55 protein-coding genes, 4 tRNA genes and 2 pseudogenes (1 of these 61 running past the window's edge) are annotated in these 55,545 nt (G+C 67.6%); 31 read left to right on the top strand and 30 right to left on the bottom strand.

The genetic code is table 11. The features are described from left to right. The 7 genes from ABQF13_RS05895 to pdxR all read right to left on the bottom strand — a co-directional run. On the bottom strand, positions 1-2,632 hold the 5' portion of the coding sequence (locus ABQF13_RS05895) for an arabinosyltransferase domain-containing protein (protein ID WP_448391783.1). It extends 650 nt beyond the left edge of the window; 2,632 of the gene's 3,282 nt are visible here — the first part of the coding sequence; the start codon lies at positions 2,630-2,632; the stop codon falls past the left edge of the window. 24 nt (positions 2,633-2,656) lie between these two features. After that, the gene (locus tag ABQF13_RS05900) at positions 2,657-5,911 is read right to left on the bottom strand and encodes an arabinosyltransferase domain-containing protein (protein ID WP_448391784.1); all 3,255 of its coding nucleotides are present in this window, start codon (positions 5,909-5,911) and stop codon (positions 2,657-2,659) included. Next, positions 5,908-7,791 carry a galactan 5-O-arabinofuranosyltransferase gene (locus tag ABQF13_RS05905; protein ID WP_448391785.1) on the bottom strand — a complete coding sequence of 628 codons (1,884 nt, stop codon included), beginning with the start codon at positions 7,789-7,791 and terminating at the stop codon, positions 5,908-5,910. Before ABQF13_RS05905 ends, ABQF13_RS05900 begins: the two co-directional genes overlap by 4 nt. Further along, positions 7,791-8,585 carry a decaprenylphospho-beta-D-erythro-pentofuranosid-2-ulose 2-reductase gene (locus ABQF13_RS05910; RefSeq protein WP_448391786.1) on the bottom strand — a complete coding sequence of 265 codons (795 nt, stop codon included), beginning with the start codon at positions 8,583-8,585 and terminating at the stop codon, positions 7,791-7,793. The genes ABQF13_RS05905 and ABQF13_RS05910 overlap by 1 nt, the downstream gene beginning before the upstream one ends. A 13-nt stretch (positions 8,586-8,598) precedes the next feature. Continuing rightward, positions 8,599-9,960, bottom strand: a complete 1,362-nt coding sequence (locus ABQF13_RS05915; RefSeq protein WP_448391787.1) for a decaprenylphosphoryl-beta-D-ribose oxidase — start codon at positions 9,958-9,960, stop codon at positions 8,599-8,601. Positions 9,961-10,024: 64 nt separating this feature from the next. Then, the gene (locus ABQF13_RS05920) at positions 10,025-10,420 is read right to left on the bottom strand and encodes a GtrA family protein (protein WP_448392031.1); all 396 of its coding nucleotides are present in this window, start codon (positions 10,418-10,420) and stop codon (positions 10,025-10,027) included. A 40-nt stretch (positions 10,421-10,460) separates the two neighbouring features. Further along, positions 10,461-11,879, bottom strand: a complete 1,419-nt coding sequence (gene pdxR, locus ABQF13_RS05925; RefSeq protein WP_448391788.1) for a MocR-like pyridoxine biosynthesis transcription factor PdxR — start codon at positions 11,877-11,879, stop codon at positions 10,461-10,463. Positions 11,880-11,928: 49 nt separating this feature from the next. Here pdxR and ABQF13_RS05930 point away from each other — a divergent pair, with 49 nt between their 5' ends. Further along, positions 11,929-12,387 (top strand): carboxymuconolactone decarboxylase family protein, encoded by a 459-nt coding sequence (locus ABQF13_RS05930; RefSeq protein WP_448391789.1) that lies wholly within the window; start codon positions 11,929-11,931, stop codon positions 12,385-12,387. 12 nt (positions 12,388-12,399) lie between these two features. Further along, a complete protein-coding gene (locus tag ABQF13_RS05935; protein ID WP_448391790.1) occupies positions 12,400-13,131 on the top strand; it encodes a phosphotransferase family protein in 732 nt (243 codons plus the stop codon). On the opposite strand, the gene ABQF13_RS05940 is transcribed toward ABQF13_RS05935, so the two are convergent. The 6 genes from ABQF13_RS05940 to ABQF13_RS05965 all read right to left on the bottom strand — a co-directional run bounded on the left by ABQF13_RS05940 (position 13,128) and on the right by ABQF13_RS05965 (position 18,286). Continuing rightward, positions 13,128-13,445 carry a TFIIB-type zinc ribbon-containing protein gene (locus ABQF13_RS05940; protein WP_448391791.1) on the bottom strand — a complete coding sequence of 106 codons (318 nt, stop codon included), beginning with the start codon at positions 13,443-13,445 and terminating at the stop codon, positions 13,128-13,130. The genes ABQF13_RS05935 and ABQF13_RS05940 overlap by 4 nt on opposite strands. 214 nt (positions 13,446-13,659) lie before the next feature. Continuing rightward, positions 13,660-15,075 carry an outer membrane porin GjpA gene (gene gjpA / locus ABQF13_RS05945; protein ID WP_448391792.1) on the bottom strand — a complete coding sequence of 472 codons (1,416 nt, stop codon included), beginning with the start codon at positions 15,073-15,075 and terminating at the stop codon, positions 13,660-13,662. 176 nt (positions 15,076-15,251) lie between these two features. Next, positions 15,252-16,082, bottom strand: coding sequence for a galactan export ABC transporter permease subunit Wzm/RfbD (wzm, locus tag ABQF13_RS05950; RefSeq protein ID WP_448391793.1), 831 nt, complete (start codon positions 16,080-16,082; stop codon positions 15,252-15,254). Then, positions 16,079-16,981, bottom strand: a complete 903-nt coding sequence (gene glfT1 / locus ABQF13_RS05955) for a galactofuranosyltransferase GlfT1 (RefSeq protein ID WP_448391794.1) — start codon at positions 16,979-16,981, stop codon at positions 16,079-16,081. The genes wzm and glfT1 overlap by 4 nt, the downstream gene beginning before the upstream one ends. Then, positions 16,981-17,769 (bottom strand): galactan export ABC transporter ATP-binding subunit Wzt/RfbE, encoded by a 789-nt coding sequence (gene wzt, locus ABQF13_RS05960; protein ID WP_448391795.1) that lies wholly within the window; start codon positions 17,767-17,769, stop codon positions 16,981-16,983. Before wzt ends, glfT1 begins: the two co-directional genes overlap by 1 nt. 10 nt (positions 17,770-17,779) lie before the next feature. After that, the gene (locus tag ABQF13_RS05965) at positions 17,780-18,286 is read right to left on the bottom strand and encodes a bacterial proteasome activator family protein (protein WP_448391796.1); all 507 of its coding nucleotides are present in this window, start codon (positions 18,284-18,286) and stop codon (positions 17,780-17,782) included. A gap of 391 nt (positions 18,287-18,677) precedes the next feature. Between ABQF13_RS05965 and ABQF13_RS05970 the strand changes: the two genes are divergently transcribed. Then, on the top strand, positions 18,678-19,874 hold the full coding sequence (locus ABQF13_RS05970) for a cysteine desulfurase-like protein (RefSeq protein WP_448391797.1): 1,197 nt from the start codon (positions 18,678-18,680) through the stop codon (positions 19,872-19,874). Here the strand turns inward: ABQF13_RS05970 and ABQF13_RS05975 are convergent. Continuing rightward, positions 19,866-20,855, bottom strand: coding sequence for an NAD(P)H-quinone oxidoreductase (locus ABQF13_RS05975; RefSeq protein ID WP_448391798.1), 990 nt, complete (start codon positions 20,853-20,855; stop codon positions 19,866-19,868). The genes ABQF13_RS05970 and ABQF13_RS05975 overlap by 9 nt on opposite strands. Before the next feature lie 78 nt (positions 20,856-20,933). On the opposite strand from ABQF13_RS05975, the gene ABQF13_RS05980 reads away from it, so the two are divergent. The 4 genes from ABQF13_RS05980 (at position 20,934) to ABQF13_RS05995 (ending at position 22,994) form a co-directional block, all read left to right on the top strand. Then, positions 20,934-21,446, top strand: a complete 513-nt coding sequence (locus ABQF13_RS05980; protein WP_448391799.1) for a MarR family winged helix-turn-helix transcriptional regulator — start codon at positions 20,934-20,936, stop codon at positions 21,444-21,446. A 31-nt stretch (positions 21,447-21,477) separates the two neighbouring features. Further along, positions 21,478-21,564 (top strand) — tRNA-Ser (locus ABQF13_RS05985). A 108-nt stretch (positions 21,565-21,672) separates the two neighbouring features. Continuing rightward, on the top strand, positions 21,673-22,083 hold the full coding sequence (locus ABQF13_RS05990) for a hypothetical protein (protein ID WP_448391800.1): 411 nt from the start codon (positions 21,673-21,675) through the stop codon (positions 22,081-22,083). Then, positions 22,083-22,994 (top strand): NAD-dependent epimerase/dehydratase family protein, encoded by a 912-nt coding sequence (locus ABQF13_RS05995; RefSeq protein WP_448391801.1) that lies wholly within the window; start codon positions 22,083-22,085, stop codon positions 22,992-22,994. The genes ABQF13_RS05990 and ABQF13_RS05995 overlap by 1 nt, the downstream gene beginning before the upstream one ends. Here ABQF13_RS05995 and ABQF13_RS06000 read toward each other — a convergent pair whose 3' ends face one another. Together ABQF13_RS06000 and ABQF13_RS06005 are read right to left on the bottom strand one after the other, a co-directional pair. Next, positions 22,995-23,819: a crotonase/enoyl-CoA hydratase family protein gene (locus ABQF13_RS06000; protein WP_448391802.1), complete on the bottom strand. Its 825-nt coding sequence runs from the start codon at positions 23,817-23,819 to the stop codon at positions 22,995-22,997. Between the two features lie 32 nt (positions 23,820-23,851). After that, positions 23,852-24,286, bottom strand: coding sequence for a hypothetical protein (locus ABQF13_RS06005; protein ID WP_448391803.1), 435 nt, complete (start codon positions 24,284-24,286; stop codon positions 23,852-23,854). A 41-nt stretch (positions 24,287-24,327) separates the two neighbouring features. Here ABQF13_RS06005 and ABQF13_RS06010 point away from each other — a divergent pair, with 41 nt between their 5' ends. Then, the gene (locus tag ABQF13_RS06010; RefSeq protein WP_448391804.1) at positions 24,328-24,909 is read left to right on the top strand and encodes a TIGR03086 family metal-binding protein; all 582 of its coding nucleotides are present in this window, start codon (positions 24,328-24,330) and stop codon (positions 24,907-24,909) included. On the opposite strand, the gene hisC is transcribed toward ABQF13_RS06010, so the two are convergent. After that, positions 24,906-25,958 carry a histidinol-phosphate transaminase gene (hisC, locus tag ABQF13_RS06015; RefSeq protein WP_448391805.1) on the bottom strand — a complete coding sequence of 351 codons (1,053 nt, stop codon included), beginning with the start codon at positions 25,956-25,958 and terminating at the stop codon, positions 24,906-24,908. The two genes, ABQF13_RS06010 and hisC, sit on opposite strands and share 4 nt — an antisense overlap. A gap of 83 nt (positions 25,959-26,041) precedes the next feature. Here hisC and ABQF13_RS06020 point away from each other — a divergent pair. Beyond that, positions 26,042-26,130, top strand: a tRNA-Ser gene (locus ABQF13_RS06020). A gap of 35 nt (positions 26,131-26,165) precedes the next feature. Further along, positions 26,166-26,238: transfer RNA gene (locus tag ABQF13_RS06025), tRNA-Arg, on the top strand. 114 nt (positions 26,239-26,352) lie between these two features. On the opposite strand, the pseudogene ABQF13_RS06030 reads toward ABQF13_RS06025, so the two are convergent. Further along, positions 26,353-27,577 (bottom strand): annotated as a pseudogene (locus ABQF13_RS06030) (IS110 family transposase). Positions 27,578-27,874: 297 nt separating this feature from the next. Between ABQF13_RS06030 and ABQF13_RS06035 the strand changes: the two are divergent. From ABQF13_RS06035 to ABQF13_RS06045, 3 genes and pseudogenes are all read left to right on the top strand, one after another. Then, positions 27,875-28,885, top strand: coding sequence for a prenyltransferase (locus ABQF13_RS06035; protein WP_448391806.1), 1,011 nt, complete (start codon positions 27,875-27,877; stop codon positions 28,883-28,885). Positions 28,886-28,894: 9 nt separating this feature from the next. After that, complete coding sequence (locus tag ABQF13_RS06040) at positions 28,895-29,398, top strand: metallophosphoesterase family protein (protein WP_448391807.1); 504 nt, start codon at positions 28,895-28,897, stop codon at positions 29,396-29,398. Continuing rightward, positions 29,391-29,805, top strand: a pseudogene (locus ABQF13_RS06045) (hypothetical protein). The gene ABQF13_RS06040 and the pseudogene ABQF13_RS06045 overlap by 8 nt, the downstream one beginning before the upstream one ends. Here the strand turns inward: ABQF13_RS06045 and ABQF13_RS06050 are convergent. After that, positions 29,802-30,326, bottom strand: a complete 525-nt coding sequence (locus tag ABQF13_RS06050; protein ID WP_448391808.1) for a cupin domain-containing protein — start codon at positions 30,324-30,326, stop codon at positions 29,802-29,804. The pseudogene ABQF13_RS06045 and the gene ABQF13_RS06050 sit on opposite strands and share 4 nt — an antisense overlap. A 58-nt stretch (positions 30,327-30,384) precedes the next feature. Between ABQF13_RS06050 and ABQF13_RS06055 the strand changes: the two genes are divergently transcribed. Then, positions 30,385-32,262, top strand: a complete 1,878-nt coding sequence (locus ABQF13_RS06055; protein WP_448391809.1) for an alkyl/aryl-sulfatase — start codon at positions 30,385-30,387, stop codon at positions 32,260-32,262. Here ABQF13_RS06055 and ABQF13_RS06060 read toward each other — a convergent pair. Next, positions 32,259-33,029, bottom strand: coding sequence for an SDR family NAD(P)-dependent oxidoreductase (locus ABQF13_RS06060; RefSeq protein ID WP_448391810.1), 771 nt, complete (start codon positions 33,027-33,029; stop codon positions 32,259-32,261). The two genes, ABQF13_RS06055 and ABQF13_RS06060, sit on opposite strands and share 4 nt — an antisense overlap. 17 nt (positions 33,030-33,046) lie before the next feature. Here ABQF13_RS06060 and ABQF13_RS06065 point away from each other — a divergent pair, with 17 nt between their 5' ends. Together ABQF13_RS06065 and ABQF13_RS06070 are read left to right on the top strand one after the other, a co-directional pair. After that, a complete protein-coding gene (locus ABQF13_RS06065; RefSeq protein WP_448391811.1) occupies positions 33,047-33,655 on the top strand; it encodes a histidine phosphatase family protein in 609 nt (202 codons plus the stop codon). Positions 33,656-33,700: 45 nt separating this feature from the next. Then, complete coding sequence (locus tag ABQF13_RS06070) at positions 33,701-34,726, top strand: phosphotransferase family protein (RefSeq protein ID WP_448391812.1); 1,026 nt, start codon at positions 33,701-33,703, stop codon at positions 34,724-34,726. Between the two features lie 184 nt (positions 34,727-34,910). On the opposite strand, the gene ABQF13_RS06075 is transcribed toward ABQF13_RS06070, so the two are convergent. Next, positions 34,911-35,285 carry a LapA family protein gene (locus tag ABQF13_RS06075; protein WP_448391813.1) on the bottom strand — a complete coding sequence of 125 codons (375 nt, stop codon included), beginning with the start codon at positions 35,283-35,285 and terminating at the stop codon, positions 34,911-34,913. Between the two features lie 94 nt (positions 35,286-35,379). Between ABQF13_RS06075 and ABQF13_RS06080 the strand changes: the two genes are divergently transcribed. From ABQF13_RS06080 to ABQF13_RS06100, 5 genes are read left to right on the top strand one after another with little or no spacing between them, the layout of a single operon-like run. Then, positions 35,380-36,327 (top strand): ABC transporter substrate-binding protein, encoded by a 948-nt coding sequence (locus ABQF13_RS06080; RefSeq protein ID WP_448391814.1) that lies wholly within the window; start codon positions 35,380-35,382, stop codon positions 36,325-36,327. After that, positions 36,324-37,421 (top strand): ABC transporter ATP-binding protein, encoded by a 1,098-nt coding sequence (locus ABQF13_RS06085; RefSeq protein ID WP_448391815.1) that lies wholly within the window; start codon positions 36,324-36,326, stop codon positions 37,419-37,421. Before ABQF13_RS06080 ends, ABQF13_RS06085 begins: the two co-directional genes overlap by 4 nt. Beyond that, complete coding sequence (locus ABQF13_RS06090) at positions 37,421-38,104, top strand: ABC transporter permease (RefSeq protein ID WP_448392032.1); 684 nt, start codon at positions 37,421-37,423, stop codon at positions 38,102-38,104. Before ABQF13_RS06085 ends, ABQF13_RS06090 begins: the two co-directional genes overlap by 1 nt. 5 nt (positions 38,105-38,109) lie before the next feature. Then, positions 38,110-38,916 carry an ABC transporter permease gene (locus ABQF13_RS06095; protein WP_448392033.1) on the top strand — a complete coding sequence of 269 codons (807 nt, stop codon included), beginning with the start codon at positions 38,110-38,112 and terminating at the stop codon, positions 38,914-38,916. Next, positions 38,913-39,512: a putative glycolipid-binding domain-containing protein gene (locus ABQF13_RS06100; protein WP_448391816.1), complete on the top strand. Its 600-nt coding sequence runs from the start codon at positions 38,913-38,915 to the stop codon at positions 39,510-39,512. Before ABQF13_RS06095 ends, ABQF13_RS06100 begins: the two co-directional genes overlap by 4 nt. On the opposite strand, the gene ABQF13_RS06105 is transcribed toward ABQF13_RS06100, so the two are convergent. Then, the gene (locus tag ABQF13_RS06105) at positions 39,454-40,434 is read right to left on the bottom strand and encodes a prephenate dehydrogenase (RefSeq protein WP_448391817.1); all 981 of its coding nucleotides are present in this window, start codon (positions 40,432-40,434) and stop codon (positions 39,454-39,456) included. The genes ABQF13_RS06100 and ABQF13_RS06105 overlap by 59 nt on opposite strands. A gap of 93 nt (positions 40,435-40,527) precedes the next feature. Between ABQF13_RS06105 and ABQF13_RS06110 the strand changes: the two genes are divergently transcribed. The 6 genes from ABQF13_RS06110 (at position 40,528) to ABQF13_RS06135 (ending at position 45,095) form a co-directional block, all read left to right on the top strand. Further along, positions 40,528-41,046 carry a tRNA adenosine deaminase-associated protein gene (locus ABQF13_RS06110; protein WP_448391818.1) on the top strand — a complete coding sequence of 173 codons (519 nt, stop codon included), beginning with the start codon at positions 40,528-40,530 and terminating at the stop codon, positions 41,044-41,046. 51 nt (positions 41,047-41,097) lie between these two features. Beyond that, positions 41,098-41,550: a nucleoside deaminase gene (locus ABQF13_RS06115; protein ID WP_448391819.1), complete on the top strand. Its 453-nt coding sequence runs from the start codon at positions 41,098-41,100 to the stop codon at positions 41,548-41,550. Between the two features lie 67 nt (positions 41,551-41,617). Further along, positions 41,618-41,708: transfer RNA gene (locus ABQF13_RS06120), tRNA-Ser, on the top strand. Positions 41,709-41,875: 167 nt separating this feature from the next. After that, the gene (locus tag ABQF13_RS06125; RefSeq protein ID WP_448391820.1) at positions 41,876-43,093 is read left to right on the top strand and encodes a PP2C family protein-serine/threonine phosphatase; all 1,218 of its coding nucleotides are present in this window, start codon (positions 41,876-41,878) and stop codon (positions 43,091-43,093) included. Beyond that, complete coding sequence (locus ABQF13_RS06130; protein ID WP_448391821.1) at positions 43,090-44,661, top strand: sensor histidine kinase; 1,572 nt, start codon at positions 43,090-43,092, stop codon at positions 44,659-44,661. Before ABQF13_RS06125 ends, ABQF13_RS06130 begins: the two co-directional genes overlap by 4 nt. Further along, entirely contained in the window at positions 44,658-45,095 is a 438-nt protein-coding gene (locus ABQF13_RS06135) for a response regulator (RefSeq protein WP_448391822.1), read from the top strand. Before ABQF13_RS06130 ends, ABQF13_RS06135 begins: the two co-directional genes overlap by 4 nt. Here the strand turns inward: ABQF13_RS06135 and ABQF13_RS06140 are convergent. Together ABQF13_RS06140 and ABQF13_RS06145 are read right to left on the bottom strand one after the other, a co-directional pair. Further along, complete coding sequence (locus tag ABQF13_RS06140; protein WP_448391823.1) at positions 45,068-45,529, bottom strand: ATP-binding protein; 462 nt, start codon at positions 45,527-45,529, stop codon at positions 45,068-45,070. The two genes, ABQF13_RS06135 and ABQF13_RS06140, sit on opposite strands and share 28 nt — an antisense overlap. A 65-nt stretch (positions 45,530-45,594) precedes the next feature. Further along, positions 45,595-45,960 (bottom strand): hypothetical protein, encoded by a 366-nt coding sequence (locus ABQF13_RS06145; protein ID WP_448391824.1) that lies wholly within the window; start codon positions 45,958-45,960, stop codon positions 45,595-45,597. A 55-nt stretch (positions 45,961-46,015) separates the two neighbouring features. Between ABQF13_RS06145 and ABQF13_RS06150 the strand changes: the two genes are divergently transcribed. Then, positions 46,016-46,363: a DUF732 domain-containing protein gene (locus ABQF13_RS06150; RefSeq protein ID WP_448391825.1), complete on the top strand. Its 348-nt coding sequence runs from the start codon at positions 46,016-46,018 to the stop codon at positions 46,361-46,363. 56 nt (positions 46,364-46,419) lie between these two features. Here ABQF13_RS06150 and ABQF13_RS06155 read toward each other — a convergent pair whose 3' ends face one another. Together ABQF13_RS06155 and ABQF13_RS06160 are read right to left on the bottom strand one after the other, a co-directional pair. Continuing rightward, the gene (locus tag ABQF13_RS06155; RefSeq protein ID WP_448391826.1) at positions 46,420-46,884 is read right to left on the bottom strand and encodes a lipoprotein LpqH; all 465 of its coding nucleotides are present in this window, start codon (positions 46,882-46,884) and stop codon (positions 46,420-46,422) included. A gap of 135 nt (positions 46,885-47,019) precedes the next feature. Beyond that, complete coding sequence (locus ABQF13_RS06160; RefSeq protein WP_448391827.1) at positions 47,020-47,454, bottom strand: lipoprotein LpqH; 435 nt, start codon at positions 47,452-47,454, stop codon at positions 47,020-47,022. Positions 47,455-47,471: 17 nt separating this feature from the next. Here ABQF13_RS06160 and tgt point away from each other — a divergent pair, with 17 nt between their 5' ends. Beyond that, positions 47,472-48,707: a tRNA guanosine(34) transglycosylase Tgt gene (gene tgt, locus ABQF13_RS06165; protein ID WP_448391828.1), complete on the top strand. Its 1,236-nt coding sequence runs from the start codon at positions 47,472-47,474 to the stop codon at positions 48,705-48,707. Between the two features lie 111 nt (positions 48,708-48,818). Here the strand turns inward: tgt and gluQRS are convergent, their stop codons facing one another. Further along, positions 48,819-49,694 carry a tRNA glutamyl-Q(34) synthetase GluQRS gene (gene gluQRS / locus ABQF13_RS06170; protein ID WP_448391829.1) on the bottom strand — a complete coding sequence of 292 codons (876 nt, stop codon included), beginning with the start codon at positions 49,692-49,694 and terminating at the stop codon, positions 48,819-48,821. Between the two features lie 244 nt (positions 49,695-49,938). Between gluQRS and ABQF13_RS06175 the strand changes: the two genes are divergently transcribed. Next, positions 49,939-51,330, top strand: coding sequence for an MFS transporter (locus tag ABQF13_RS06175; protein WP_448391830.1), 1,392 nt, complete (start codon positions 49,939-49,941; stop codon positions 51,328-51,330). A 1-nt stretch (position 51,331) separates the two neighbouring features. Here the strand turns inward: ABQF13_RS06175 and ABQF13_RS06180 are convergent, their stop codons facing one another. Continuing rightward, the gene (locus tag ABQF13_RS06180) at positions 51,332-52,582 is read right to left on the bottom strand and encodes an aspartate aminotransferase family protein (protein WP_448391831.1); all 1,251 of its coding nucleotides are present in this window, start codon (positions 52,580-52,582) and stop codon (positions 51,332-51,334) included. 73 nt (positions 52,583-52,655) lie between these two features. Between ABQF13_RS06180 and ABQF13_RS06185 the strand changes: the two genes are divergently transcribed. Continuing rightward, a complete protein-coding gene (locus ABQF13_RS06185) occupies positions 52,656-54,101 on the top strand; it encodes an NAD-dependent succinate-semialdehyde dehydrogenase (protein ID WP_448392034.1) in 1,446 nt (481 codons plus the stop codon). Between the two features lie 4 nt (positions 54,102-54,105). Here the strand turns inward: ABQF13_RS06185 and ABQF13_RS06190 are convergent, their stop codons facing one another. After that, the gene (locus tag ABQF13_RS06190) at positions 54,106-54,765 is read right to left on the bottom strand and encodes a GntR family transcriptional regulator (protein ID WP_448391832.1); all 660 of its coding nucleotides are present in this window, start codon (positions 54,763-54,765) and stop codon (positions 54,106-54,108) included. Continuing rightward, complete coding sequence (locus ABQF13_RS06195) at positions 54,762-55,478, bottom strand: maleate cis-trans isomerase family protein (RefSeq protein ID WP_448391833.1); 717 nt, start codon at positions 55,476-55,478, stop codon at positions 54,762-54,764. The genes ABQF13_RS06190 and ABQF13_RS06195 overlap by 4 nt, the downstream gene beginning before the upstream one ends. Between the last annotated feature and the right edge of the window lie 67 nt (positions 55,479-55,545).

Here is a 55,545-nt window from a genome sequence, read left to right on the forward strand (position 1 = left end):
ACCAGATGGCACCCGCGGCGGCGACCGTCACCAGCGGCCGGTCCGGGGTGCGGGGCGGCAACTGATACCACGCCGAGGTGACTTCGGCCGCGACGTCATTCTCGTCGTAGCTGCCCATCACCGGGGTGCGGGCCGGGTCCAGCCCGAACGGCAGAAACACCCGAGAGCCGTTGACGCCTTCGGGTCCGTAACCGCCGCCGGTGCCCGCGGCGTAGCCGACACCGACGTTGGGCTCGTTGGGCGAGCCGTCGGAGTTGACCAGCCCGGGGTTCGCGGTGACCGGCTCCGCCGGCTCCAGGGTGTCGCTGACCCCGTTGGGGTGGAATCCGACGGGATCCTCGCCGCCGAGCGGGCCGTATTCACCGAAGGGCTGACCCGGAACCGGTTGCAGCAGACCCTCGTTGGTGTTCCGCTCGACCAGCACATCGTCGGCCATCGCGCAGCTTGGTTCCGATGTCCCCCCGGCGAACCCAGTGAGCGCCGCCAGGTTCGCCTTGGCGGTGGTGTAGACCGGGTAGCGCTGCACGGCTCCCTTTGCCATCGAACCGACCTCGAGCACCACCATGATGACCGCCACCACCAGCAGCGGCGTGGAGGCCAACACCCGGTTGCGGCGGGTGTCGGCCACTTGGGTGTGCCCGGCGTAGTCGATGCGGTAATGCAGCCACGCGGCGAGCAGGCCGGTCGCGATCGCCAGCACCAAGAAGATCGTCATCACCGGGACACCGGCCAGCACCGGCTGTTTGTCGAACCACGGCACCCCGTAGTTGCCGACGTAGAACCAGCCGTTGATACCCGATGTGGCCCAGGCCAATACGAACAGCAGCGCGGTGACGTACAGCGCCAGGTTGCGTCGACTGTGCAGGCCGACTCGCGCGAACGCGAATGCGGTCACCGCGCCGAGCGCACCTGCCAGGCCCGCCAACGCCCCGAACTGCACCGCCCATTTCGTCGGCGTGAACGTCAGCAGCAGCAGCCCGACCGCCGTCGCGCCGATCAACCGCCACACCGGGCCCCGGGCCATCCCCGGCACGCTGCTGCGCCGCAGCAGCACCGCGAGCATGCCGAACAGGCACAGCAGCATCACCAGCACGGCGAAGCGACGGGTCAGCGACGAGTCGACGCTGTCCTCCACGGTGAGGAAGTAGTAGCGCAGGAAGTCCTGATACCACGCGATGGTGGGGCCGACCTTGTACTTGATGCGGGCGGACTCGGCGACCGTGGCCAGCGTCTGATCGCGGAAGACGACCACGAAGATCAGAGCCGCCGACGCCGCCAGCGCGGCCAGGGGGGGCCACATGCCGGCGACCGGGCGCCGCACCCGGATGGTGCGCACGATGGCGCGGGCGCCGACCAGCAGCGGTGCGAGCGCGATGAGGCCCTGCGGCGCCAAGGTCACCGAGAACACCGCCACGACGACGGCCGCCGCCGCGGGCCACAGCCGCCGGGTGCCGATCGCGTTCTCCACGAGCATCCAGGCGGTGATCGTCCCGAACGCGATCAGCGGTTCGGGGCGCAACCCGTTGTTGAACGGCAGCCACGCGGCCAGAAACACCGCGCCGGCCGTCCAAACCGCGACCCGATTGCCGGCCAGGCCCGCCGCGCCGGGACCCAGCCGGGCCAGCACACAGCGGCTGATCAGCAGCCAGGTGCCCACCGCCGCCAGGGTCGCCGGCAGCCGCATCCACACCCCGGCGGTGCTGACCTGGGCCAGTTGTGCCAGAACGGACTGGTACCAGTCGAACGGCGCCTCGGTCGCGCCGAAGTAGCGGAAGTAGTTCGCGGTGTAGCCCGCCTCGTCGGACACCCGGGCGATCGTGAGGTTGTAGCCGTCGTCGGAGGAGATCGCCCCGATCAGATGCCACAGCAGCAGCGTGCCGACCACGCCGATGTCGGCCAGCCAGTGCCACGCCCCGACGCGCCAGAACCGCCGCCAGCCGCGCGGCACCCGTCGTCCCGACGTGCGGTCCAGCACCGCCAGCGCCACGATCGCCGCGAGCACACAGATCACCCCGAGCACCATCACGGCCAGCTTGAGCGGCGTGGGTGAGCTGATGAACCGGGTGTCGACGTCGATACGCGCCGACAATCCGTTCTGCGCCGGCACCTGCAGCTCCGTGAAGACCCCGGCGACCTGCGGTTTCTTATCCGGGGCCAGGGTGCCTGCCGCGCCGGGGATGCCGAGGAAGTCGGCGCCGACCTCGCCGGGGTTGGCCCAGATGTGCAGCGTGCTGCACGCCCCCGACTCCACCGCGGGCCGGGGTGCGACCGCGGCGACGGAGTCGCGCACCGCAACCACGACGATGTCGGCGGTGGCCCGTACGAACAGCCCATTGCGGCTGGCGTCGATGCCGGCAGGCGGGATCGTGGAGACGACCAGCCCGCCGTCGTCGGGCAGGGTCGCCACGGCCTGACAGGGGATGGAGACGTCGAGGGCGAGCGGCGCACCCGACACCAGTGGGGCGGTGATGTCCGTGACGAACCCGTCGTCGTTGGCGGCCTGCGGCCACAGGATCGTGGCGGTGCTCTGGGTGACCGGAAGCAGCGGCGCCAGCGCGCACAGCAACACTCCCGCAAGGCCCGCGACGGCCGCGATCAGTCGCGCGATGCGATGAGACGGGTCGTCGGGCACGAGGGTCGATGGTAGGCGACGAAACTAATGGCGCAGCGGCGCCGGGCTCCACAGCCCGCTACGCGTCGCCGAACCGAGATCGATCCGCGCGGGCTCGGCGTCCGGGTAGTAGGGGGTCAGCTGCTGCAGGGCGCCCCAGTCGCGGTACCAGTCCTCGGACAGATACGACGGCACCGTGGTGGCGCGCACCAGCAGCTCGGTGATGCCGAGCGGGCCGCCGCCAAGGTTGTCCATCACCGGTGAGTTGGCCTCGGCGCCGAACCGGTCGGGCATGATCCGCCACTTCGGCACCTCGATGACGCCGTATCGGTGGTCGAACGGGCGCTGGCACGGGAAGGCCATGCCGACCAGCCAGTCCAGTAACACCGGATCTTCAGACCCGACGACGTCCTGAAGGGTGCGCAGTTCGGGGATGCGCGGTGGGGTGATCGCGATCCAGTGCTCGGGGTTGAGGTCGTCGTCGGTGGCGACCAGCCGCACCCGGGTGGCGTCACCGGGGATCGCGTCCAGCGGGACCCGCAGGTTGCGCCAGGCCGGGGACGCGCCGACGTCGCCCAGCGCGACGGTGCCTGAGGCCCCGTCGGCAGGGTCATCGTCGGTGGCCCACTGCACTTCGACCTCACCGGAATCGAAGCGCCCGGCCGCGGCCACCGCGAGCAGTCCCCCTGCCCTTCGGGCGGAGGGTGCCCCCAGGCCGGCCTGGTCGTCCTGGTTCCAGTTGTCGGGTAGCGCGTACCAGGCCGAGCGCAGTGACGCCGGCTGCTGGGTGCCGCTGCGCCAGCTGCCCATCACCGGGGTGCTGGCGGGGTCCAGGTCGAACGGCAGCCGTGCGCGTGACCCGTTGATGCCGGCGGCCGCGGTGGTGCCACCCTCGGTACCGGACTCGCCTGCGGTGTCGTCGCCTTCGGGGGTGTCGGCGAAGTTCGTCGCGGTGCCGGGCCCGCCCATCACCTCGTCGGCCGACAGGTCGGACGGAATCCCGTTGGGGCTGAACCCTTCCGACGTGTCCGCGCTCAGGGCTTCGCCGACGGGGGCGTCCACCGGGGTGAGCATGCCGGCGTTGGCGTCCTGCTCGACGAGCACGTCCTCGGCCAGCCCGCACGTCTTGCCGGTCAGCGCTTCGAGGTTGGACCGTCCGACACTCCACGCCGGGTACTGGCCCGTCATACCCAGCGTCAGCGAGACCACCTCGAACACCACCAGCCCCCACGTGGCGATCGCCAACGGTGCCTGCGCGACTCGTTGCCAGCGCCGCGGTTCACCGGGCGGGGATGAATCGCGTCCGGCGAAGTGGAACCAGGCCGCCACCAGCAGGGCGACGACCGACAGGCCCAGCAGCATCGTGGTGAAGCCGAACTTCCACTCCGGGAACTCGTTGGACCACGGCACACCGAAGTTGGAGACGTACCACCACCCGTTGACCGTGGCGAACGACAGCGCGGTGGCGAACAGCACGGCCGCGGTGAACACCGACCGGTTGCGTCGGGACCGCATCGCGGCGGCGCCGACGGCGACGGCGGCCAGGGCGCCGAGCGATCCGGCCAGCCCGGCGAACACCCCGAAGTGGTGGGTCCATTTGGTCGGGGTGAACATCAGCGCCAGAAACGAGATGATCGTGATGCCGACGATGCGCCGGCTCGGGCCCAGCGCGGTGCCGGGGATCCGGAACTTGCGCAACGCCATCGCCACCGAGACGGCCAGCGCCAACAGCAGCGTCAGCACCGCGAACCGGCGGGCCACCGAGCCGTCGGGGCTGGTGGTGAACAGCCGCGAATAACGGATGTGTTCGTCGAACCAGGACAGGCTGGGGCCGACGGAGGATTTGAACGCGCTGGCCTGCAGCTCGCCGATCAGCGTCTGGTCGCGGAAGATCAAGATGATCGTCACGGTGGCCGCGGCCAGGATCGGCGCCAGCAGCGCCAGGTAGCCGAACCGTGAAGTATGCGCGGCCACAATCGTTTTCAACGGGCCGACGGCGACCAGCAGCGCGCCGACCGCGGCGATGCCCGTCGGGCCGGAGAACAGCGTCAGCGCGCCGATGATGATGGCGACCGCCACCGGTAGCAGCCGGCTGGTGGCCACCCCGCGCTCCACCGAGCACCAGGTGAGCAGGATGCCGAGCGCGATGATCGGTTCGGGCCGCAGCCCGTTGTTCAGCGGCAGCCAGAACGCCAGGAACAGCCCGGCGGCCGTCCATGCCGCGGCGCGGCTGGTCTTGACCGAGTGGCCGAGTCGCGGGATGACCTCGCGGCTGATCAGCCACCAGCAGGCCAGCGCCATCAGCAGCGTGGGCAGTCGCATCCACACGCTGTGGGTGCTGACGTTCGACCACAGCGCCAGCAGGTCGTAGTACCAGCCGAACGGCGCTTCGGGGGTGCCGAACCACCGGTAGTAGTTGGCCATGTAGCCGGCGTGCTCCGACACCCGGGCCATGGTCAGGATGTATCCGTCATCGGCGGTGTTGGCGCCCACGAAGTGCCACCACACCAGCACCGCGGTGACCACCCCGTCGAGCGGGCCGAACGACCACCAGCGTGGCGGCAGGAAGCGCTTGACCTTGCGGCCGTCGGCGGTGTCGAGCACGTGCAGGGCGCCCAGCGCGATGACCGTCAACGCGACGCCGAGGATCATTGCGAGCAGTTTCAGCAGGGTCGGGGAACTGCTGTAGCGGGTGTCGATGGTGGCCGAGAACTCCAGACCGGGCGGCGCGGGCCCGGACAGGTCGGTGAACACGCCGACGATCTGGGGGCGGAAGTCGTAGCCGCTGCGTTCGCCGCTCAGCGGCGCGCCGGGATCGTCGCTATCGGATCCCTTGACCAGGCCGACGAACTCCCCGGTGACCTTGTCGGCGTGTGCGGTGAACGTCAGCGACTGGCACTGCGGGCTGAGGACCTGGTTCAGCGGGGCGCTGACCACGGGGGTGTTGCGGACGATGACGAGCAGGTCGTTGTTGACCCGTTCGATGAGCAGACCGCGGTCGACGGCCTTGGGCGCCTGCTTGGGCACGGTGGACAACAACACAGTGCGGTCGGCGTTGTCGGCTCCGGCCAGCCCGGCGGCCACCCGGCACGGGATCGTGATGGTCAGATCCGTGGCCACGTATCCGATCAGGGGCGCGTTGACGCTCTGCAGCACCCCATCCTGTGGCCAGTTCAGCTCGGCGGTGGTCTGCTTGACCGGCAGCAGCGGGGTCGCGACCGCCAGGGCCGCGCCGAGCAACCCGGCGACGACGGCGATCAGTCGCGCGGTCCGGTGGTTCGCCCCGACTTGGCCAGTCACGGGGCTTGATCGTAATTGGGCAGGCGGATGGCCAGCACAAACGGTCCGATCTCGGAGACGTCGAAGCGGGGGTCGTCGAACAGGGCTTCGTCGAGCGCGACGTGGTAGCGACGCACGTTGGGCTGGTTGGGGTAGACATCGGAGGCCAGCCGCAATGTGTAGGTGTCATCAGCGCCGCGCCGCATCAGGAACACGTTCGGCGGCTTCCACGGCAGGCGGTCGAGGGTTTCGATGAACGCATCGGCGTCGGTCAGGGTGGCCCAGCTCTCGATCGCGTCGGCGCGTTTCTCGAACTGCGCCAGCGGGTTGGCGTAGTGCGAGGTCAGTCCCTGGAACCCGTAGTAGGGGTAGTACGAGAGGAAGCTGTAGTCGGCGGTCATCACCACGGTCTCGTTGCGCGGCAGGTCCGTCACCTCGCGGACTTTTTCGTCGATCTCGCGGTAGTAGCGCTCCGAGCCGGGCGGGCGGCGATCGGCGCGCTCGCCGTAGCCGTCGGTGTCGGTGTAGGCCACCGCGATATCGGCGCGCAGCACGTCGGGGATGTCCTGGCTGTAGGTCACGGCCCCGATGGCGCCGACGGTGGCGGCGGCGGCGAAGACGCGCCTAGCTGTTTCATGGCGGTAGCGCGCGGCGATTGCCAGCGTGGCTTCGATGAAGCCGAACGCCCCGGCGGCGGCGAACAGCACGGTCAGCGTTGGGTTGAGGCGGAAGGACAGCAGCGTCGTGCCGGCCAGCGTGGTCAGCATCGACAGCAGCGACCATGCGTAGACCGCCAGCACGGCGAACGCCAGCGCGCCGGCGCGGATGGAGGTGCGCGCGCGCCACACCAGCCACAGCGTGCCGAGCATGCACAGCGCGCCGAGCAGCGTGAAGTGCAGCATCGGGAACTCCATCTCGGCGCCGACCGACGGCAGGTAGTGCTGCGCGGTGCCCGAGTCGGCCGGCTCGCCCTGGATCGCGGCGGCCAGCCACGGTCCCCAGCCGATCAGCGCGATGGCGCCGGAGAGCGCCGCGATGGCGAGCAGCCGCAGCAGCGGTTCGATGCGTCGGCGCGCCACAGCGAGCCCGACCGCCATCAGCGTCAGCGTGAACGCCGCGTAGGCGAACAGCAGCGTGTAGAACAGCGCGGTGAAGCCGAGGAAGAGGCCGACCCCGATGATGGCGGCCCAGCCTCCGTTTCGGTTCGCGCCCCGCAGTCCCGACCAGGCCAGCACGAACACCGGCGGCAGCAGCGCGGTGATGATCGCGGCGTAGGGTTCGGCCGGTGCGTAGGCGAGGGTCGCCGCGGCGGTGGCGGTCGCGACGATCAGCGCGTACTCGAAGCGAATCATCGCCGCCCACAACACGAACGACGCGGTGATTGCGATCGCGATGGAGATGATGGCCCACGGTTTGAACATCTCCCAGCCCGGGGTGCCGGTCAGGTCGGCGAGCCGCCCGCCGATCCAGAACCAGCCCGGCGGGTAGAACGGCGGCAGGCCGTAGTAGGTCATGTCGTGCAGCGCGGCGGTGTCGGTGAGCCGGGTCAGGTACTCGGTGCGGAACTGCTGGTCGACCGAAATGCCGTGCAGGTAGAGCCTGGTGGCGCCCAGCGGCATCGCCAGCGTCACCACCGAGAACGCGGACAAGAACACCGTCGCGCCGCCCCACGCGAGCAGCCGTCTGCCGCGCCGACACATCCATCCAGACGCCAACAGCCCTGCCAGACAACCGACTTGGCCGACGGTGGTCAGCGCGTGCAGCTGGTTGGACGAGTTGTAGGCCGGCCAGTCCACCCGCGAAATCGCGATCAGCGAGATGGCTGCGACGACGACCGCCACGGCCGCGCCGGCCGCCAGCTGGCCGACGACCTTGGTCGGAGTGGCCAGTGCGCTGCGCATCAGATGGGGAGCTTGCGGAAGATGGGGCGCGGGATGTGCCGCAACACCATCATCACGTACCTGAACACCCCCGGTGCCCATACCAGTTCCTTGCCTTTGGCCGATGCGGTGACCGCCAGTTCGGCGACGTCTTCCTTGTCGACGGTGAACGGCGCTTCCTTGGCGCCGGTGGCCTTCCAGTGCTCGATGGTGGTGCGGGTGCGCACCTGGCCGGGCCGGATGACCAGCACCGAAACCCCGTACTCGCGCAACGCCTCACCGAGCCCGAGGTAGAACCCGTCGAGCCCGGCCTTGGTGGAGCCGTACACGAAGTTCGACCGGCGCACCCGTTCACCGGCGGCCGAGCTCATCGCGATGATGCGCCCGAAACCCTGCGCGCGCATCTTCTCGCCGAGCAGCACACCGACGGAAACCGCTGCGGTGTAGTTGATCCCGGCGATCTGCACGGCTTTGCGCTGGTTCTGCCACAGCTCTTCGGCGTCGCCGAGCAGGCCGAAGGCCACGATCGCGACATCTATATCTCTTGGGGCATCGCCGCCGCGCCACGCGGCGTCGATCACTTTCGGATGGCTCTCGGTGTCGAGCCCGTCGAAGTCGAGCACCTCGACGGATTTGGCGCCGGCCGCCTCGAGTTGCGCGACGGCGGCGTCGCGGCCCGGGTGGCCGGGTACTTCGGCCAGGATGACGCGTGCGGGCGCGTCGCGCAGATAGCGCTCGCAGATCGCCAGCCCGATTTCGGACGTGCCGCCCAACAACAGGATGGTCTGGGGGTTACCCACCGCATCAAGAACCATGTGCGCGCACCATTTACAGCAGCTCCAAACGTCGGGCCATGTCGGACGCGAACACCGCATTGGGATCGACCTTGCGGCGCATGGCGATCCACTCGTCGATTCGCGGGTACATGGCGTGAAATGTCTCGGCGGTGGTGCGGGAATCCTTGGCGGTGTAGAGCCGGCCGCCGAACTCCAACACCCGCCGGTCGAGGTCGGTGAGGAATTGGTTCAGCCCGGACTTGATCGGAAAGTCGACGCAGACGTTCCAACCGGGGATCGGAAAGCTCAGCGGCGCTTGGTTCCCGGGGCCGAACAGCTTGAACACGTTGAGGAATGAGTAGTGGCCCGACCGCTGGATGTCGACGATGATCGCCTTGAACTCATCGACCGCCTCGGTGGGCACGACGAACTGGTACTGGGTGAAACCCGCTGGCCCGTATGCCCGGTTCCACTCACCGAACATGTCCAGCGGGTGATAGAACTGCGTGAGGTTCTGGACCTTGCCGCGGTAGGTGCCCGACTTGCGGTACCACAGCTCTCCGATCGGCCCGAACGTGTACTTGTTGGCCAGCCCGTTGGGAAAGATGTCGGGGAAGTTCAGCAGTTGTGGCGCATCGAATTTCAGCGGATCGCGTTGCAGCTTGGCCGGCAGCTGATCCAGCCGCGCCAGCGAACCACGTGATATCGCGGCGCGGCCGAGTTTGGGTGGTGCGCTGATCGCGTCGAACCACGCGCTGGAGTAGGTGTAGTTGTCTTCGCTGCCGTCACTGTGAAACGCGATCGTCTCATCGAGGTTCGCGGTGACGTCGCCATCGGCGATGAAGTAGGCGGTTTCCGTCGGCGTCATCTCGATCGTGGCGCGCAGGATGATGCCGGTCAGCCCGTTGCCGCCGACGGTCGCCCAGAACAGTTCGCTCTCGGGCCCGTCGGGGGTCAACCGCCGGATCTCGCCGTCGGCGGTCAGTAGGTCGATCGAGCGGACGTGGTTGCCGAAACTTCCGGCGCTGTGATGGTTCTTGCCGTGGATATCGCAGGCGATCGCGCCGCCGACCGTGACCTGTCGGGTGCCCGGCAGCACCGGCACCCACAGCCCGAACGGCAACGCCGCCTTCATCAACGTGTCCAGGCTCACGCCCGCGTCGACATCGACCAGGTGCGTTTCGGCGACGATCGAGTGGATCCGGTTCAACGCGGTCATATCGATCACCAGGCCGCCGCCGTTCTGGGCGTTGTCGCCGTAGGAGCGGCCGAGCCCGCGCGCGATGACCCCGCGCTGACCCGTGGTCGCTACGGCTTGCGCGATGACCTCGACATCCGGCGTCGACAACACCTGGGCCACCGACGGGGCGGTGCGCCCCCAGCCGGTCAGCCGTTGCGTGGTGGTCTCGAACATCGTGACGAGGGTACCGTGCGCTCCGGTAACGACCCTGGCTGCAAAATGCGCGGGGCGCGCCGCGTCAGCGCAGCCGGAAGATGACCGCCCGCTGGACCACGAAGTTGATCACCGTCGCGGCGCCCTGGGCGATGACGAACGCGACGGGCACCCGCCACGGCTTGTCCTCCCACGCCAGATACAACAGGTAGTTGATGCCGACCTGCGCGGAGTAGGTCACCGCGTAGAGCGCACACACCGCGAGAAAGCGCGCCGTGCTGGGCGGCGCCTGAAAGGTCCAGCGCCGGTTGATCAGGTAGGCGGTGGTGGTGCCTGCGATGAAACCGATGGTCTTGGCGATGTTCACGTGCAGGCCAACGGCCAACAGCGCGACGTAGAGGCCGAAGTCGACGATCGCCGAGAAACCGCCGGTGACGATGAACCGCCATACCTGGGTGCCCAGGGTCAGGTTCGGCTGCATGGGGGGCTCGGCCACCGCAGCAGCTTACGGCGCTGGGTCCTCAGCGCTGGAGCCCGCTCGACTCGAGCACATCGCACAGCGCGTGTCCGGCGGAAGGAAAGGCGTGTTCGGCCGGCGTGCCGAACCCGACGATTACGCCGTCGGGCCGGGCCACGTCCGGGCCCGCCTGCGGGTGGCGCATGATCGACAACCCCTCTAGCGCGATACCCGCATCGCCCGCGCGGCGCAGCACCTCCGGCTCGGCGCCGTCGGGCAGGGTCAGCAGCAGGTTCAGGCCCGCGTTCAGCCCGCTGACCGTGAGGGAAAACGGCTGCAGCGCCTGGACAAGCGCGTCGCGGCGGCGCCGGTACCGCAACCGCATGCGCCGGATGTGCTTGTCGTACCCGCCGTTTGCGATGAAGTCGGCCATCGTCAGCTGTGAAATCGCGTCCACGTAGAACTGTGAGCCGCCCGCGGCGGCGATGGCCGGCTCGACGAGGTCGGCAGGCAACGCCATCCAGCCCAGCCGCAGCGCAGGCGACAGGCTCTTGCTCGCCGAGCCGAGATACACCACCCGATCCGGGGACAGCCCCTGCAGCGCGCCCACGGGCTGGCGGTCGTAGCGGAGTTCACCGTCGTAGTCGTCGTCGAGCACGTAGCCGTCGGTGCGTTGTGCCCACTCGACGACCGCGGTGCGCCGCGCGGGATGCAGCGGCATGCCGAACGGGCTGTGGTGCGCCGGGGTGAGCAGCACGGCGGGCACGTCGAGCGGGTCGAGGTCATCCACCACCGCACCGTACTCGTCGACGCTGATCGGCGTCGTCGCCATTCCCATCGCCGCGATCACATCGCGAAAGATGAACAGCCCGTAAGCTTCTACGGCGATCGGCCGCGGTCCGCGGAACATCCGGGCGAGGACCTCCACCCCGTGGCGCACACCCGCACAGATCAGGATCGACTCCGGCGAGGTGCGTACCCCGCGCGCCCGTGCCAGGTACTCCGCCAGCGCTTCGCGTAGCTCGGGTCGTCCGCGCGGATCGCCCATGCGCAGCGCCTCGGTGGGTGCGCGGCTCAGCGCCCGACGCGTCGAGGCGACCCATTCGTTGCGCGGGAACTCCGCGACGTCGGGTGAGCCGGGCATCAAGTTGTGCTTCGGCACCACCCGCACACCTCGGGGCCGCACCGACGCCTCCGTGGCCGCCGCGTTCACCACCCAGGTGCCCGCGCCCTGCCGGGATGCCAGCCACCCTTCGGCGACCAGTTCGGCGTAGGCCTCGGCGACGGTGTTGCGGGCCAATCCGAGGTCGACGGCCAGGCTGCGCGACGGCGGCAGCATCGTGCCCGGCGCCAGCCGACCCGTGCGTACGGCATCGCGCAGCGCCGTGAGCAGCCTTTCGCGCACACCGCGCGACCCAGGGGTGATGGCCTCGGCGAGGTCGAGATGCAGATCCCGCGTCCCCATATTGGCCCATGAATCCACCGGTGAATTGAACCATGTAGATGGGAGTTTGCGGATTAGCGTTAGCGGTATGACCACCGTCGAGAAAGTCCGCCGTCTCAACATGAACCAGGTGTCGCCCGAGGTGTACGAGGCGATGATCCTGCTCAACAATGCCGCGACCAAGGACCTCGACCCCGACCTGGCCGAGTTGATCAAGATCCGCGCGTCGCAGCTGAACCACTGCGCGTTCTGCCTCGACATGCACACTGCCGACGCGCGCAAGCGCGGCATTGCCGAGCAGAAGCTCACCCTGCTGCCGGCGTGGGAAGAGGCCGAGGGCGTCTACACCGAGCAGGAGCAGGCCGCGCTCGCGTTGACCGAGGAGATCACCGACCTCACCTACCGGCACGTCTCCGACGACGTGTACGCCAGGGCCGCCGCGGCGTTCTCCGAGCGCGAACTGGCCCAGGTGATCGCGATGGCGCTGACCATCAACGCGTGGAACCGGATCGGTGTCACCACCCGGCTGCCGGTGCCCAAGCGGTAATACCGTCGAGGGGTGCAGACCCGGTCCGGCGCGCAGATCGTCATTGACGGCGACGTCGTCGTAAAGCTGCACCGGCCGGGCACCGACCCGCGGGCGTTGACCGCGCGGCTGGGTGCGGCCGCACAATCGGCGTCGCTGCTCTCACCGCTGACCATCGTGCCCGAGCCGGTCGGGACTCGCTGGCGCACCCGATGGCCGCGCGTGGAAACCGTTGCGCCCGAACCGGACAGCCTGCCGTGGGCGCAGGCGGGCCGGCTGTTGGCGCAGCTGCATCGAGAAGAGGCGCCTCGGCGTCTGCCGCCGCACGGCTGGCCGCAGCGGCTGCGCCGCATGCTGCGCGGCACCGCTGACGTCACGGTCCGGCGCGCTGCTGCCGGGCTGCCCGACGCGGTCTGGCGCGCGGGGTCGACCGGTCGGCCGTCGACAATGGTGCACGGCGATTGGCATCTCGGCCAGCTGGGCCGGCAGCAAGCAGGCTGGGTGCTCATCGACGTCGACGATCTGGGTGTAGGTGACCCGGCGTGGGATCTGGCCCGGCCGGCCGGGTTCTGGGCGGCCGGCCAGATTCCCGACGACGACTGGACGACGTTCCTGGATGCCTACCGCGGCGCGGGCGGCCCCGCGGTGCCCGACGGCGATCCGTGGCCGGTGCTCGAACCGTTCGCCCGCGCCGCCGTCATCTGTGCCGCCGCGTATCACCCCGACGACGCACTGCTGCGCGACGCCTGTGTGCGAATGCTCTAGCTGGAGAAGAACAGCCTGCCGAAGCCTTGTTTGCGGTAGTACTTGTTGCCGCGGTGGCCCCAGCCGGGACCGTAGCCGTACCCGGGCTGATGCGGTGGGGGCGGCGGCGGGGCCTGCACGAACCGGTTCTCCATCTCGGTGAGCGCCTCGAGCTCACCGAAGTCCAGGAAGATGCCACGACAGGTGTCACACTGTTCGAGGTGGATGCCGTTGCGGTCATACGTCTTCATCACGCCGGCGCACTTCGGGCACAGCAGGTTGGTGGCCCCGCCGGCAGGCGGCGGCTTGGGCGGTTCGTAGGGCGGAATGCTCATTTTTCGACAACGCCTGCGTCAGCGCTCTGGTTCCGCGATCGGACCGGCGGCAGGCCCCCTGGCCCGCTTAACTGGTTTTTGCTGGCACCACGTGGGTGCGATCAACCATTTAGTGCCACAGGAGCGCCAAACAACGCTCACCCACGCAATCGGTCCCTGCCCTCGCGGGCAGGGACCGATTGGTTTACATGGTTGACGAACTACGACAGCAGGATCAGTCGTCGCTGCCGGAGCTCCCTTCCGACGAATCCGAGGAGTCTGAGTCGGCCTTGCCGTTGTCGCCGTCAGCCTCGGAATCCGAAGCGTTGCCCGAGTCCGTGGAGTCGGAGCCGGACTGCTCGTCCGCAGAATCGGGGTCATCCCCGGTGCCATTTTCGGGACCGTTGGTGCGAACCACGCCGTGCTGGTTGCCCGTGGCCTCCTCGTCGTTCTGCTCGAGCAGGTCGGTGTCCAGGTCGTCCTCGGTGGCCTCTTCCTCCGTGACCTCTTCCTCGGTGACCTCTTCCTCGGTGACGTCTTCTTCGGTGGCCTCTTCTTCGGTCACCGCAGCGGGCCCGGTGGGTTCCTTGCTCACAGAAGCGGTCTCGACCTCGGTCGCGGCGTCGTCGAGAGCCTTGTCCTGCGCAGTCGGCAGCGTGACCGTCTGCGAAGCCAGCACCGACGCTGGCACCTGGCCGGGATCGTTGACGTCTGCACTCTGCGTTTCGGGCGCATTCAGCGCCGGAGCCAGCGGGTTGCCCTCGCCGTCCCAGCCGATGGCCTTGGCGATGGTCTGGGTCAGCGCTATCAGCGAACCGACGAAGCCCGGGCCTATGCCGTCGATACCGCTACCGTCACTGAAGGTGAAATCGAGGGCGTTGAACATCGTGCCGGCCCCACTGAGCAGGCCGCCGAAGGTGAGCTTGACGGTCAACTCATCTAAGGGGTGCTCGATCCCCAATGCATTGACCAGCGGGGTGATGTCGATCTGCTGGCCGCCGTTGAGGAAGCTGTCGACCATGGCGGCGGGGGTGTTGATCAGCGTGTTGAGCGCTGCTTCCAGATCGGGGTTCTCGCCGGTGAGGTTCCCGACGATCGTGTGGATGCTCGCGCCCAGCGCCAGCACCGGATTGATCACCGGCCCCACCAGGCCGAGAAGTACACCGCTGAGGTAGGTCGTCTGGAACTTGAACAGCGGCTGCAATTCCGGCGGCACTCCCGGCGGCAAAATGGTGCCCAGCCCGTTCATCATGATGTCGTACAACGACGCCCGGCTGCCGGTCAGAGTGCTGAGGTCCTCGGCGAACGGAGCCGTGAGTGCGGCCTGCAGGTTGCCCACCATTTCCTCGAGGATCACGGGGAAGTCGGGCAGCTGCTGGAGATAGCCAAGCTGGTTGGCGATGACCTGCTGCAGGATCGGCGCCGGCGCCTCCAACCAGAGGTCGGCGAGGTTTGCGACGTTGGTCTCGGACGTCTCCCAGATCTGCAACCACGGCTCGATCGGGTTGACGGCGGCGGACAACTGCACCGCTGGGTTGGCGACTTTGACGTCGGGCAGAGAAGGCGCCGCGACCACCGGTGTCATCGCGATGGCAGTGGCGCTGACCAGGGCTAATCCAGCGCTGGTATACGGACGAAGTGTGACGGGCACCGGGCTCCTTCGGCTCGTGCGGGTAATTGACGGACCTGAACCTACTCACCGGTAAGATAGCTTGCATACAAAATTGAAAAATAGATTCAAACATTTTGGCGGCTTCGCCAAGATCAAGTGGCGACCCTTCGTGCAGACGATGCGGCCGGCTGCCCGCGCGTACCGTAAAACCGTTGCTACACCCAGTACGCGACGCGGCCGCGGTACTGGCGCATCGCGAACGCGGCCATGATCCAGCCGATCACCGTCAACACCATCACCACGACCCAGTGGTGCAGCTCCTGGTCGGCGCCGAGCAGCGGGGCGCGCACGATGTCCAGGTAGTGCAGCAGCGGGTTGAGCTCGACGATCTTGAGGTACTCCGCGGCATCCTGCTGCTGCAGGGTGGACTCGTTCCAGATGATCGGCGTCATGAAGAACAGCAGCTGCACCAGGCTGACCAACAGCGGGCTGATGTCGCGGTAGCGGGTGGCCAGGATGCCGAAGCACAGCGACACCCACACGCAGTTCAGCACGATCAGGGCCATCGCCGGGATGACCGCCAGCGCGGTCCACGACCACGGTTTGGGATAGATGATCGCGATGATCACGAAGATGATCATGTTGTGCGCGAACAGGATCATCTGCCGCCACACCAGCCGGTACACGTGCACCGACAGCGGGGTCGGAAGCTGTTTGATCAGGCCCTCGTTGGCGATGAACACCTCGGCGCCCTCGAGGATTGACGCGTTGATCATGTTCCAGATGATCAGCCCGAGCGTGACGTACGGAAGATGTTCGGACAGCTCGAGTTTGAACAGCTTCGAGTACAGCAAGCCCATCGCCACCGCGGTCGCGCCCGTGGCGATCGTGATCCAGAACGGCCCGAGCACCGAGCGGCGGTACCGCTGTTTGATGTCCTGCCAGCCCAGGTGCAGCCACAGCTCATGCTTGGCGAAGCCGTCGACCAGATCGCGCCACGCGCGCGCGAACGTCTTCGACTGTGAGGCGGCGTCGGTGAACGTCACGATGCGGGCCTCCCGAACCTCTCCTTACGACCCAAGCGCCGCAACCGGATCCACTCCCACAGCCCGGCGGGATCGCGCCGCGACACCAGAAAGTACCAGCCGAACCGGGCCCACTCCTGCGGCAGCAGCCGGCGAAGACCCGGCTGCGACAACAGGTATCCACGGTTGCGGTAGGTGAAAAAGCGTTTGCGGGCATCGTCGGGATACTGCGTGTGCATCCGCCCGCCGAGGATCGGTTTGAACTCGTCGCCGCCCTGCGGATGCAGGTACACCGCGTTCAAACAGGTCCCGAACGGCAGGCCGGAACGCACCAGCCTGCGGTGCAGTTCGGTCTCGTCGCCGCGGACGAACAACCGCAGATCCGGGACCCCGGTGGCCTCCAGCGTCGACGCCGCGAACAACGCGCCGTTGAACAGCGAGGCGATCCCCGGCAGCAGGTCCTGCCCGGCCCCGGTGCGCAACTCCTCGACCCGTCGGCGCCACGCCACGCCGCGGCGTAACGGGAACGCGAGCCGGCCCGGGTCGTCGAGGTCGCACACCATCGGCGACACCTCGGCCAGCCCGTGCTTATCCGCGCATGCCACCAGGGTGCCCAGCACCTCGGAGTCGGCGGGCCGTCCGTCGTCGTCGGCCAACCACACCCAGTCCGCGCCCAGTGCCAATGCGTGCAGCATCCCCAACGCGAAACCGCCTGCGCCGCCGAGATTTCGACGTGAGCCGAGGTAGGTCGTCGGTACCGGCTGGGCGGCCACCAGCTCGGCCACCCGCGGATCGTTGTCGTTGTCGACGACGATCAGGTGGTCGGGCGCGCGGGTCTGGGCCGTCACCGCCTCCAGCGACTTGGCCAGCTCCTCGACGCGACGATGGGTGACCACCACGGCGCAGACCGTGCCGGTCATCACCGGCGCGCTTCGTCGAGCACTTCGCGGACGTGCCGGGCGGCGTCCTCACCCTCGTAGGCGCGAACGACGTCCTCGATGCCGCCCGTCATCTTGATCGTGCCGTGGTCGATCCACATCGCCGTCTTGCACAGCCGCGCCAGAAAGTCGTTGGAGTGGCTGGCGAACACCAGGATGCCCGAACGCTCGACCAGCGCCGACAACCGCGTCTGCGCCTTCTTCAGGAAATCGGCATCGACAGCGCCGATGCCTTCGTCGAGCAGCAGGATCTCGGGGTCGATGCTGGTCACCACGCCCATCGCCAGCCGCACGCGCATACCGGTGGAGTACGTCCGCAACGGCATCGACAGGTAGTCGCCCAACTCGGTGAATTCGGCGATCTCGTCCATCTTGGCCAGCATCTGCTTGCGGGTCTGTCCCAGGAACAACCCGCGGATGATGATGTTCTCGAACCCCGAGATCTCCGGGTCCATCCCGACGCCGAGGTCGAACACCGGGGCCACCCGGCCGGTCACCGTCGCGACACCGCGGGTGGGTTCGTAGATCCCCGACAACAGCCGCAGCAGCGTGGACTTGCCGGCGCCGTTGTGGCCCACCAGCCCGACGCGGTCGCCCAGTTCCAGCGACATGGTGATGTCGCGCAGCGCTTCGATGACGACGACGTTGGACTCGTTGCGCCCGATCGCGCCGCCGGCCTTGCCAAGAAACGCCTTCTTCAGCGACCGCGACTTGGCGTCGAAGATCGGGAACTCCACCCACGCATTGCGGGTCTCGATACGCGGGACCAATACCGGGCTCCTACAGATACTGTCCGGTGCCGTGTCCGCCACGCGGACCTGCCGGGCCGCCCATCCCGGGCGGCAGCGCACCTTGACGCATCTGCTCGAGCTGCTGGCGCGCGGCCATCTGCTGGGCGAACAACGCGGTCTGGATGCCGTGGAACAGCCCCTCCAGCCAGCCGACGAGCTGAGCCTGGGCGACCCGCAGTTCGGCGTCGGAGGGCACCGACTCTTCGGTGAACGGCAGGGTGAGCCGCTCGAGCTCTTCACGGAGTTCCGGTGCGAGGCCGTCCTCGAGCTCGGTGATGCTGGTCCGGTGGATCTCGCGGAGCCGGTTGCGGCTGGCCTCGTCCAGCGGTGCCGCCCGTACCTCCTCGAGCAGCTGCTTGATCATGGTGCCGATCCGCATCACCTTGGCCGGCTGCTCCACGAGGTCGGTCAGCGATTTGCCGTCGGATTCCTCCTCGGCCGCCGCGTCGTCGCTGCCGATGATTTCGATGTTGTCGTCGTCGCTGTTGGTGGTCATCTCCGTGAAGTTTCCCTGTAATCGCCGTCGTATTGCCTAGCCGAGCAGTTCGCGCCGGTTCGTAACCTATCTGGCGACACTAGCCCCTGCGCCATGGCGCACCCGCGCACCGCCGGTCTGCAGCTGAGCCGGCGTCGGCCGGTGTTACGGCAGCAAAGCCGGTTGCGAATCTCGCTGCAACCCATTATGGGTCGTGAACATTAGAGATCGTCAATGCAACGCGCCGTCAATGGATAGTGAGCAACAACTATGGAACTAGCACTCCGCACCCGCCGCTGACTCGACTACTATGGCCACGCAGGCGACCCAGCCCGGCAGGGCGGGTCGGGCCGGCATCGGCCGAAAACTTCGTGTCGGTCGTGATTTCATACACGCTCAAAGGTGGGCTGGCATGGCATACGACGTCGCCCGGGTGCGGGGCTTGCACCCGTCTTTGGGCGACGGATGGGTGCGCTTCGACGCGCAGCACGGCATGCTGCTGCCCGACACCGTCGGCAGGGCCGTCTCCACGGCGTTTCGCGGTTCGATGCCCACCCCGGTGGGGCCGCATCCGGCCGCTCAGCGCAGCGCCGCGGTGCTCGCCGCCGCGCGCCAGGCGGTGGCCGACCTCGTCAACGCCGATCCGCGCGGGGTGGTGCTGGGTTCCGACCGCGCCGTGCTGATCACCGCGTTGGCCGACGCGTCGTCGGCGCGCGTCGGGCTGGGCTACGAGATCGTGGTGACCCGCCTCGACGACGAAGCCAACATCGCGCCGTGGCTGCGCGCGGCGAACCGCTACGGCGCCAAGTCCAAGTGGGCCGAGGTCGACATCGAGACCGGGGAACTGCCGAACTGGCAGTGGGAGAGCCTGATCACCCGGCCCACCCGGCTGGTCGCAATCGCCTCGGCCTCAGCGACTTTGGGCACCGTCACTGATCTGCGGGCGGTCACCAAGCTGGCCCACGATCTCGGCGCGCTGGTGGTCGTGGACCATTCGGCCGCCGCACCGTACCGGTTGATCGACATCGACGAGATCGACGCCGACGTGGTGGCGGTCAACGCCGTGGCGTGGGGCGGGCCGCCGATCGGCGCGCTGGTGTTCCGAGACCCGGCGATGATCGACTCGTTCCACTCGGTCTCATTGGACCCCCACGCCGCCGGACCAGCGCGGCTGGAGGTCGGCACCCATCAGTTCGGCATGCTCGCCGGCGTCGTCGCCTCCATCGACTACCTGGCGACCCTCGAGGAGTCGGCGAGCGGCACCCGCCGCGAAAGGCTCGCCGTATCAATGCAATCGGCCGCGGCGTACATGGACCGGCTGTTCGACTACCTGCTGAGCGCGCTGCGCTCGCTGCCGACCGTCATGGTCATCGGCCGGCCCGAGGTGCGGATTCCCGTGCTCAGCTTCGCGATCAACAACGTGCCGGCCGAACGGGTGGTGCAGCGGTTGGCCGACAATGGCATCCTGGCGATCTCCAACGCGAACTCGCGGGTGCTGGAGGCCATCGGCGTCAACGACATCGGCGGCGCGGTCACCATCGGGTTGGCGCACTACACCACGATGGCCGAAGTCGATCAGCTGGTGCGGACGCTGGCGTCCCTAGGCTGAGCCGTCCTCGACGCGCAGCAGGACCTTGCCGGCCACGTCACCGGACGACAACATCTCATGCGCGGCCTGGGCCTGGGTGATGGGGAACTCGGCGCCGATGATCGGGCGCACCTGACCGCTCTCGACCAACGGCCACAGGTTGGCGACCACCTCGGTGACGATGTCGCTCTTGCTGCCCCGGCCGGTGACCGGGCGGGCCCGCAGCGCGGTGGCGATCACACCGCCGCGCTTGCCGAGAAGCTTGGCGATGTTCAGCTCGCCCTTCGCACCGCCCTGCATGCCGATGATCATCAGCCGACCGTCGGGTGCCAGCGCGTCGACGTTGCGATCGAGGTAGGCCGCACCGATGATGTCGAGGATCACGTCGGCGCCGACGTCGGACTCGGCGCGGATCCGCTCGACAAAGTCCTCGTCGCGGTAGTTGATGGTGATCTCAGCGCCCAGTTCGGCACACAGGTCCAGCTTGTTGCGCGAGCCCGCAGTGACCGCCACCCGGCAGCCGAGCGCACGGCCCACCTGAACGGCATGCGTGCCGATTCCGCTGCCGCCGCCGTGGACGAGCATCAGCTGACCGGAGCGCAGACCGGCCGTCATCACCACATTGGACCAAACCGTGCAGGCGACTTCGGGCAGTCCGGCCGCGTGGTGCAGGCTCACCCCGTCGGGAACCGGCATGACCTGGCCGGCCGGCACCGCGACGTACTCCGCATATCCACCGCCTGCCAGCAAAGCGCAGACCTGTTGCCCTACGGACCAACCGGTGACCCCGTCGCCGAGCGCTGCGATGGTGCCGGACACCTCCAGGCCGAGAATCTCGCTGGCCCCCGGCGGGGGCGGATACTTTCCGGCGGCCTGAAGCAGATCGGCCCGGTTGACCCCGGCGGTGTGGACTTTGACCAGCACCTCGCCGCTAGCGGCCTCAATATCGGGGATTTCTTGCCAGGTCAGTCGATTTTCGGTTTCGGCCAAGACAGCATGCATTCAAATAACGCTACTACGCTGGGAAAACAGTAATGTCGAGACCTTCCCAGCAATGCAACATGTGTTTACTATTGCGGAATGGAGGGGATCATCGGGGGACGTACCGCCAGTGATATGCCGGGTTTGGACATCGCTGAGCAGAGGTCCTGGCAAAACTTTCTCGACTCGGCGCTGCGGCTGTACGCGACGCTGAACCGGTCGCTGGTCGACGCCCATCACCTGACGCTGAACGATGTGCGGCTGCTCGACATCCTGGATAAATCAGCCACCGGATCGTCGCGGATGGGGGATCTGGCCGACGGCTTGATGTCGCTTCCGAGCCGCGTCACCCGGCAGATCCGGCGGCTGGAGTTGCAGGGTCTGGTGCGTCGCGGCGCCAGCCCGGACGACGGCCGCGGGGTGCTGGCCACCATCACCGACGAGGGCCGAACCGCCGTGCGTGAGGCGCTGAAAACCTACGGCGAGGGGGTGCGCCTGCACTTTCTGGGCCGGCTGTCGCGCCCGCAGGTCGCTGCGATGGGGGAGAACTGCCGGCGCATCAGCCTGGCCCTCAAATCCGAGGCGCCGTCGGCCAAACTCGGCCGGGTATAGCCGTCGCGTCAGACCCCGTACCCTTGTCGGCGGTGGCGTGGCAGAGCGGCCTAATGCACTCGCCTTGAAAGCGAGAGACGGCTAACACCGTCCGGGGGTTCAAATCCCTCCGCCACCGCAGCGCCTTTTGCATCATTTGCGTCGAGTGTGGGGTCTTGTCACGCTTAGCCGCCCGAACACGTGCGGGTAACCCACGTTCGGCGGGTCCGAGGATTAGCGTGACCGTATGACAACGACACCGACGCGCACAAGAGCCGGGTTCGTCGAGGTCACCCTCGTGGTATTCGGGGTGTATGCGCTGGCCATCGGGTTGTTCATGCTCGTCGCCCCCGGCGTTTTTTTCGACACGCTCGGCAACTTCGGCGTGCGCAACGACCATTACATCTTCGACAACGCGACGTTTGAAATCCCGCAGGGTCTGATGTTGTTGGCGGCGCTGCGCTGGCGGTCGTGGCGGGTTCCCGCGCTGGCGTTCGCGACGGTGCACTGGGTGCTGCACACCATCAGCCACATCGTCGACCCGCACCACGGCGCGGGCGACTGGATCGGATGGCTGGAGGCCGGCGGCCTGGCGGCCACCACGGTGATCCTGGCGATCGCCCTGCGCGCCAGCATCATCGGCGAGCGGGCGAACTGATGCGCGTGTTGGTCGCAGGCGCTACGAGCGTGCCGGGACTTCCGCTGCTGCGTGAACTGGGCGCCCGTGGCCACGACGTCGTCGGCATGACCCGGTCGCCGGCCAAGACGGCCGAGATCGCCTCGACGGGCGCTCAACCGGTGGTGTGCGACGTGTTCGATGCGGCCGAGACCGACGCGGTGGTCGCCGACATCCGGCCCGACGTGGTGATCAGCCTGCTGACCACGCTGCCGAAGCGAGGGCCCATGCGGGTCAAGGACTTCGAGCCGGCCAGGACGCTATGGGGCAGCGGCGCACCGAATCTGGTGCGCGCCGCGCAACGCGCCGGTGTGCGACGTGTGGTGGCCGAGTCGGTGATCTTCGCATACGGCTACGGTTCGACGGGGCCGGCGCTGATGGACGAGACCGATCCGTATCCCGGCCCGCCGCCGCCAGGTGGTGCCGACATGCTCAACGCGCTGCGCGGCATGGAACAGGTGGTGTTGACGTCCTCTGAGAACAGCGACACCGAGGGAATCGTGTTGCGCTACGGGGTGTTCTACGGACCCGATGTGCCGCACACGCAGATGTTCACCCGGTTGGTGAAGTGGTGGCTGATGCCGGCGGTCACCGGGACGGGCGTCGTGTCGTGGATCCACATCGACGATGTCGTCGCGGCGACCGCCAATGCCGTAGACAAGGGCCGGGGCGGGCAGATCTACAACGTCGTCGACGACCGGCCGCAGTCCTTCGGCGACTATGTGCGCGAAATGGCGGCCGGGCTACGTCGACCGCGGCCGCTGCCGATCTCCCCGCGGCTGTTCGGCTTGATCGCGCCCTACGGTCGGGCCGCCTTTGCCGACACTTGGCTGCCGCTGTCCAACGCCAAGGCCAAGGCAGAACTCGGCTGGATGCCCCGTCCCAGAGCCTGACTATTCGCCAGTGAAGTTCGGCTTGCGCTTCTCGAACGTCGCGCTGATGCCCTCGGTCAGATCCTTCGACGGCAGGAACGCCGAATTCCACGCCGCCACGTAGCGCAGGCTTTCCGAGACGCGGGCGATGCGCTGCTGATCCAGCACGTCCTTGATCCCCGCGACGGTCAACGGCGGATTGCCTGCGATCTCGGCGGCGGTCGCATGCGCGGCGGCCAGCGATGCCTCGGCGTCGTCGTAGACGTCGTTGACCAGACCGATCTTCTCGGCACGCGCCGCGTCGATGTCCTTGCCCGTCAGGGCCAGTTCGCGCAAGTGGCCGTCGTTGAGGATCAACGGAAGCCGGGCCAGGCTGCCGACGTCGGCCACCATCGCCAGCTTGATCTCGCGCACCGAGAATTTGGCGTCGGCGCTGGCGTAGCGGATGTCGACGGCCGAGACCAGATCCACACCGCCCCCGATGCACCAGCCGTGCACGGAGGCGATCGTCGGCGTGCGGCAGTCCGCGACGGCGCTGATCGAGCCCTGCATCCGCAGCACCGTGGCGTGGAAGTCCGCGCGCGGCCTGGCCGACGTCCCGTCGGTCAGCACCCCGGAAAGCGTGCCGCCCATGGCGGGCACGTCGAGCCCGTAGCTGAAGTTCTTCCCCGATCCGGTCAGCACGATCGCTCGCACGTCGCGGTCGGCGTCGAGCTCGGCGAACACCTCCGGCATCTCCGCCCAGAACGCCGGCCCCATGGCGTTGCCCTTGCCGGGACCGATCAGCGTCACCCTCGCGACGTGGTCCTCGATGTCGACGGTGACGGATTCGTATGTTTCGGCCATGGCCAGAAGGCTAGCGACTCGCGAAGACCCTGTTACGGCGGGCCGCCGCCCAGCAGGACATCGTTGACCGTCGCCGAGGGCAGGAACTGACAGGCGGCTTCGGCGAGGATCTGGCCGATCGCCTCGCCGTCGGGGCCCAGCGGGTTGTTCTTCTGCTCGAGGATCTCGCGGATCACCGCCAGCCGGGTGGCCTCATCGAGACCGTTGAACTCCTCGCACGTCATGTTGAGCGCGTTCGGCGGCGGTGGCACCTCCGGGATGTCGGTGTTGCGGCCCGGCAGCGGGAACTGGGGGATCGGAACGCCAGGCAGGCCGGGCAGTCCGGTCGTCGGCGGGCGGGTGGTGGTGGTGATGGGCGGACCGGGTTCGGTGGTCTGCGCGACGGTGCCTTCGGTGGTGCGTTGACATGCCGTCGTCACGGCAACCAGGATCAGCGCCGCGCCCGCCAACCGCACATGCGTCTTCATCTGCGCAACGATATGCGCACACGCGACGTAGCGTGGAACACATGCCCGAGGACCTGCGCCCAGGACCGGATTCTCCGCCCACTGATGAGCTGCGCAGCGCCGAGAAGACGTTCGCGGTGTTGCAGCACGTGCTGCACGGTATCGCCGCCGATGACCTGCACAAGCAGACGCCGTGCCGGGAGTTCGACGTCGCCGCGCTGACCGACCACCTGCTGAACTCGATCACCATGATCGGCGCCGCGGCCGGTGCGAAGTTCCCCGAGCGCAACCGCGACGACTCGGTGGAGGAGCAGGTCGTGCGAGTCGCCCGGCCGACCCTGGATGCGTGGCAGCATCGCGGGCTGGAAGGCACTGTGCCGTTCGGTACCAACGATGTGCCGGCGAAGACGATGGCGGGCATACTGTCGCTTGAATTCCTGGTCCACGCCTGGGATTTCGCTACGGCCGTCGGCCGCGAGGTGACCGCGCCGGAGTCGCTGTCGGACTACGTGCTGGGCCTGGCGCAAAAAACGATCACCCCGCAAGGCCGCACCAGGGCCGGCTTCGACGAAGCGCTCGATGTACCTGCCGATGCACCCGCATTGGACCGGTTGATCGCGTTCACCGGCAGACGCCCGGGCTAGACCTGCATCCAACGCCGGGCGAACCCCAGGAACGCGTCGTTCTCCTGCGCGGAGGCGACGGTGACACGCACGCCGTCGTCGCCGTAGGGGCGGACGATGATGCGGTTGTCGGCGGAAGCCGCGGCGAACTCCGGGGCGCGGCCGGGCAGCGGCAACCAGACGAAGTTGGCCTGCGACGGCGGCACCTCGTAGCCGGCGTCAAGCAGTGCCTGCGTCACCCGGGCGCGTTCAGCGACGACGGCGTCGGTGCGGGCCAGCAGCTCATCGGCGGCGTCCAGCGATGCGATGGCCGCGGCCTGCGAAACGCTGGTCGCGGTGAACGGCACGTAGACCTTGCCCAGCGCGGTGATGATGTCCGGGTCGCCGACCGCATAACCGATGCGCAGCCCCGCCAGCCCGTAGGCCTTCGAAAACGTCCGCAGCACAACGACGTTGGGATGTGCGCGGACCAGCCCGAAGCTGTCGGGCACCAGCGGGTCGCGGATGTACTCGACGTAGGCCTCGTCGATGGCGACCAGGATGTGCGGTGGCACCGCGGCGACGAAGCGGGCCAGCTTGTCGGGGTCGACGACCGTGCTGGTCGGGTTGTTCGGGTTGCACACGAAGATCAGCCGGGTGCGGTCGGTGATTGCGGCCAGCATCGCGTCGAGGTCGTAGGTGTGGTCGGTCAACGGCACCTGCACCGGGGTGGCGCCGGCGGTGCGGACCTGCAGGGGATAGATCTCGAAGCTGCGCCAGCCGTAGAGCACCTCGTCGCCGACGGTCGCGGTGATCTGGATCAACTGCTGGCACAGGCTCACCGACCCGCAGCCCACGGAGATGTGCTCGGGGGTGAAACAAACGTGCTCGGCCAGGCGTTCCTTGAGTGCGACGTAGCCGTTGTCGGGATAGCGGTTGATCGAGTCGGTCGCCTTCGCGATGGCCTCGCGCACGCTGGGCAGCGGGCCGTGCACCGTCTCGTTGCTGGCGATCTTGATCGCGCCGGGCACCGTCCTGCCGGGTGTGTAGGCGGGAAGATCGGCAAGCTCGGGGCGGAGACGGGCGGGCACCGGACCAGTCTATGGGGCACCCACCTGCGCTTTGCCTCCCGCTAGCACGGCTGTGTACTCTGTCGGATCGGCGGTAAACGTCAGGAGGCGTGCCAGAGCGGCCGAATGGGGCTCACTGCTAATGAGTTGTCGCCCTCAAAGGCGACCGGAGGTTCAAATCCTCTCGCCTCCGCGACGGTCGACTTGTCGGCCGATAACTGAACACATGCGCCCGTAGCTCAACGGATAGAGCATCTGACTACGGATCAGAAGGTTAGGGGTTCGAATCCCTTCGGGCGCGCTCTTCTCTACACCGCGATCGCAGCCCTATGCGCGAGATTGCAGCCAGGGCTGTTGGGCCTCATCACGACCCTGAGCGCAATCTCGCCGCTAGACATCCCAGGACCGTAAGTTGTCAAGCAGCCTCGCTGTCTGGGGCGGTCTGGCGGTGGGACCAGGCTTTGTGTTCGCTGTAGGCGGTGTGGTGGCGCAGGCAGCCGTGCAGGATGCCGACGAGGCGGTTGCCCAGGGCCCGTAGCGCTTGGTGGTGCAGGTCGCCGGCGGCGCGGTGCTGGTCGTAGAAGGCGCGGGCGCCGGGGCTGTTGGTCAGGGCACAGAAGGCCCATTGGTAGATCGCGTCGTAGAGGCGACGGTTGCGGACGTGACGGGCCAGCACGGCACGTTTCTTGCCCGACGCGATGGTCAACGGTGAGGTTCCGGCGTAGTTTTTGCGAGACTTGGCGGTGGTGTATCGGTTCGGGTCATCCCCGAACTCACCGAGCACCCGGGCGCCGAGGATGACACCAAGTCCTGGCAGGGAGAGGTAGATGTCGGCGTCCGGGTGTGTCTCAAAATGTGTCGCCAGCTCAGCTTCGAGATCGGCGATCTGGTGGTTCAACTCGGTGATGATCCCGACCGCGGCGCGGGTGGTGGCCCCGAACGCGGCAGTGACCGCGGCCGGGGCGGCGAGTTGCTCGACGCGTAACGCCGCCTGAATCTCGAGGGCCTTGGCGTCGAGGTTGCGTTGTCGCCCAGCAGCTTTGAGTGCCGATCGGATCTTGGAGACACTCAGTCGAGCGGCGTCGGCCGCGGTGGGGGCGCGACCCAGGATGGCCAGCGCGTCACGGCCGGAAAGATCGTCGAAGGCCTCCAACGCCGCAGGGTAGTACTCCCGCAACGCACTGCGCAGCGCGTTGGTGTTCCGGTTACGGCTCCAGATCAAGTTCTGATGCGCCCGCGCCAGGACCTTGATCGCCTCGACGTCCCGGGGTGTCCCCGGCGATCGGGCGGTGGTTGTGCCGGTCAGTGCGCACCAGATCGGCGAGCAGTTTGGCATCGGCGGCATCAGATTTCGCGCCCGAGACCTGGTGGCGGTCGCGGTAGCGGGCCACCGCGAGCGGATTGACGGCGAACACCTCGTAGCCTGCCGCGGCGAGCGCTTCGACCCACAGCCCGCGGTCGGTTTCGATACCGATCACCACCTGGGTGGGTTCCTCGGCGTGGGCGGCCACCAGTTCGTGAAACCCGCGAATGCCGGCGAGCCCCTCCGGGAGCCGACGCGAGGCCAGCCTGGCACCGTCGGAGTCCATCACATGGACGTCGTGATGGTCCTCGGCCCAGTCGTCTCCAACGAATATCATCCAAATCACCTCCTGCTCGGTATGGGTGAAACCTGTTCGAGCCGAAGGACACCCGGCGGCAACCTAATGGATCAGTGCTCGAAGCACGACACCCCATCAGCGCTATAGGCGGCCTCACCAACCGGCCCGGGGCACGATCTAGCGGTAGGAATCGACGATCATTCCAGGCCCTCACAGTGCTCACCGGCCAGCGGCTCGATAATCAGCTTCGCCCGAACCGACCACTACCGGTCGAAGGCTCGCTGATCGGTTCCCATTAGGCTCCGCTCGGCGTCATCACCCGCCTACGATCCTTAAATGGCCGAGGTCAGATCGCGTTCGCGGCTGAGTTCCTGGATGTACGCGCTGCGCACCACCAACCCGCCGCCGGACGGGCGCATCGATTTCGTCACCCGCTGGCTGGTGGTCACCCGCGCGGCCGTTTTGCCGATGACGCTGTTCGCCGGCCTGGTCGCGGCGTTGCTGGCCATCGGGCAGCCGGGCCTGGACTGGCGCTGGCTCACCCTCGCCGTCGTCGGAATCGTGCTGGCCCACATCGCCAACAACTTGATGAACGACCTCTACGACACCAGCACCGGGCTCGACGAGGCCACCTATCCGCGGGCGTTGTACGCACCCCATCCGGTGCTGTCCGGGCTGGTCAGCAAGCGCACCCTGGTGCTGTCGATCCTTGCGGTGAACGTCGCCGACCTGGCGATCCTCGTCGTGCTCACCTGGGCGCGCGGATGGCCGGTGCTGGCGTTCGGGCTCGCCGGCTTCGTGCTGTCCGTCGCCTACACCGCGCCGCCGCTGCGGCTCAAGAAGCGTGGGCTCGGCGAACCCGACGTGCTGATCGTATGGGGCCCGCTGATGGTGTGCGGCACCTACTACTCGGCCGTCGGCTCCGTCGGATCCGACATCGTGCTGGCCTCCATCCCGTACGGCCTGCTGTGCACGACCGTGCTGATGGGTAAACACATCGACAAGATCCCCTACGACGAACCCCGCGGCATCCGCACCCTGCCCGTCATGCTCGGCGCACCCCGCGCCCGCACCGCGACCCTCGCAATGCTGGTGGGCTTTTACGTTCTGGTCGCCGTCGCCGCGGCCGTCGGTGCGATGCCGTGGCCGGCGCTGCTGGTCCTGCTCGCGCTGCCGCGGCTGGTCAAGCTGTGGCCATACTTCCGGCGCCCGCCGCCCGACGAACCGCCGCCCAACTTCCCGGTGTGGCCGCTGTGGTACGCCGCGCTCGCTTGGGTGCATGTCCGGTTGGCCGGCGCGCTGCTGGTCGTCGGGCTGGCGATCGGCGCGGTGCTGCGGATCGTCTAACTTGGAGGCGTGCGGCTCCTGCTGATCGCAGATACCCATGTTCCCAAGCGGGCCCGCGATCTGCCCGAGGGGGTGTGGGACGAAGTGTCGAAGGCCGACGTCGTGGTGCACGCGGGCGACTGGGTGGACGTCTCGCTGCTCGACAAGCTCGAGAAACGGGCCAAGCGTCTGGTCGCGTGCTGGGGCAACAACGACGACGCCGAATTGCGCCGTCGCCTTCCCGAACGCGCCGACGCCAACCTCGGCGGGCTGCGCTTCACCGTCGTGCACGAGACCGGCGCCGCGACCGGCCGCGAAGCCAGGATGGCACGGCAGTACCCGGACACCGACGTGCTGGTGTTCGGCCACAGCCACATCCCCTGGGACACCACCGCGAAAACCGGTCTGCGCCTGCTGAATCCGGGTTCACCCACCGACCGCCGACGACAACCGTTCTGCACCTACATGACCGCGCGGGTCGCCAACGGCGCACTGTCCGACGTGCTGTTGCACACCCTCGACCGTCATGCGTGACCGGCCCGCCCGCATCGCCGACGTCCACGAGATCGCGTCGCGCATGCCGCACACGACCCGCGTCGAGGGACCGAAGGGCAACCCGATCTACCAGGTCGGCGGCAAAGTCGTTCGCATTCTTCCGCACGCCCCAACCCCACGCTGAGGACCCCGACACCGGCGAACGCTACACCGACGTCATCATGATCTGGGTCGAGTCCGAGGCCGACAAGATGGCGTTGATCCAGGACCCGAACTCACCGTTCTTCACCACCGACCGCTTCGACGGGCACCTCTCAGTCTTGGTGCGCGCCAGCCGGTTACGGGAGATCGGACGCGTCGAACTGACCGAGCTCATCCAGGATGCCTGGCTGTCGCGGGCGTCCAGGCGACGCGCCGACCGCTGGCTGGCCGAACACCGTTTCTAGCGCGTCACGTTGGCGTGCGACGCGCCGCAGATGAACACCGCCATCCGCGCGGGAGTGTCGCCGGGGTTCTTCCAACGATGCCGCGTGCCGTTCTGTACGACGGTATCGCCCGGACGTAAGGTCACCTCGGCGCCGTCGTCGAGTTCGAGGACGACGGTGCCCTCCAGTACCACCTCGAAGTCGATGGTGTCGGTGGTGTGCATGCCGGGATCCGAGGGATCCATGTAGCCGAGCATCCCCGGCAGCACGTCTTCCATCTCCGCCAACCCCTTCTCGATATCCAGCGGCTGGGCTTCCGCGCCGAGCGACGGCGGCAGCGTGAGCATTGCGAACCGGAAGCCGCCGATGGGCGGAAAGTAGCTGTGCCACTGCGGCATCGAGCCATCGCCAGGAAACTCCGGTGCCTTGTCGCCACCCCACAACTGGTGAAACTCGGCCCCCGGCATCAACGTCGGACGGACGGGCTGGACCGTATCGTCGCTGACGAATACCGACTTCCCAGCTGCATCATGTCCAGTCACCACTCGGCGTATGTCCATTGGTGCAGTGAACCATCCACCGGGTGCATATTGTGTCGACATGGAACAGAAACCGCCGACCGCCGTCATCGAATCCGCCCACCGGCAACACTTCAACGACCTGCCCTTCGACGACACCGCGGATTTCGACAATGCCGACCGCGGGTTCCTCGCGGCGCTGAGCCCGTGTGTGATCACGGCGGCCGACGGCACCGTCGTGTGGGATAACGACGCCTATGCGTTTCTGGGCGGTGACGCGCCGACGTCGGTGCATCCCAGCCTGTGGCGGCAAAGCCAACTGTGCGCCAAACAAGGGCTGTATGAGGTCGTCGAGGGTATCTACCAGGTCCGCGGATTCGACCTGTCCAACATCAGCTTCATCGAGGGCGACACCGGCGTCATCGTCATCGACCCGTTGATCAGCACCGAAACCGCGGCCGCCGCGCTGGCACTGTATCGGGAGCACCGCGGAAATCGTGCCGTCAGCGCTGTTATTTATACCCACAGCCACGTCGACCACTTCGGCGGCGTGCTCGGCGTCACCACCCAGGCCGACGTCGACGCCGGCAAGGTCGCGGTCATCGCGCCCGAACACTTCACCGAACACGCCGTGCAGGAAAACGTCTACGCCGGAACGGCGATGGCGCGGCGCGCCACCTACATGTACGGCACCCAACTGCCGATCGGCGTTCAAGGCCAGGTCGGATGCGGACTGGGCCAACGCACTTCGACCGGTGAGGTGGCGCTGATCGTGCCGACCGTCGACATCACCCGCACTGGCGAGACCCACACCGTCGACGGCGTCGAGATCGAGTTCCAGATGGCGCCCGGCACCGAGGCGCCCGCCGAGATGCACTTCTACTTCCCCCGCTACCGCGCGCTGTGCATGGCCGAGAACGCCACCCACAATTTGCACAACCTGTTGACCTTGCGCGGGGCGCTGGTGCGCGACCCGCACGTGTGGGCCGGCTATCTCACCGAGGCGATCGACGCGTTCGCCGACCGCACCGACGTGGTGTTCGCGTCGCACCACTGGCCGACGTGGGGACACGACCGCATCGTGGAATACCTTTCGGTGCAACGCGATCTGTACGCCTATCTGCACGACCAGACGCTGCGGCTGATCAACCAGGGCCACACCGGCGTGGAAATCGCCGAGCAGTTCCAACTGCCGCCCGTGCTGCACAAGGCCTGGCACACCCACGGCTACTACGGTTCGGTCAGCCACAACGTCAAGGCCGTCTACCAGCGCTACATGGGCTGGTTCGACGGCAACCCCGGCCGGCTGTGGCCGCATCCGCCCGAGGCGATCGGACCCCGCTACGTAGAGGCGATGGGCGGGGTTGACCGCGTCGTCGAACTCGCCACGGCCGCCTTCGATGACGGTGACTACCGCTGGGCGGCAACGCTTCTTGATCACATTATGTTCACCGACGAGAACCGCCGCGCCGCCCGTTTACTGTACGCGGACACGCTGGAACAGTTGGCCTACGGCGCGGAGAACGCCGTGTGGCGCAACTTCTTTCTGTCCGGTGCCACCGAGCTTCGCGACGGTAACTTCGGCACCGCCACCCAACCGACCTCCCCGACCCTGTTGGGGCAGCTGACGCCCGAGCAGATCTTCGACAGCCTTGCGCTCAATGTAAACGGTCCTCGCGCATGGGATTTCGATATCGCCATCGACGTGACGTTCCTCGACGCCGGCACGAACTACCGGTTGACGTTGCGCAACGGGGTGCTGGTGCACCGCGAGGTACCTGCTGATCCGGCCACCGCGCAGGCCACCGTCGCGCTCGCCAACAAGCTGCGGCTGCTGGCACTTGCCGTCGGCGACAACGACTCCCCGGGTCTGGAGGTGACGGGCGACACCGCGGCGCTGGAATCGCTGATCGCCGCGGTGGACCGGCCCGACCCGGCGTTCGACATCGTCACGCCCTAAGGAATGCCGCCGTCGACGCGGATGATCGAGCCCGACGTGTAGCTCGACGCGTCGGACATCAAAAACAAAGCGGCGCCGATGATTTCGGGCGGGTTGCCGAGTCGCTTCAACGCGAAGTGCTGTGCCCCCTTGGTCGTCGCGGGGATGTCCCAGGCCTTGCTGATGTCGGTGAGGAACGGGCCCGGCATCAACGTGTTGACTCGCAACGTCGGTCCATAGGCCAGCGCGAGACCCTCGGTCAGCGCGTTGAGCCCGGCTTTGGCGGCCGAATACGGCAATTGCGCCGGCTGCGGACGGCGTGACCCGCTGGAGCTGACGTTGATGATCGACCCGCCGCCGTCGGCAACCATCCGTTCGCCGACCAGAGCGGACAGCCGGAACGGGCCCTTGAGGTTGAGGTTGAGCACCGAGTCGAACAGTTTCTCGGTGACCGAGGTCAGCGATTCGTACAGCGGTGACATGCCCGCGTTGTTGATCAGCACGTCGACTTTGCCGAACTGCTCATAGGACGCGTCGACCAGCCCGTCGAGCTCGTCCCAGCGCCCGACGTGCACCTGATACGGGAACGCCCTGCGCCCGGTTGCTTCGGCGATCTCGGAGGCGGTGGCCACACACGCGTCGTACTTGCGGCTGGCGATGATGACGTCGGCGCCGCACTGCGCGGCGGCGAAGGCCATCTCGCGGCCGAGGCCCCGGCTGCCCCCGGTGACCAACACCACCCGATCGGTCAAATCGAAAAGTTCGTCGGCGTACCCCCGAGAAGTCATGACCATATGGTGTCACGGTGCAGTTGTTACTCATCCGGCATGCGTTGCCGCATCGCAGTGAGCCGGGCCAGGGCTCGGACCCCGACCTGTCCGAGGAAGGCGTCAAACAGGCGGCGCGGCTACCCGATGCGCTCGCGCGGTTCCCGATCACCCGGCTGATCAGCAGCCCGCAGCGCCGCGCGCACCAAACCGCGCAACCGGTCGCTGACGCGCTGGGGCTGCCGATCGAGATCGATGCCCGGCTGGCCGAATATGACCGGGACCTGGCCCACTACATCCCGATCGAGCAGATCGCCGCCGAGTATCCCGAGGAGTTGGCCCGGCTGGCCAGCGGACACCTGCCCAGCAGCGTGGACGAGGGCGCGTTCCTGGCCCGCGTCAACGAGGCCGTCCGCGACGTGGTGGCCGCGGGCAACCACGAGGACACCGTCGCGGTGTTCAGCCACGGCGGCGTGATCAACGGGCTGCTGCACACCATCCTGCGTACCGAGAGGGTGCTGTGCGTCAACGTCGACTACGCGGGCGTCACCCGGCTGCTGTCCTCGCGCGGGGGCCCGCTGTACGTGGCGTCGGTCAACGGCACCGAACACGTATGGGATCTGCTGCCGCGGAATCTTCGGTGGTGAGCGCTCGCGCGAACCGCCCATCCAGGCAGGTGGTAGACACATGCCGTGACTACTTCCCCGGAGGGGCTCGACCTGCAGGCCCTCGACCGCCATCTGCGTTCGGTCGGCATACCGCGCGCAGGTGAGCTGCGCGCCGAGTTGATCGCCGGCGGCCGCTCCAACCTGACGTTTCTGGTCCGCGACGACGCGTCACAGTGGGTGCTGCGACGGCCGCCGCTGCACGGTCTGACCCCGTCGGCGCACGATATGGCCCGCGAGTACCGCGTGGTCGCCGCGCTGGCCGACACCCCGGTTCCGGTGGCGCGTGCGGTGACGATGCGCAACGACGACGCCGTTTCCGGCGCACCGTTTCAGATGGTCGAGTACGTCGAGGGCCGAGTGGTGCGTTACGCCGACGAACTCGAGCAGCTCGGCGACCAGGCCGCGATCAGCGACTGCGTCGACGCGCTGATCAAGGTGCTCGCCGACCTGCACTCAGTGGACCCCGAGGCGGTCGGGCTCGGCGATTTCGGCAGGCCCAGCGGATATCTCGAACGCCAGGTGCGGCGCTGGGGCGGCCAGTGGGAACTCGTGCGCCGCGACGACGACCCGTGCGACGCCGACGTGCGCCGCCTGCACAGCGCGCTCGCCGGGGCGATTCCGCCACAGAGCCGCAGCTCGATCGTGCACGGCGACTATCGCATCGACAACACGATGCTCGACGCCGACGACGCCACCAAGGTGCTGGCCGTGCTGGACTGGGAGATGTCGACGCTCGGTGACCCGCTCAGCGACGCGGCGCTGATGTGCGTGTACCGCCACCCGATGTTCAACGTCATCCACGCCAGCTCGGCGTGGGCGTCACCGCTTATGCCCGAGGTCGACGACCTCGCCAACCGCTATGCGGTGGCCTCCGGCCAGTCCCTGGACAATTGGGATTTCTACATGGCGCTGGGCTGCTTCAAGGTGGCGATCATCGCCGCGGGCATCGCCTACCGGGCCCGCGTGGGCGGCGGCGTCGCCGACGACACCGAACAGGTGGACCAGGCGGTGGGCCCGCTGATCGCCGAGGGCCTCAAGACGCTGGCCTAAGCGCGGCGGGTTGCCACAGGCATTCCGCGAAACGTACGTTAGCGCGGCCGCCTCTCGCACTTTTCCTCGTTAACGTACATCTCGCGAACGTGTCGGTGTGCGGATGCAATATTCGCGCGTGGAAGACGTCTTTCTGGGCAGCGAAGCACTCGCCAAAGGCAAGCTCGCTGGGGAAACGCCAGAACTAGCTGCGGGAGCCTAGGTTTTTCTTGGCCGCGCGGCGCAACTGCACCATGCGCGCGGTGCCGATCGCGACGGTCAACAGCCCGCCGCACACCGCGGCCAACAGGATCGCCACGCCCACAGGCAGATTCCACTCCCATGCGAAAAAGTGGATCGTGGTCGTGTCGGTGTTCTGCATGATGAATACCAGCAGCACGATCAAAATCACGAACCCGGTGATCAACGCCGCCCACAACGCCGCGGCCCGGGTGAACTTCACCGCGGACTCCGGGTGCATGAGGTACTCACCGGCGGTGCCCGTAGCTTCTGCCGGAGTTCCCCGCGAGGGCTCCTGGGCAGGGTCGGGTAACGGCCGCTGCGCGGGATCGCTGGTCATGACTCCATCTTCACCCTTTCCCGCGGCGAATGAAACCACCAGTCGATAGTGTCGGCCGAACGATTACGCCGAAAGGACCCGAGAGGATTTGGGCATGCGCAACGTCGGCAGGTGGAGGGTGGCCGTTCTGGCGTTGCTGTTCGGGCTGGTAAGCACCACGGCCGCGTGCGGCAGCTCCAACCCGCTGGGCGGCGGAACCGTCTCCGGTGACCTCAAGACGATCATCGTCGGCTCCGCGGACTTCACCGAAAGCAAAGTGCTCGCCGAAATCTACGCCCAAGCCTTGGAGGCCAACGGCTTCACGGTGTCACGCCAGTTCGGCATCGGCAGCCGCGAAACCTACGTACCCGCCGTCCGGGACCACTCCATCGACCTGATCCCCGAATACACCGGTAACCTGCTGAACTACTTCGAGCCCACGTCGACGGTGACGAAACCCGACGCGATCGTCCTGGCCCTGTTGCGGGTGTTGCCCGGCGACCTGTCGATGCTGCCGCCGTCGCAGGCCGAGGACAAAGACACCGTCGCCGTCACCCGCGAAACCGCCGAGAAGTGGAACCTCACCACCATCGGCGATCTGGCTCCGCACGCTGCCGAGGTCAAGTTCGGCGGGCCGTCGGAATTCCTTGACCGCGCCGAGGGCCTGCCCGGGCTCAAGAAGAACTACGGGCTCGACATCCCGCCGGGCAACTTCGTCTCGATCAACGACGGCGGCGGCCCGGCCACCGTGCGCGCGCTGGTCGACGGCACCGTCACCGCCGCCAACATCTTCAGCACGTCACCGGCGATCCCGCAGCACGACTTGGTGGTCCTCGAGGACCCGAAGAACAACTTCCCGGCCGCCAACGTCATGCCGTTGGTCAGCTCGCAGAAGAAGTCCGACGAGCTCAAGACGGTGCTGGATGCGATCTCGGCCAAGCTGACCACCGAAGCACTGATCGAGATGAACAGCGCGGTCACCGGAAACACCGGCGTCGACCCCGACGAAGCGGCCCGAAAGTGGGTTCAGGACAACGGCTTCGACAAGCCGGTGAGCGGATGATCGTCTTCGACCACATCACCAAGAAATATCCCGACGGCACCCTCGCCGTCGACGAGCTCACTCTGGAGGTGCCCACGGGCACGCTCGCGGTCTTCGTCGGGCCGTCGGGCTGCGGTAAGACCACCTCGATGCGGATGATCAACCGGATGATCGAGCCGACCTCGGGCACACTCACCGTCAACGGCGACGACGTTGCCGCCGTCGACCCCGTGAAGCTGCGCCTTGGCATCGGCTACGTCATCCAGAGCGCCGGCTTGATGCCGCACCAACGCGTCGTCGACAACGTCGCGACGGTGCCCGTACTCAAAGGCGAAACCCGCCGCGCCGCACGCAAAGCCGCGCTGGACGTCCTCGAACGCGTCGGGCTGGACCCCGCGCTGGCCAACCGCTACCCCGCCCAACTGTCCGGCGGCCAACAACAACGCGTCGGGGTGGCGCGGGCGCTGGCCGCCGACCCGCCGATCCTGTTGATGGACGAACCGTTCAGCGCCGTGGATCCCGTGGTCCGAGAGGAGCTGCAAACTGAAATCCTGCGGCTGCAAAGCGAGTTGCACAAAACCATCGTGTTCGTCACCCACGATATCGACGAGGCCATCAAGATCGGGGAGAAGATCGCGGTGTTCGGCCGCGGCGGCGTGCTGCACCAGTACGACGCGCCCGCGCGGCTGCTGTCCAATCCTGCCAACGACTTCGTCGCCGGGTTCATCGGCACCGACCGCGGTTACCGTGCCCTGCAGTTCCGGCACTCCAGCAGCCTTCCGCTGCACGACATCCGCTCCGTTGGCGAAGCCGACATCGATGCGCTCACCCTCGGCCCGACCGACTGGGTGCTGGTGACCAAAGACGACGGAACCCCGTATGCGTGGATCGACGCCGACGGGGTCGAACTGCACCGCAACGGCAGCCCTCTCTACGACAGCACCACCGCCGGCGGATCGCTGTTCACCCCCGAGGATTCGCTGCGCCAGGCGCTCGACGCCGCGTTGTCGGCACCCTCGGGCATCGGAGTAGCCGTCGACGCCGACGGTAAGCCGCTCGGCGGTGTGCTGGCCGCCGATGTGCTTGCCGCGCTCCAACAGCAGAGGGGTAGCTGATCCACTACCTGCTGACGCACCTCGACACCGCGTGGGAGCTGACGATCATCCACGTGCGGCTGTCGCTGATCCCGATCGTGTTGGGGTTGTTGATCGCCGTACCGCTGGGCGCGGTGGTGCAGCGGACCACCTATCTGCGGCGGCTGACGACCGTCACGGCGAGCATCATCTTCACCATCCCGTCACTGGCGTTGTTCGTGGTGCTGCCGTTGGTCATTCCGACCCGGATCCTCGACGAGGCCAACGTCATCGTCGCGCTGACCCTCTACACGTTCGCGCTGCTGGTGCGCGCGGTGCCAGAAGCCCTCGACGCCGTACCCGACGCGGTGCGTGACGCTGCCACCGCCGTCGGCTACCGGCCGCTGATCCGGATGCTCAAAGTCGAACTGCCACTGTCGGTTCCAGTGCTCATCGCCAGCCTTCGCGTCATCGCGGTCACCAACATCTCGATGGTGTCGGTCGGCTCGGTGATCGGCATAGGCGGCCTGGGCACCTGGTTCACCGAGGGCTACCAGGCCAACAAGAGCGACCAGATCGTCGCGGGCATCATCGCGATCTTCGTGCTGGCGGTCATCGTCGACACCCTGATCATGCTCGCGGGCCGGGCATTGACGCCTTGGACACGTGCGTCGCGCACCACGCGCATCAGCCGCGCCGACCGCATCAAGGCGGTCGCCGGATGAGCCCGATGACCTTCCTTACCGACGCGCTGGCATACATCTTCACCGCCGCCAACTGGGGCGGGTCGGCGGGACTGGCCGCGCGCATCTTCGAGCACGTGGAGTACACGGTGCTCGCGGTGTTCTTCTCCGCGCTGATCGCCGTGCCGGTCGGGATGCTCATCGGCCACACCGGGCGGGGCACGTTCGTCATCGTCACCGGGGTCAACGCGCTGCGGGCCTTGCCGACGCTAGGTGTGTTGCTGCTCGGGGTGCTGCTGTGGGGGCTGGGGTTGGTGCCGCCGACCGTCGCGCTGATGCTGCTGGGCATCCCGCCGCTGCTGGCCGGCACCTACGCCGGCATCGCCAACGTCGACGCCGCGGTCGTCGACGCCGCCCGCTCGATGGGCATGACCGAACGCCAGGTGCTGCTGCGCGTCGAGGTGCCCAACGCGCTGCCGCTGATCCTCGGCGGGCTGCGCACCGCCACGCTGCAGGTCGTGGCGACCGCGACCGTCGCCGCCTACGCCAGCCTCGGCGGCCTGGGCCGCTACCTCATCGACGGCATCAAAATCCGGCAATTCCACATCGCGTTGGTGGGCGCGTTGATGGTCACCGCGCTGGCGCTGATCCTCGACGCCGCGCTCGCGTTCGCGGTTTGGGCGTCGGTGCCCGGTTCCGGGCGGCTGCAGAAACTGCGCCGCATGCCGCAGCCCTTTCTCGGCGACGAGGTCACGCTCGAATCCCGTCAGCGCACGCCCGCCCACGACACCGCGACCGGCCCGTCGGAGCCGCGGTACGGACGAGGGGACCCGTCGCTTACCGTAGAGGGGTGAGCGATGCAGGCGGTTCCGACGCAGCCCAGAGCGCATGGCCGGCGATTCTGACATGGCAGTCGCACGATGTGGCCCGCATGGAATCGGTCAGGGTGCAGCTGTCCGGCAACCGGATCAAGGCCTACGGCCGCATCGTCGCCGCCGCGACGCCGTCGCACCCGGCGTTCTCAGCCTCCTACAACCTGATCACCGACGAGGCGGGAGCCACCAAGCGGCTGTCGCTGACCGTCACCCTCGCCGAGCGTGAACGCCAGCTGTCGATCGCCCGCGACGAGGAGAACATGTGGCTGGTGCAGGACCACACCGGGCAGACGACCCGCTCGGCCTTCGATGGCGCACTCGACGTCGACGTGATCTTCAGCCCGTTCTTCAACGCGCTACCGATCCGCCGCAGCGGCCTGCACCAGCGCTCGGACTCCGTGTCTTGTCCGGTGGTGTACGTGCGGCTGCCGGAGGTCTCGGTGGACGCCGAAGTCATCAGCTACTCCAGCGCCGCCGACGGGATCAAACTGCACACGCCGGTCGCCGACACCACGATCACCGTCGACGCCGAGGGCTTTCCCCTCGACTATCCCGGGTTGGCAACGCGGATCTGATCACCCCGCCCGCGCGGCCCGCGGCGGCCAGTTCCTCACGCCAGCCTTGCTCTCCGATGGCGATCGTGACGATCTCCGGCCGGTCGAAGCTGTCGTAGCGCACGCGCGCGGCGTGCCCCGCGTCGACCAGATCGCTCAACGGCTGGTTCGCCGCCAGCGCGTCGCGCGCATGGCTGAGCAGCCCCAGCGTGCGCTCCAGCACCGGCACCAGTTGATCGGCGTTGGCCTCACACATCGCCCGCACCAGTTCCGGCGCGGTGGCCGCCACCCGGGTGCCGTCCCGAAACGATCCTGCCGCCAGCGCGAACGCCAGTGGCGCCTCGCCCGCGGTGACGGCCAGCGCCTCGGCGAGTAGGTGCGGGAGGTGTGAGATGGTGGCCGCGGCGGCGTCGTGTTCGTCGGAGCGGGCCGGGACGACGAAAGCGCCGCAGTCCAGCGCCAGCGCCATCACCTCGGCCCAGACGTCGGTTCGGACATGGTCGTCGACGCTGAGCACCCACGGCGCGTCGGCGAACAGGCGGGCGTCGCCCGCGGCCCAACCGGACTGCGCGGTCCCTGCCATCGGATGGCCGCCGACGAAGCGGTCCAGCAGCCCGAACGAGCGGACTTCTTCCAGCACAGCACTTTTCACGCTGGTGACGTCGGTCAGCGGGCACTCGGGGGCGGCGTCGCGGACATGCCCAAGCATCAGCGGCAGTGCCGGCACCGGAACGGCCAGCACGATCAGCGCGTTGCGGTCAGCCGCGCGGGACAGCGCGGCATCGATGTCGTCGGTGGCGTCGTATCCGTCGGCCTTGGCGGCCTGGACGGAATCCAGTGAGCGGTTGTAGCCGAAGACCTCCCGGTCGGCAGCCGCGGCGGCGCGCATCACTGAACCGCCGATCAGGCCCAGGCCGACCACGCAAACGGGCGTCTTCGTCACCCGTCAAGGTTGGCACATCGTCTGGCATCGGCGGATGTCAGGCTCCGTGCGGTTCCTGGTAAATGGCCTGGTCGGCGACTACCGTAAGCCGACATGGGAGCACAGCGTGCGCCGGCACGAGAGCAGGCCGATATGCCGGACGGCTTCGGCGTTGCGGTCGTGCGCGAGGACGGTAAGTGGCGTTGCGCGCCGATGCGTCGTGCGGCTTTGACCAGTTTAACCGCAGCCGAGACCGAACTGCGTGAAATACGCAGTGCCGGAGCAGTGTTCGGGCTGCTGGATATCGACGACGAGTTTTTTGTCATCGTCCGCCCCGCCCCATCGCGCACGAGGCTGCTGCTGTCGGACGCCACCGCGGCGCTCGACTACGACATCGCCGCCGAGGTACTCGAGGAACTCGACGCCGACATCGGCCCGGAGGACCTCGACGAGGCCGAGCCCTTCGAGGAGGGCGACCTCGGTCTGCTGTCCGACGTCGGGCTGCCCGATGCGGTGCTCGGGGTGATCCTCGACGAGACCGATCTGTACGCCGACGAGCAGTTGGGCCGCATCGCGCGCGAGATGGGTTTCGCCGACGAGCTCTCGAAGGTGCTCGAGCGCCTTGGCCGATAGGCGATTTGTGTGCGTTTTGTTGCGCACACCGCTCGTGAACGCACACAAATCGTGAAGACGGACGAGGAGCTCATCCGCGACGCGCTGGCGGCGGCGCGCGGTGCCGGCCCCCGCGACGTGCCGATCGGCGCGGTGATCGTCGCGGCCGACGGCACCGAGTTGGCGCGGGCGGCCAACGCGCGTGAAGCGCTGGGTGATCCCACCGCGCACGCCGAGATCGTGGCGATGCGGGCCGCAGCGACCGCGCTGGGCGACGGCTGGCGGCTGGCGGGCACCACGCTGGCGGTCACCGTCGAACCCTGCACGATGTGCGCGGGAGCGCTGGTCATGGCGCGGGTGTCGCGGCTGGTGTTCGGGGCGTGGGAGCCCAAGACCGGGGCGGTGGGCTCACTGTGGGATGTGGTGCGGGACCGACGGTTGACGCACCGGCCGCAGGTGCGCGCAGGTGTGTTGGCCGACGAATGCGCGGCTCCGCTGGAGCAGTTCTTCGCCCGACAGCGATGAGCGCTTGCGCGAAGACCCGACGGCACGAGTTGGAATAGGAGGGCGGGCGCCCGGTAAGCTGCCACACGGTGGCGTGTCCGAGCGGCCTAAGGAGCACGCCTCGAAAGCGTGTGACGGGTAACCCCCGTCCGAGGGTTCAAATCCCTCCGCCACCGCCAAATTCTTCCCAACCGCGCCGAGCGCACGGTTTATTGACGTGAACGCCGGGAAACAGCGTGAACAACCGTACTTTCGGCGTGCGGCGGATCCGAGCGCTATTGTCTGAACCGTCACTAAAGAAGGGTCAGGACGGCCACGGTGACCAACGTGGGAGGCCTGGTTACTGATGCGTGCGCTTTACGACCCCGAGTCGACGGGCGGGAACGTGGTGTCGAAAGGCGGCAGTAGCCGGCCGTTCGCGGTGCTTCTCGTCGAAGACGACCGGGCCGACGCGGTGTTGGTCGAGGAGCTGGTGCGCGACGCCAACGCGACCATTGAACTGACCTGGGCCAAAACGATCGAACAGGCCGAGCAGGAACTGGCCGTGGCCCGGCCCGACTGCGTGCTGCTGGATTTGAACCTGCCCGACGCCGAGGGCATCAAGGCGCTGGACCGCATCACCAAGCGCGACGTCACGCTGCCGATCGTCGTGCTGACCGGCCTGCACGACGAACACTTCGGCGTATCCGCGCTGGCCGCCGGCGCCCAGGACTACCTGGTCAAAGGTCGGGTCGAACCCGAGGCGCTACACCGCGCGCTGCTCTACGCGATCGAACGGAAACGCGCCGAACTGACCGCCGTCGAACTGCACGCCAGTGAGTTGCGCGCCGAGGAAAACGCCCGCCTGGAACGGGGCCTGCTGCCGTCTCCGCTGCTGTCGGACGACCCCGGTGTCGACATCGTCGCCGAGTACCGGCCCAGCCGTCAGCACGCCCTGCTCGGCGGCGACTTCTACGACTTCATCCAGACCCCCGACCGCACCGTGCACGTCATGGTCGGCGACGTGGCCGGTCACGGCGCCGACGAGGCCGCGCTTGGTGTGGCGCTGCGGATCGGCTGGCGCGCGCTGACGTTCGCCGGCCTGCGCGGCAACAAACGGATGCGGGAACTCGAACGGATTCTGAGCACCGAACGGCCCGGCTCCAGCATCTTTGCCACCGTGCTGTCCGTCGCGATGGAACCGCGCGGGCTGGGGTTCGACGTGGTGTCGGCCGGCCACCCCGGCATGTTGCTGCACGGTCCGGACACCGTGGAGTGGCTCCAACCCGAATGTGGACCCGCGCTGGGCCTCAACGGCTACGAATGGCCGTTGAACCGCTTCGAACTGCCGCCCGGCTTCGGTCTCGTGCTGCTCACCGACGGCCTGTTCGAAGGCCGCTCCGGACGCGGCAGGGAGCGCATCGGTGAGGAGGGCCTGCTCACGCTGGCGCGGGGTTACGCCCACCTGCCGCCCGCCGAGTTCGTCAACGCGCTGATCGACGACGTCGAACGGCGTGCGCAATCCGTCGGCGGTATCAGCGACGACATCGCGGTCGTGCGGGTCGCGCGAACGGCGACGGAATGAGATGGCAGCCGACCGTTCAGGGCTGGCAGAACCTGGTGCTCACGATCATGGGCATCGTCGTGCTCGCCGGTGCGATCGGCGTCGTGCTGTTACTGGACCGAACTGACGAGGCCGAGCGGCGGCTGACCGAAGAGATCCAGCCCGCCCGCATCGCGGCCTACCAGCTGCAGGCCGCGTTGCGTGATCAGGAGACCGCGGTTCGCGGATACGCGATCGCCGCCGACCCGCTGTTCCTCGAGCCGTACTACGCCGGCCGGAATGCCGAACACACTGCGGAACAAGAGATCCGGAACTATCTGGGCAGCCGGGCCGAACTGCTCGCCGACCTCGACGCCGTCGAGCAGGCCGCGGCGACGTGGCGGTCGTCCTACGTGGAGCCGCTGCTCAACAGCGTGCAACCGGGTACCCCGGACGTGCCCGACACCCTGTTGACCGAGCGCGGCAAGGCGCAGTTCGACGCGCTGCGGGGGTTGTTCGAGGTACAGAACCAAAACCTGTCGCAGACGCGGCAGGAAGCCGTGGACCGAATCGTCCAGATGCAGACGTGGCGTGACGCCATCCTGGTCGTGTTGGCGGTGGCCATCTTTTTGACCACGATCGTGCTGGCGCTGCTGGTTCGGGCGGCGGTCACCCGCCCGCTGGACGGGCTCGCGCGTTCGTGTCGGGTGATCACCGACGGCAACTTCGACGAGAAGATCGTGCCGCGTGGGCCCAGGGACATCCGCGCCATCGCCGCCGACGTCGAGGACATGCGTCAGCGGATCATCACCGAACTCGACACCACCCGGTCGGCCCAGGTGCAACTGGCCGAACAGGCCCTCGACCTACAGCGCTCCAACGCCGAGCTCGAGCAGTTCGCCTACGTCGCGTCACACGATCTGCAGGAGCCGCTGCGCAAGGTGGCCGCCTTCTGTCAGCTGCTGGAAAAGCGGTACGGCGACCAGCTCGATGAACGGGGGCAGGAATACATCCAGTTCGCCGTGGACGGCGCAAAACGGATGCAGGTCTTGATCAACGATCTGCTGACGTTCTCCCGGGTGGGTCGGCTCAACGCCACGACCGACGAAGTCGATCTGGACGATATGTTGGACACCGCGCTCGGCAACCTGTCCACCGTCATTGAGGAGACCGGCGCCCAGATCGAGCGTCGGGGACAGCCCCTGCCGCGCATGATGGGCGACCCGACCTTGCTCACGATGCTGTGGCAGAACCTGATCGGCAACGCGGTCAAGTTCCACCGCGAAGGGCTCACCCCCCGCATCGTCGTCGAATGCGAAGAGGGCGCAAACGAACATGACGGTGCGTGGCTGATCACGGTGACCGACAACGGGATCGGTATTCCAGAAGAATTCGCCGACAAGGTGTTCGTGATCTTCCAACGTTTGCATGGCCGCGACGTCTACACCGGAACGGGTATCGGCCTGGCATTGTGCAAGAAGATCGTGGAGCACCACGGGGGCAGCATCTGGATCGACAGCTCCTTCACCGGCGGAACGAGGTTTCGCTTCACCATCCCCATCGCTGTCGACGAACCCGTCGCAGCCACATCGGAAGGATCCACCCAATGACGGAAGGCCGCGCCATCGACGTGCTGCTCATCGAGGACGATCCGGGCGACGAACTGATCACCCGAGAAGCGTTCGAACACAACAAAATCAAGAACAACCTGCACGTCGCCCGCGACGGCGAAGAAGGGCTGGACTTCCTCTACCGGCGCGGCGCCTACCAGGACGCACCGCGCCCGGACCTGATCCTGCTGGACCTGAACCTGCCCAAATACGACGGGCGCCAACTGCTGGAGACCATCAAGTCCGACGCCGATCTCAGCCACATCCCGGTCGTCATCCTGACCACGTCGGCGGCGGACGAGGACATCCTGCGCAGCTATAAGCTGCACGCCAACGCCTACGTGACCAAGCCCGTCGACCTCGACCAGTTCATGACCGCGGTCCGCCAGATCGACGAGTTCTTCGTTCAGGTGGTGCGGCTGCCGGGCCGCTGAGCCTCGTCGGCGACGCTGTCCAGTGCGAAGGTGATGCGCACGGTGGTCCCGGCCGACGTGCGCTGGAGGTCCACGTCCTCGCTGATCGCCGCCATGATCGGCAGGCCCCGTCCGCGGGTGGTGGGCTGAGTGGGTGGGGTGCGCCAGGTGCCGAAGTCGGCGACGCAGATCGCAATGCACCCGCCCTCGGATGCCGGCTGAACCGACGCCTCGATCTCGATCAAGCCGGGCTCGCCGTCGCGGTAGGCGTGTTCGATGCAGTTGGTGCAGGCCTCGTTGACGGCGAGCACGATATCGGCGGCGACGACGCCGGAGACGCCGAGCGATTCGAGCCAGGCGGACAATCGGAGACGGATCTCGCCCAGCTGATCCGCTGTTGCCGGCACCTCGAAGCGAAGTGGATCCGGCAGCCGGCGCTGCGCATCGATACCCACGCCCGTCGTTGTACCCGCATTGGACCGATAACTCACGTAGGCCACGCGCCTAGGCGGAACTCCTTTTAGAACGGCACGCTGTAGTCGGAGGTCCACGCACCGCCGATGCAGCTGAGCGGCACCCCGTCGGGTGACTGCGCGACGCCGTTGTCCTGACCGCACGGCAGCCGAATGGGCCGGACCCCCACCAACGGCGGCGACGCGATCCAGGTGCGTTCGGCACTGCAGGCCAGCGTGTTGCCCGCAGCGTCGAGGCCGAAGTTGTACCGGGTGTTCGCAACACAGGGCTCGCCTTCGGCGGCGGTGTGGTCGACGTAGGGGACACAACCGGCGCCGTCGCAAATTTGGGGTAACGCCGGTGCGGTCGCCGCGGTCATCAACGGTGCCGACACGAACCCGCACGCCATCGCCACTGCAGCTATCAGCCTCATGTCCTTAGCGTATGTGCAGGACAGAGTCCGCGGGAACGGAATAGGCTGACAACCCATGAAGCTCGCCATTACCGCCATCGCAACCGCGGGAGCCGCCGCCGCGGTGGTCGTCGCCCCGACCGCCAACGCCGACACCGTCGCCTACCTCGTCAACGTGCACGTGCGTCCGGGCTACAACTTCCCCAACGCCGAGGCCGCCATCGGCTACGGCAACAGCATCTGCGACCGGGTCGCGAACAAGATGGGCTACGGGGAGCTCGTCGAACAGGTCAAGGCCGACTTCCACACCACGGACTACTACCAGGGCGCCTACCTGATCAACCAGGCGGTCAACGAACTGTGTCCCGCGCAGGTCTGGCAGCTGCGGCAGTCCGCGGCCGGCTACACGCTGCCGCCCGCCTGAGCCGGATAGCACAACGGCGGCGCCCCACCGGGACGCCGCCGTCTGTCGACCATGCCCTACGGGCAGCTGACCTCGATCTCGAACGGCTTGTTCACCGGCTCCAGCGGGTTGGCCATGTCCACACCCGTGGCGGTGCCGGAGATCTTGTAGGTGTCGCCGTCCTTCTCTACCTGGGCGTCACCCTGACCCGTTCCCGACTGGAAGCCCAGCGTCACCCCGTTGACGTTGCCCAGCCCCACCGACTGCACGGTCGGAGAATCCCCTTCGCTGACCACCGCGCCGATACCGGTGGTCGCATCACCGATCGCGATGTTGGTGTTGCCGCCCATGGAACTGCACACAACGGTGCCCTGAACCTCTTGGTCCTGTCCGTCGATGGTGACGGTTGTCTTGCCCTCGGCGGCCGCAGCCGTCGACGTCTCACCCGTGGTTTCGGACTTTTCGTCGCCCGACCCACAGCCGGAAAGCCCCGCGATGACGATCGCCGCGCTCCCGACGGCAACCAGGAATCCAACCTTCACGACAGTTCTCCTTTTTGTTGTCGTGACCCGTCAAGATCGGCGGATCATCTCGGTCAGTATGGTTTGCGCCCTCAACAAGATCACCGGGTTTTGCCGAAAAAAATTCCAGCTGCGACGGTTCGACCTGCAGCGACGTCAGCAGGCGACCTTGATGGAGAAGGTGCCGGGAACCCGGAAACTCGGGTTGTCGGTGTCGAAACCGTCGGCGGTTCCGGTGATCTCGTAGGTGCGGCCGGTCATCGAGACGTCGGCGGTCGTGTCGCCGAGCCCGGCGTTGTAGCTGCCGGTGAACCCGCCGACGTTGTTGATGCTGACGCTCTCCGCGGTCAGCTCGCCCCGGTTGGACACCATCACGGTGACCCCCGAGGTCTGGTCGCCGGTGGTGATCGTCGTCAACGGTGCGGTGGTGGAGCACTGCACCGTCTTGGTGAGTTCGGGCTCCTGCCCGTTCACCGCGACCTGCGCGTTGCCCGCGACCAGTTCACCGGGTCCCGGTTCGTACTCTGGCGGGTCCGACGAACACCCGGCCAACACCAGCAGGGCCGCACCGCCAAGCAGAAGAATTCTCACAGTGCAGAATCTACGGCGTGACCGCGCCGAATACCGCGAAGCCGAGCGACTCGTCGGCGCCGTTCTTCACTATCGAGGCCGAATTGCCGGGTCGGCTCGGGCGCGCAGGCACGATCCGCACCAGCCACGGCGATATACACACCCCGGCGTTCATCCCGGTCGGCACCCAGGCCACCGTCAAGGCGGTGCTGCCGGAAGCCGTGAAAGACCTCGGTACCCAAGCCATCCTGGCCAACGCCTATCACCTGTATCTGCAGCCGGGACCCGACATCGTCGCGGAGGCGGGCGGACTGGGTGCGTTCATGAACTGGCATGGCCCGACGTTCACCGACAGCGGCGGGTTTCAGGTGCTGTCGCTAGGCGCCGGGTTTCGCAAGGTGCTCGCGATGGACACCGACCGGGTGCAGGCCGACGACATCATCGCCGAAGGCAAGGAGCGGTTGGCCGCCGTCGACGACGACGGCGTGACCTTCCGTTCCCATCTGGACGGCTCCACCCACCGGTTCACCCCGGAGGTGTCGATCGAGATCCAGCACCAGCTGGGCGCCGACATCATCTTCGCGTTCGACGAGCTGACCACGCTGGTCAACACCCGCGGCTATCAGGAGCAGTCGGTGCGGCGCACGCACGCGTGGGCGCTGCGCTGCCTGGCCGAGCACCAACGGTTGGCTGCCGCCAACCCGGACAAGCCGCGGCAGGCGTTGTTCGGCGTCGTGCAGGGCGCGCAGTACGAGGATCTGCGCCGCCAGGCGGCACGCGGGCTGGCCGAGCTCGACTTCGACGGGTTCGGCATCGGCGGCGCGCTGGAGAAACAGAACCTGGCCACGATCGTCGGCTGGGTGAGCAGCGAACTGCCCGACGACAAACCCCGCCACATGCTCGGGATCAGTGAGCCCGACGACCTGTTCGCCGCCGTCGCCGCCGGGGCGGACACGTTCGACTGCGTATCGCCGTCGCGGGTGGCGCGCAACGCCGCGGTGTACTCGGCTACCGGACGTTACAACATCACCAACGCCCGCCATCGCCGCGACTTCAACCCGATCGACGCCGAGTGCGACTGCTACACCTGCGCGCACTACACCCGGGCCTATCTGCATCACCTGTTCAAGGCCAAAGAGCTGCTGTCGGCGACACTGTGCACGATTCACAACGAGCGGTTCATCGTGCGGCTCGTCGACCAGATCCGCGCGGCGATCCGGGTGGGGGAGTTCGACGAATTACGCACCCACGTGCTGGGCCGCTTTTACAGGTGACGCCTCCTTCTGGCGCGAACGTGGGTTACCCGCACGTCCTGACCGAAGAAAGCGTGCATTGCGCCCACACTCGCGCCGAAGAGGCGGCGAGAAGGGGGCCGAGAAGAAGCACTACCCCGGCCGGTAGATCCACGGCTGCCGGGGCATCCGGGCGGGGTCGAACACGGCCAGCAGCGCGTCGAGATTTGTCGCTGTCGGCCACCCCAGCGACCCGGCGATCTGCTGCAGCGCCCGCTTCACGCCGATTTCGGCCAGCGTCACCGCGCCGTCGCGCTTGGCCAACCGCGCGCCGTCCTCGTTGAGCACCAGCGGCACATGGGCATACGTCGCCTCGGGATATCCCAGCAGCCTGGCCAGATACGCCTGCCGCGGCGAGGACGGCAACAGGTCGTCGCCGCGCACCACCTGATCGATGCCCTGCGCGGCGTCGTCGACCACTACAGCCAGGTTGTAGGCCGCCACCCCGTCTCCGCGTCGCACCACGAAGTCGTCGACGATGCCGGTGTAGCGCCCGTGCAACACATCGTCGACGGTGTAGGAGAACGCGTCGGTGCGCAACCGCAGCGCGGGCGGTCGGCCGGTCTGTTCACGCCGTTGCCGTCGCTGCGCATCGTCGAGGTCGCGGCAGGTCCCCGGGTACGCCCCCTGCGGTGCGTGCGGGGCACGCGGCGCCTGAGCGATATCTCTTCTGCTGCAATAACATTCATACAGCAAGTTGTGCGAGTCCAACGAGGCGATGACGTCATCGTAACGCTGTGTGTGCTCGGACTGCCACTCGGCCGGACCGTCCCAGGTCACCCCGATCGCGGCCAGGTCCGCGAGTTGCCGGGTAGCGATGTCGCCCGACGTCCGGTCATCGAGGTCCTCGACGCGCATCACGAACCGCCGCCGGGTGGAGCGCGCGAACAACCACGCGAGCACCGCGGTGCGCAAATTACCGATGTGCAGGTCGGCTGACGGGCTCGGGGCGAACCTGCCAGCGTTCATCGGTGCAATCTATCGAGATCCGCTGAGCGCGAGCGGCGCAGGCATCTCACAATGTTGCGAATCCGCATACTTTGCCGTTCGCCACCGTAATGCGCGTGAGGCAGACTGTTTTGGGGTATGAACGGATGACGTTCAGCGACTGGACAGCCAACAAAACAACGGCGTGGCCCTGGCGTTACGTTCGAAGCCAGCCCTTTGCGGTGGTGGTGCACACCGGGTGCCGTGTCGACGACTCGAGGAGCTCATGGACGCCCCGGATGCCGAACGGCCCACCGACGCGCATGGTACAACGCCGGCTGAGCCGCCGCCGGGGGTGCTGCGGAAGGCGATCGCCGCCTCGGCCATCGGTAACGCCACCGAATGGTTCGACTACGGCCTCTACGCCTACGGCGTCACCTATATCTCGGCGGCCATCTTCCCGGGTGACACCCAGAGCGCCACGCTGTTCGCGCTGATGACGTTTGCAATTTCCTTCCTGGTGCGCCCGTTGGGCGGGTTCATCTGGGGCCCGCTAGGCGATCGGCTCGGACGCCGGCAGGTGCTGGCCATCACGATCGTGCTGATGGCCGGCGCCACCTTCTGTGTGGGCTTGGTGCCGTCCTACGACACCATCGGGTTCTGGGCGCCGACGCTGATGATCGTGCTGCGGATGATCCAGGGCTTCTCCACCGGCGGTGAGTACGGCGGGGCCGCGACCTTCATGGCCGAGTATGCACCGCCGCGTCGCCGCGGTTTCCTGGGCAGCTTCCTCGAATTCGGCACGCTGGCCGGGTTTTCGGCCGGTGCGCTGCTGATGCTCGGATTCTCGCTGGTGCTCAACGACGACCAGATGGGTTCGTGGGGGTGGCGGCTGCCGTTCCTGATCGCGGCTCCGCTGGGCATCGTCGGCATCTATCTGCGCACCAAGCTGGAGGAGACACCGATATTCCAGGAACTGGAGGAATCCGGCCGCGAGGAGGAGTCCATCGGCGCGGAGTTCAAGGATCTGCTCGGCCGGTACTGGGCGCCGATCCTGAAGCTCGGCGGCCTGGTGATGGCGCTCAACGTCGTCAACTACACGCTGCTGACCTACATGCCGACGTATCTGGAGCAGTCCATTGGTCTGAGCACAAACATGGCGCTGGTGGTCCCGATCATCGGCATGCTGTCCATGATGGTCTTCGTCCCGTTCGCCGGAAAATTGTCGGATCGGGTCGGTCGAAAACCGATGTGGTGGGTGTCGATGACCGGCCTGTTCATCGCTGTGGTGCCGATGTTCATGCTGATGTCGACCGGCGTGGCGGGCGCGATCGTCGGCTTCGCGGTGTTGGGTCTGCTGTATGTGCCGCAGCTGGCGACGATTTCGGCGATGTTCCCGGCCATGTTCCCGACTCATGTGCGCTACGCGGGCTTCGCGATCGCCTACAACGTGTCGACCTCGCTGTTCGGTGGCACCGCCCCGGCGGTCAACGACGGGATGGTCAACGCGATCGGCAACAACCTGTGGCCGGCGTTCTACATGATGCTGGCCCTGGCCGTTGGGATGGTCGCGCTCACAAGGGTGCCCGAAACCGCGCGTTACCCGATCAACGGCACCGAGATTCCGGGCACCCCAGAGGCACCGCCGCAGCTGGACTACGAGGAGAGCAAGTCCTGAGCTACAGGACGGTGCTCAACGTGTCGGCCCAGGTGTCGACCGCCTCGTCGACCTGCTCGGCGGTGACCACCAGCGCCGGGATGAACCGCACCACCTGACCCCACGCTCCGCACGTCAGCAGCAGCAGGCCGCGCCGGGCGGCCTCCTGCTGCACTGCCGCCGCCGTCGCGCCGTCGGGTTTGCCTGCGGTGTCACGGAATTCGACGCCGATCATCAGGCCCAGACCGCGCACGTCGGTGATCGCGTCGTACTTGTCGGCGACCGTGCGCAGCGCCTCGCGCAACTGCTGGCCCCGATCGGCCGAGTTCTGCACCAACTGCTCACCGGTGATCACGTCGAGGGTGGCCACCGCCGCCGCGCACGCCACCGCGTTGGCGCCGTAGGTGCCGCCTTGGGATCCGGGCCAGGCCTTGTCCATCAGCGCCGACGACGCCGCGATGCCCGACAGCGGGAAGCCCGACGCCAGTCCCTTCGCGGTAACCACGATGTCGGGTCGGGCGTTGAAGTGCTCACCGCCCCAGAACCGGCCGGTGCGGCCGAAGCCGGTCTGCACCTCGTCGACCACCAGCAGAATCCCGTGCGCGTCCGCGCGTTCGCGCAGACCGGCGAAGAACCGCTCGTTGGCCGGCACGTAGCCGCCCTCGCCGAGCACGGGTTCGACCAGGAACGCGGCGGTATCACCGGGTACGCTGATCGTCTGCAGCACATAGTCGAGTTGGCTCAATGCGAAGTCGGTGGCCTGTTCGACCGGCCAGCCGAAGTGGCCCGGGTCGGGAAAGGGTGCGACGTGCACGCCGGCCATCATCGGCGCGAACCCCGACCGGAACCGGGTGCCCGACGTGGTCAGCGACGCCGCGGCCACCGTGCGTCCGTGGAAGCCGCCGTGGAACACGATGATGTTGGGGCGGCCGGTGGCCTGCCGCGACAGGCGCAGCGCCGCCTCGACGGCCTCGCTGCCGGAGTTGGCGAAGAACATGCGGTCCAAGCCCGGCGGCAGCACCTCACCCAACCGTTCGACGAGGGTGAGCAGCGGCCGGTGCATCACGGTCGTGTACTGGCCGTGGATCAGCGTGGCGACCTGGCGTTGAGCTGCTTCCACTATGTGCGGGTGACAGTGCCCGGTGCTGGTCACCCCGATACCCGCGGTGAAGTCCAGGTAGCGGCGGCCCTGCTCGTCATACAGGTGCACGCCCTCGCCACGCGCCGCGAGCACGCCGGTGGCCTGCTTGAGTATTTGCGAGAGTTCTGCCACAACGCGCCCCTTGCCAGATGGATAGTAGATTGTCGACAATCAGACTACCGTCGGAGCGCGCAAGCGAAAGGGAATTTCCGTGATCGATTTCGTTGACAAGCGACTGTTCATCGGCGGCAAGTGGGTCGACGCCGCAGAGCATGCCACCTTCGACGTGATCGACCCCGCCACCGGCGAGGTCCTCTGTGCGGTGGCCGACGCCTGTCCGGCCGACGGAATGGCGGCGCTGCAGGCCGCGGTCGACGCGCAGACGGAGTTCGCTGCGACGCCGCCGCGGGCGCGCGCCGACATGCTGATGGGCGCCTTCGAGTTGTTGCACGCGCGCGTCGACGATCTGGCGCTGTTGATGACGTTGGAGATGGGCAAGCCTCTCACCGAATCCCGCGGCGAAATCGCTTACGCCGCAGAGTTTTTCCGGCACTTCGCCGAGGAGGCCACCCGCATCGACGGCGGCTACCAGACCGCGCCCGCCGGAGGTGCGCGGTTCTTGATCGCCCGGCAACCGGTCGGTCCGTGCCTGCTCGTGACACCGTGGAACTTCCCGATGGCGATGGGAACCAGGAAGCTGGGGCCGGCGATCGCGGCTGGCTGCACCAGCGTCGTCAAACCCGCCCACCAGACGCCGCTGTCGATGCTGGCGCTGATGGGGATCCTCGAGGAGGTCGGCGTGCCTGCCGGCGCCGTGAACTGCGTGACGACGATGCACGCCGGTGCGGTCATGGAACCGATGATCCGTTCCGGGCTGGCCCGCAAGCTGTCCTTCACCGGGTCGACCCACGTGGGCAGGATCTTGCTCGAGCAGTGCGCGCAAAAAGTGCTGCGGACCTCGATGGAACTCGGCGGCAACGCGCCGTTCATCGTCTTCGCCGACGCCGACCTCGACGAAGCCGTCGACGGCGCGATCGCGGCCAAGATGCGCAACATGGGTGAGGCCTGTACGGCGGCCAACCGGATCTACGTGCACGCGTCGGTGATCGACGAGTTCGGGCGGCGGCTGGCCGAACGCATGGGCGCGCTGACTGTGGGCCGCGGCACCGACGCCGGGGTGAAGGTCGGCCCGCTGATCGACGCGGCCGCACTGCACAAGGTCGAATCCCTTGTCGACGACGCCCTCAGACGCGGCGCACGCGTGCTGACCGGCGGGTCACCGATGGGCGGGGCCGGCTTCTTCTACCAGCCGACGGTGCTCAGCGGCGTTCCGCGCGACGCCAAGATGGCCGAGGAGGAGATCTTCGGCCCCGTCGCGCCGCTCACCCCGTTCGACACCGAGGACGAGGTGATCGCCGCGGCCAACGACACCGAATACGGTCTGGTGGCTTACGTGTTCACCAACGACCTGCGGCGGGCCGTGCGGGTAGCCGAGGCGCTCGAGACCGGCATGGTCGGTCTGAACCAGGGTGTGGTGTCCAACCCCGCCGCGCCGTTCGGCGGCGTCAAGCAGTCCGGCCTGGGCCGCGAGGGCGGTGCTGTGGGCATCGACGAGTTCCTGGAGACCAAGTACATCGGCATCGCCCTGTAACGGGCTACTTGCGGGCCAGCCGCTCGATCAGCCGGTCCACCGCGTCCTCCATGTGCGCGATCAGCAGCTTGTCGGACAGTTGCACGTCGCCCGACCTGATCGCGCTGGCCAGCGCCTGGTGCTCGACCACCCGGTCGCTCGGGGTGTCGTAGGTATCGGCCAGCGCGTGCACGCACATCCGGGTCTCGACCAGATAGGTCTGGTGCATCCGAGACAGCCGCGGGCTGTCGGCCAACTCGACGAGCCGCTCGTGGAAACGGATATCGGCCTCGCTGCCATCCTCGACATCGGTGGCCTCGGCCATCTCCTCGACGATGGCCAGCAACTCGTCGCCGGCGGCGGCATAGTCGCGCAGCAGCAGGATCCGCCGGGCGGCGGCGCGTTCGATGGCCTCGCGCGCCAGGTACATATCGGATGCCTCGGCGGGGGTCATGTCGATGACGAACACGCCGCGGTTGCGGATCGCGATGAGCAGCCCCTCCTGGGTCAGGCGCTGCATACCTTCGCGCAGCGGCCCGCGGCTGACGCCGAGCTTGCGGGCCAAATCCGCCTCACCCAACTGGGTGCCCGGTGCCAGTTCCCCGTGCGCGATCGCCTGGCGCAGCTTGTCGGCGACGATGCTGGGCGTGGACTCCTGCTCGACGGGCGCGATGAACTCGGTCACCGGACCTCCTCGAACAGCCGGCCCATGCCGGGAATCGCCGGCACCCGCCCGGTCAACTGAAGGCCCTTCCAGACCGTGACCTGGTTGGCGGTCAGCACCGGCTTGCCGACGGCGGCCTCGAGGCGGCCGATGATGCCCAGCGTGTGCATCGCGGTGTCCGGAACGAGCACGGCCTGCGCATCGGGGTGGTCTGCGGCGGTGACCATTTCGATCACCCGGTCCGGCGCGAGGGTGCCGACCTCGGCGGCGGTGATGATCCCGTGGCTGCCCATCGCCACCACGTCGACACCGTCGGCGGACAGGAACTCGACGAAATGCTCGGCGACGTCATGGGGATACGACGCGGCCACGGCGACGCGCTTGACGTCGAGGTGCCGCAGCGCGTCGACGAACGCGATCGACGTCGACGACGCCGGGACCCCGGCCGCCGCGGCGACTTTGGCGGCCTGTTGCCGCGCGCCCTGCGGGCCGAACACGAAACTGCCCGATGTGCACGCCCACATCACGGCCTGCGGGCGGGAACCGGCGAGTTGGCGGACCCCGTCGGCCAGGCGTTCGGTGCTGCCGAGATCGAGCAGCGCGTCCACCCGGTGGGCGTCCTCGCCGACGGACGTGATCACGAGGGGCAGGCGTACGTCACCGGCCCGGTCCGCCAGCGTGGTGAAGTCGTCCTCGGCGCTGTGCCCGGGGTAGAGCAGTCCTACGGTCGCCATGAAAGGCCCCTCTGCTGAGTGTGTCGATGGGCAGATTGTCGACAATGTTAACAACCCGGTTTGCCCG

The sequence above is a fragment of the Mycolicibacterium sp. XJ879 genome, assembly GCF_053483935.1.

What these genes read in the sequence shown, in the direction of transcription:
- ABQF13_RS05905 (WP_448391785.1), bottom strand. Translation starts at nt 7,791, where the DNA reads ATGCGCAGCGCACTGGCCACTCCGACCAAGGTCGTCGGCCAGCTGGCG.
- ABQF13_RS05910 (WP_448391786.1), bottom strand. Translation starts at nt 8,585, where the DNA reads ATGGTTCTTGATGCGGTGGGTAACCCCCAGACCATCCTGTTGTTGGGC.
- ABQF13_RS05915 (WP_448391787.1), bottom strand. Translation starts at nt 9,960, where the DNA reads ATGTTCGAGACCACCACGCAACGGCTGACCGGCTGGGGGCGCACCGCC.
- ABQF13_RS05920 (WP_448392031.1), bottom strand. Translation starts at nt 10,420, where the DNA reads ATGCAGCCGAACCTGACCCTGGGCACCCAGGTATGGCGGTTCATCGTC.
- ABQF13_RS05930 (WP_448391789.1), top strand. Translation starts at nt 11,929, where the DNA reads ATGACCACCGTCGAGAAAGTCCGCCGTCTCAACATGAACCAGGTGTCG.
- ABQF13_RS05940 (WP_448391791.1), bottom strand. Translation starts at nt 13,445, where the DNA reads ATGAGCATTCCGCCCTACGAACCGCCCAAGCCGCCGCCTGCCGGCGGG.
- glfT1 (WP_448391794.1), bottom strand. Translation starts at nt 16,981, where the DNA reads ATGACCGGCACGGTCTGCGCCGTGGTGGTCACCCATCGTCGCGTCGAG.
- ABQF13_RS05965 (WP_448391796.1), bottom strand. Translation starts at nt 18,286, where the DNA reads ATGACCACCAACAGCGACGACGACAACATCGAAATCATCGGCAGCGAC.
- ABQF13_RS05970 (WP_448391797.1), top strand. Translation starts at nt 18,678, where the DNA reads ATGGCATACGACGTCGCCCGGGTGCGGGGCTTGCACCCGTCTTTGGGC.
- ABQF13_RS05975 (WP_448391798.1), bottom strand. Translation starts at nt 20,855, where the DNA reads ATGCATGCTGTCTTGGCCGAAACCGAAAATCGACTGACCTGGCAAGAA.
- ABQF13_RS05980 (WP_448391799.1), top strand. Translation starts at nt 20,934, where the DNA reads ATGGAGGGGATCATCGGGGGACGTACCGCCAGTGATATGCCGGGTTTG.
- ABQF13_RS05990 (WP_448391800.1), top strand. Translation starts at nt 21,673, where the DNA reads ATGACAACGACACCGACGCGCACAAGAGCCGGGTTCGTCGAGGTCACC.
- ABQF13_RS05995 (WP_448391801.1), top strand. Translation starts at nt 22,083, where the DNA reads ATGCGCGTGTTGGTCGCAGGCGCTACGAGCGTGCCGGGACTTCCGCTG.
- ABQF13_RS06000 (WP_448391802.1), bottom strand. Translation starts at nt 23,819, where the DNA reads ATGGCCGAAACATACGAATCCGTCACCGTCGACATCGAGGACCACGTC.
- ABQF13_RS06005 (WP_448391803.1), bottom strand. Translation starts at nt 24,286, where the DNA reads ATGAAGACGCATGTGCGGTTGGCGGGCGCGGCGCTGATCCTGGTTGCC.
- ABQF13_RS06010 (WP_448391804.1), top strand. Translation starts at nt 24,328, where the DNA reads ATGCCCGAGGACCTGCGCCCAGGACCGGATTCTCCGCCCACTGATGAG.
- ABQF13_RS06035 (WP_448391806.1), top strand. Translation starts at nt 27,875, where the DNA reads ATGGCCGAGGTCAGATCGCGTTCGCGGCTGAGTTCCTGGATGTACGCG.
- ABQF13_RS06055 (WP_448391809.1), top strand. Translation starts at nt 30,385, where the DNA reads ATGGAACAGAAACCGCCGACCGCCGTCATCGAATCCGCCCACCGGCAA.
- ABQF13_RS06060 (WP_448391810.1), bottom strand. Translation starts at nt 33,029, where the DNA reads ATGACTTCTCGGGGGTACGCCGACGAACTTTTCGATTTGACCGATCGG.
- ABQF13_RS06075 (WP_448391813.1), bottom strand. Translation starts at nt 35,285, where the DNA reads ATGACCAGCGATCCCGCGCAGCGGCCGTTACCCGACCCTGCCCAGGAG.
- ABQF13_RS06080 (WP_448391814.1), top strand. Translation starts at nt 35,380, where the DNA reads ATGCGCAACGTCGGCAGGTGGAGGGTGGCCGTTCTGGCGTTGCTGTTC.
- ABQF13_RS06085 (WP_448391815.1), top strand. Translation starts at nt 36,324, where the DNA reads ATGATCGTCTTCGACCACATCACCAAGAAATATCCCGACGGCACCCTC.
- ABQF13_RS06095 (WP_448392033.1), top strand. Translation starts at nt 38,110, where the DNA reads ATGACCTTCCTTACCGACGCGCTGGCATACATCTTCACCGCCGCCAAC.
- ABQF13_RS06110 (WP_448391818.1), top strand. Translation starts at nt 40,528, where the DNA reads ATGGGAGCACAGCGTGCGCCGGCACGAGAGCAGGCCGATATGCCGGAC.
- ABQF13_RS06125 (WP_448391820.1), top strand. Translation starts at nt 41,876, where the DNA reads ATGCGTGCGCTTTACGACCCCGAGTCGACGGGCGGGAACGTGGTGTCG.
- ABQF13_RS06130 (WP_448391821.1), top strand. Translation starts at nt 43,090, where the DNA reads ATGAGATGGCAGCCGACCGTTCAGGGCTGGCAGAACCTGGTGCTCACG.
- ABQF13_RS06135 (WP_448391822.1), top strand. Translation starts at nt 44,658, where the DNA reads ATGACGGAAGGCCGCGCCATCGACGTGCTGCTCATCGAGGACGATCCG.
- ABQF13_RS06145 (WP_448391824.1), bottom strand. Translation starts at nt 45,960, where the DNA reads ATGAGGCTGATAGCTGCAGTGGCGATGGCGTGCGGGTTCGTGTCGGCA.
- ABQF13_RS06150 (WP_448391825.1), top strand. Translation starts at nt 46,016, where the DNA reads ATGAAGCTCGCCATTACCGCCATCGCAACCGCGGGAGCCGCCGCCGCG.
- gluQRS (WP_448391829.1), bottom strand. Translation starts at nt 49,694, where the DNA reads ATGAACGCTGGCAGGTTCGCCCCGAGCCCGTCAGCCGACCTGCACATC.
- ABQF13_RS06175 (WP_448391830.1), top strand. Translation starts at nt 49,939, where the DNA reads ATGGACGCCCCGGATGCCGAACGGCCCACCGACGCGCATGGTACAACG.
- ABQF13_RS06195 (WP_448391833.1), bottom strand. Translation starts at nt 55,478, where the DNA reads ATGGCGACCGTAGGACTGCTCTACCCCGGGCACAGCGCCGAGGACGAC.